Source organism: Nonomuraea sp. GTA35 (genome assembly GCF_041950525.1).
Classification (GTDB): Bacteria; Actinomycetota; Actinomycetes; order Streptosporangiales; family Streptosporangiaceae; genus Nonomuraea.
Genome location: NZ_JBGNUV010000001.1, coordinates 1,047,153 through 1,102,508, shown reverse-complemented (window position 1 = coordinate 1,102,508; position 55,356 = coordinate 1,047,153). Strand labels below are relative to the sequence as shown.

Here is a 55,356-nt window from a genome sequence, read left to right as displayed (position 1 = left end):
GAGCGGGGCGAGCAGGCCGGCCTCGACGGCCTGGTTCTGCACGCCGTCGTCGATGAGGGCGACGTCGATCTGCGGGGCGGCCTGCTGGGCCTTGAGCTTGGCGACGGTGTCGGTGGAGCTGCCGGCGATGTAGGTGACCTTGCAGGAGCAGGTCCGCTCGAAGGCGGGGATGACCGACTGCTTGAACGCTTCCTCGTACGAGCCGCCGTACCCGGCGATGACCAGCGTGTCCGGCGCGGCCGACGGGGTGGGGGCGCCGCAGGAGGTGAGGGCCAGGGCTGCGATGGCGAGCCAGAGCGGTCTGGGGTTCATGGCGACCTCCGAAGGGGGCGATTCGGGGTGAGGTGGTCGATGTGGCGCGTGGTGGTGCCGGTCTCGACCAGGTCGGCGACGATGTCGCCGAAGACGGGGGCCAGCTTGAAGCCGTGCCCGCTGAACGCGGCGGCGATCACGGTGCGGCCGCGCGTGCCGAGCAGGCCGTGACCGTCGGGGGTGAAGGCGTCGGCGAAGGTGGCCACGCGGATCGGGTCGGGCCGCAGGCCTGGCAGGGTGGCGGCGACGGCGCCGGCGACCTGCCTGACGTACGCGGGCGGGGCGGAGCGTTCCAGCGCGCCGGGCGAGTCGATGTCCCGCCACGGGACGTGCAGGTTGACCTTGACGCCTGCGCCGTCCAGCGAGGGGAAGCAGGAGTAGGCGGGCTCGCCGACGCGGATGGCGATCGGGCAGCGCCCCGGGTCGAACAGGGTCTCGTCGCGGCGCGGGAACCAGGTGGAGGTGATGGCCCTGGCGGCGATGGGCAGGTCCGGCAGCAGCCGGCTCGCCCAGGGGCCCGGGGCCAGGACGGCGTGGGTGAAGCGGTGCTCGCCGCCGTCCTGCGTCACGACGGTCACGCCGGTGGTGTCCTGGCGTACCTGCTGGACGGGGGTGTAGCGCAGGACGCGGGCACCGGCGCGTTCGGCGGCGGCCGCGGCGGCGACGACGGCGGGCTCGGGCCGCAGGTAGCCGACGTCGGGGTCGGCCACCATGACCTCGCCGTCGCGCAGCGGGTGCTCGGGCGCCCGCTCGGCCGCCTCCCTTCCGGTCAGCACCCGCACGGGCAGGTCGTGGGCGCGGGCGGCGGCCAGCACGGCCACCACCGCGGGGTGCTCGCGCGGGCCGACCGTGATGCCGCCGACCCGGGTCAGCAGGCGGCGGCCCGCGCCGCGCTCCAGCTCGGCCCACAGGTCGCGGGCCTCGCGCAGCAGCGGCACGTATTGGGGACCCTCCTTGTACGCGGTGCGGAAGATCCGCGACTCGCCACCGGCGGCGCCGCGGTCGTGGCCGGGCGCGTAGGCGTCGAAGCCGACGGCCGGGATGCCGCGCTCGGCCAGCCGCCACAGGGCCATCGAGCCGACGGCGCCGGTGCCGACGACGGCGACAGAGGTCATGTTCCGCTCCTTTTCGGGCATGGCTGGGGACCGTGGCGCCGGCGGGCGCGACGGGTGGGTGGTCCGATCGGGGTGGGGTTGACTCAGGTGTGGTCGGGGGAGCCGCTCAGGTCGGTCTCCACGTAGAAGCGCTCGTTCCCGGGCGGGACGATCTCCTCCAGGAGCTCGGCGATCTCGCCGCGGCGGGTCCACGTCTCGCGGGTCCAGCGGAAGACGGGCGTGCCCGCGGGCAGCCCGAACAGCTCCGCCTCGTGCTCGCCGAGCGCGTACGGCTCCACGTAGAGCCTGGCGCGTACCAGCTCGACCCCGCGGTCGCGCAGGTAGGCGTGGCTCGTCAGGGGCGCTAAGTCCTGGTCGAGCAGGTCGGGGGCGAGCCGGAAGGGCAGCACGTGCAGCTCGGTGTTGCTCACCTTGCCGTCCGCGCCGAGCTTGTGGCGCTCCATCTGGACGACCGCCTCCTCGTCGGGCACGCCCGGCAGCCGCAGGCGCGCCGCCCGCGCGGGCAGCACCTCGGCCGAGACCACCCGGTGGTCGCCGTGCGTCTCCGGCCCCTGGATCAGCAGGCCGGTGAAACGCAGCAGGTTGTGCTGCCCCACGGCCTGGGCCACGAAGCTGCCGCGCCTGCGGAAGCGGACGATGAGCCCGGCGTCGGCGAGGTCGCGCAGGGCCCGCTGCACGGTGATGCGCGAGACCTCGAACTCCTGGCAGAGCTCGACCTCGGTGGGGATCCGGGTTCCCGGCCCCCACTGGCCGGTTCGGATACGCGCCTCCAGCGCCCTGCGGATCCGCACATGAAGCAAGAGGTCGCGTTCTGACATGACAAAATACTCGTCGTGACGATTAGTCATGTCAATAGGGGATTAGATATAACTTATCGGCGTTTGTCGTGGTGAACGGCTTTTTGCCTGGCTCAGCGGACGGCCGCGGTCTCCCGCACCCAGGGCAGCAGCAGCCGCTCCACCAGCACCAGCGCGTAGAACAACGCGACGCTCATGATGCCGAGCAACCCGATGGCGGCGAACGCCAGCGCCGTGTCCGAGCTCCCACCCGCCTGCACGATCACGAACCCCAGCCCCGCATCCCCCGCGCTGAACTCCCCGATCACCGCACCCACCGAGGCCAGCGGCATCGCCACCTTCAACCCCACGAAGACCTGCGGCAACGCGCCGGGGAACCGGATCTTCACGAACGTCTGCCACCGCGGCGTGTCCAGCGACCTGGCCAGCTCCACCAGCTCCGGCGGCGTCGAGGCCAGCCCGCCCGCCACCGACAGCACGACCGGGAAGAAGCACACCAGCAGCGCCATCACCACCTTCGGCTGCTGCCCGAACCCCATCCACACCACCAGCAGCGGCGCCAGCGCCACCTTCGGGACCGCGTTGAAGGCCACCAGCAGCGGATAGAACATCAGCTCCGCCACCCGGAACGCCGCGATCGCCATCCCGATCACCAGCCCGCACACCACCGACAGCACGAACCCGAGCACCGTCTCGCCCAGCGTGATGCCGGCCTGCTCCAGCAGGTAACCGGGAATCCGCAGGAACGCCGCCACCACGCCGGCCGGCGACGGCAGGACGATCTCCGGGATCGCGAACGCCGACGCCACCAGCGCCCACGCGCCGACCGCGACGACCACGCCCAGCGTGGACCAGCCCGCCGCGACCACCGCGTCCCGGCCGCGCTCCACCCGGCTCAGCCCTTGGGCAGCAGGTCGAACGAGACCACCGACTCCGGCGCCAGCTCCTCGTCGAACGCGCCGGCCGTGCGCAGCACGGTGATCGCGCGCTCCACGCGCTCCCTGGTCATCGCCCCCATCGGCGTGCCGTCGGCCGGGCGCACGTAGGAGGCCATCAGGGCCAGCTCGGCGGCGGCCACCTCGGCGTTCTGCGCGGGCTGCTTGCCGACCAGGATCCGCGCCGCCTCCTGCGGGTGCTCCACCGCGTACGCCAGGCCCTTGAGCAGCGCGCCGGTGAACCGCCTGACCAGGTCCGGCTGACCGGACGCGACCGTGGCGGAGGTGGTCACGGCCGAGCCGTACAGGTCGGTGATGACGTCCCCGAACGGCAGGACCTTGATCTCCTTGCCCTTGGCGGCGTTGCGCACGGTGGGCTGGCCGACCACGTACTGGCCGATCGCGTCCACCTGCCCGGAGGCCAGGTTCGCGGCGAGCTGGGCCGGCTGCAGGCTGACCCACTTCACCTTCGACGCGTCCACCCCGGTCAGCCGGGCGTAGCTGGGGAACATCATGCTGATCACCGACGACGCGGTGTCGCCGACGGTCTTGCCCTCCAGATCCTTCGGCCGGCTGATCCCGCTGCCGTCCAGCGCCATCAGCGCGGCCAGCGTGCGCTGGTGCAGCGCCGCCACCGCGACCGCGCCCTCCGCCTTGCCCCCGGCGGCGGCCATCAGCGTGGCCGTGAAGTCGACGGCGGCGAACTGCGCCCGGCCGCCGAGCACCGCGGCCAGGTTCTCGCCGCTGCCCTGACCGGGCTGCACGGTCACCTCGATCCCGGCCTGTTCGAAGAAGCCCTTCTCCTGCGCGACATAGACATAGGCCTCGCGGCCGAACGCGCCGAACCCGGTCACCCAGGTGACCCGATCGGCCGCCGGCCGGGCCGGCGACGGCTCCCGCTCCCCCGAGCCGCAGGCGGCAGGGAGGGAGAACGTCGCAACCAGAACGGTGATCGTGATGACGCGCGGCAGTCGCCTCATGCCCCAGATCATGACGGACCCTGGGCAGCGGTCAATATGCCCGGACCCGCGAGGTTGCGACTCGGCATACCATCGGGATCAGGAGGTCGCCAGGTGATCCGGCTACGCGGCGTTTCCCAGGTGTTCGGCGGACGCCGAGGCGCCGTGGAAGCGCTGCGCGAGCTCGACCTCGACGTGGCCGACGGCGAGTTCACCGCCGTCGTGGGCCGCTCCGGCTGCGGCAAGTCCACCCTCCTGCGCCTCATCGCCGGCCTGCTCAGGGCCACCTCGGGAGAGGTACGCGTCGGCGGCGAGCCCGTCGTGAGACCGCGCCGCGACGTCGCCATCATGTTCCAGCGGCCCGCCCTGCTGCCCTGGCGCAGCGTGCTCGACAACGTGCTGCTGCCCGTCGAGATCTTCGGCTGGCCGCGCCAGGAGCACCGCACGCACGCGCACCGCCTGCTGGAGATGGTCGGGCTGGAAGCCTTCCACCGGCGGCTGCCGCACGAGCTGTCCGGCGGCATGCAGCAGCGGGTCGCGCTGTGCCGGGCGCTCATCCAGCGGCCCCGCGTGCTGCTCATGGACGAGCCGTTCTCCGCCCTCGACGCGCTCACCCGCGAGGAGCTGTCGATCGAGCTGCAGCACATCCACATGGAGCACGCCGCCACGGTCGTCCTCGTCACCCACTCGATCGAGGAGGCCGTGCTGCTGGCCGACCGGGTCGTCGTCCTCACCCCGCGCCCCGGCCGCATCCTCACCGTCGTGGACGTGGAGGTGCCCCGCCCGCGCACGCTCGGCCAGCACGCCTACGCCGCCGACCTGGCCCGCTGCTCGGCCGAGCTGCACGAGGTGCTCGGCGCCCGCCGCGCCGCCACCGAACCGCCCCCGGCTCCGCAACGGTAGACGGCGCGGATCCGATCCGCGGACGCCGGCAGGTCCAGCGCTCCCGGTGGCGGCGAATACCGGTTGCCTGGCACCTGCTGTTGCCCGAATCATGTGCGTGTGGTGCGGATGGCCTTCGGCGTGGTGACGGGACGGGATCAGCAGGTACGGGACGCCGTTGGGCGGCCGGTGACGGACGAGCACCTCCCCGGGCCCGCTGCCGGTGACGGTGGCGATGGCGATGGAAGAGGCGATGGAAGAGGCGATGGAGGAGGCGATGGAGGTGGCGGCGGGGCGCCCGTCGCCGTCGGCCCCGCGGGCGCCGACCCCGGCCCCGCCGTGACGGCCCTGGCCCGGCTCCTCCAGAGCGGCGACGACGGTGTGACGGCGGCCGGGGCCGGCATCGCGCTCTCCCCCGGCTTCCTCTCCGCCCGCCTCCACGGCGCACGCGGCGACCGGCGAGACGCCGTACTGGCCGCCCTGCGCCTCCTCGGCCTGGACAGCCTGCACCGCCTGGGCGATCGGGCGGGCGTCCTGGTCGCGCTGTTCGGCACGGAGGCCACCAGACCGCTGGCCGCCGCCGCGAGCCGGACCATCGCCGAAGGCCGCTGGACCGCGCTCCAGCTCGCCTCCGCCGCCAGCGGCGTGCTGGGCGCCGAACAGCTCGTCCACCTCCTGACCGTGGACGCCCCCGCGCTCGACCCGACCCCGCGGGCCGCCGCCTCCACCATGGCGGCCCACCTCGAACAGGTCCTCGCCCCCTACCCCCGCAAGCGGCGCCTCGACCTCCTCCTCGACCTGTGGCAGCAGGTCTCGGCCCACCAGGAACAGCTCCGGCTCAGGCAGCGGCGACGCGCCACCCAGGGCAGGCAGAGCAGGCTCGAAGAGCTCACCACCCGCTACCGGGCCTACGACGACGCGCAGCTGATCAAGCAGATCCGCCGCGAGCTCGGCCACGACCCGTCGATCGCCGAAGCCGCCCGCTGGCAGCCCCAAGCCTGGCAGGTGACCGTGTTCATGCGCCGCATCCTGGACGACGCCCTGGCCGCCACAGCCTTGCTGCGTACCGCCGTCAACGTGGGCGACCATGGCGTCGTCCAGGGCATGAACCGCTCCACCGCCCTGCTCACCGCCGGCGCCCGTGCCATCGGCCCCGAGGAGGCCCGCGACGCCGCCCGCCGCGTCCCCGGCCTCGCCGGGCTCCCCGCCCGCCCCGGCTGCTACGTCAGGGACCTGGCCGCCCAGCTCGGCAACCCCTCCGAGCCGTACGTCCGGCAGCGCCTGGCCAGAGCGGCCGAGTACGCCGACATCGTCATGGACGTCGTCACCGATCGCCTCCTCGAGTACCAGGATCAGCTCGGCGGCTGGTCGCTGGGGAACCTGCGCGACTGGCGCGACAGCGTCGGCCATCTCAGCCACCGCGACCCCGCCCACTGGGCCCAGCCGCCGGTCGCCGGCGGCCGCCCCCCGCTCATGGAACGCCTGGAGAGCCGCCCCGGCACAGCACCGGCCGAGGAGGAGACGGTGGGCGACCTGCTCTGGTACGCCGAGCTCGCCGACGCGCTCGCCCAGCTCAACGGCCACGACCAGGCCGATGTGGAATACGGCCCCGGCTACCCCTACGTCGACTGCACCCCCGTCCCGGACGACGAGCAACAGCTCGTCCCCTCGCTCGGCTCCATCCCCTCGGCCCTGGCGGGAGCGGCGCAGCTCGTCTCGTTCGGCGGACGACCCTCCCGGCAGTGCCGCACCTGGCCGGACCTCACCGACCGGCTCCTCGCCGGCCTGGGCATCACCCAGCGGCTCACCACCGCCTTCCACACCCCCGAACCGCTGCTCGCGCTCGACGGCACCCTCCTGCCCGGCACCCAGGCACGCCTGGAGTTCGCCCGCAACGCGCGCATGCTCGCCCAGTGGGCCACGTACATGGGCAACTGCATCGCCTCCCTCCCCTATGTCGAAGCCGCCGAGCAGGGCAGGTCGGCCCTGGTGGCGCTGCGCGACGAGAGCGGCCGGATCGTCGCCAACATCGAGCTCGAACGGCACGCCCGCGGCTGGCGCGCCAGCGAGATCCGTGCCCGGTTCAACGCCGACCCCGATCCTGACCTGCGCCGGCGGATCCTCGCCTGGGCCGCTGCCCTTCCCCCGTCCGCTCCTGACGAGCCGGCCGGGCCGCCGGCCCGCGAGCACCTCCCCGAGCCCCGGCCGGCCGGCCGGCGCCGCGCGGACCGCACGTTCCAGGAGGTCAGCGGGCCCTTGGCGCGGCTCGCGGCCGACGCCCTGGCGGCCCAGGACACGTCCGACGCCCTGCACACCCTGCGGTCCCTGTACGCCCTCCGCCCGGCCACGCCACCCGCCACCGCAGCCGACGCAGGTACAGGTGCAGGTGCTGCTGCCGGTACTGCTGCCCGCAACGGGGCCATGGCCAGGGGCGGCGGCGCCGGGGCTGACGCGCATGCCGGTCCCGGCCAGGCTCGGGACGTGCTCCCGGACACCGAGCCCGTGACCGCGTTGCGCCGCCTTCCCGCCGACCGCGTCGAGCGCCGCTGCCGGGACGAACTGCCGTCGGTGGGCCTGGCGGCTCTGTGGCGGGCCACCGGGGTGCGCCCGCTCGAACGGGCCCTCGCCGCACTCCCCGCCGCCCAGCACCCCTACCCGGCCGAACCCGGGGAAGGCCCTGACGCGACCGGGCCCGGGAAACGCCCTGACTCGGCCGAGTCCGGAGGCCGTCCGCAGCTCGCACTTCTCCTGCTCGACGCTCCCCTGCCCGGCTCGCTCCGGAAGCTCGCCCGCTACGAGGCCGTCGCGCCCGCTCGCTCGATGGAGCTGGTCGCCCGCAGGATCCGCGCCGCCATCGGCCGCCTGGCGCGCACCGGGGATCCCGTGCTCGCCCAGCAGGTGACCCGCCGCGCCGACACTGCGGTGCTGTGCTCGCTGGTCGTCGCGGTCACGTCCTGGCCGCCGGATCCCCGCCTGCCTACCGTGGCGGTGAGCGAGCCGGGCAAGACGAGCGTGCCCGGTTTTCCCCGTTCGGACCTCGAGGACCCGTCCGGGCCGTGGCAGCGCGCGCTTGCAGGGGCCGTGGAGCTCGGCGCGGACCTGGACGCGTTCTGGGCGCGCGTCGCCGGTGAGGGGCTCAACGTCCCGGTCGCCTGGCTGGGGCACGGCGGCTGGAACGCGCTGTGGCAGCGCTCCGCCCGCTGAGGTTCATGCTGCGGCAGCTCGCTGCCTGCCGAGGTTTCATCGTAGCGGACGCCTTTACATTGTAGATTTCCAGCTGCGGCCCTCTAGGCTGAAGGCCATGGACATCGCCACGGCCGCCAAGCTCTGGAACGCCGACCCGGGCTGGCTGAACACCGCCTCCTACGGCCTCCCCCCGCGCCGCGCCTTCGACGAGCTCCAGGCCGTGCTCACCGACTGGCGCCACGGCCGCACCGACTGGAAGCCGTGGGACGCCTCCGTCGGGCGTGCCCGGGCCGCGTTCGCCCGCCTCGTCGGGGCCCCGGCCGCCGAGGTGAGCGTGAGCTCGACGGTGTCGCAGATCATGTCCGTGGTGGCCACCGCGCTGCCGCCCGGCGCCAAGGTCGTGGTGCCGGAGATCGAGTTCACCAGCAACCTGTTCCCCTGGGCGGTGGCGGCCGAGGTCGAGACGGTGCCCGCGGACCGGCTGGCCGAGGCGATCACCCATGACACCGCCGCCGTGGCGTTCAGCCTGGTGCAGTCGGCCACCGGGTACGTGACGCCGCTCGCGGACATCGTCGCCGCCGCCCGGGACCATGACGCGCTGGTCATCGCCGACGCCTCGCAGGCGTGCGGCTGGCTGCCCGTCGACGTCGCGGGCGTGGACGCGCTGGCCTGCGCGGCGTACAAGTGGCTGATGGCGCCGCGCGGAGCGGCGTTCGCCTACCTGTCGCCGCGGCTGCGCGAGCGCATGCGCCCGCTGGCCGCGAACTGGTATGCCGGCGCCGACGAGGGCGGCTCCTACTACGGGCCGCCGCTGCGGCTGGCCGGTGACGCGCGGGCGTTCGACCTGTCGCCGGCCTGGTTCTCGTACGTCGGCGCCGCGCCCGCCATCGAGCTGCTGAACGAGATCGGCGTCGAGCACATCCGCGACCACGACGTCGCCCTGGCCAACCGCTTCCGAGCGGGCCTCGGCCTGCCACCGTCCGACACGGCCATCGTCTCGGTGGACGCGCCCGGCGAGCGGCTGGCGGCGGCCGGGATCCGGGCGGCCGTACGGGCGGGCAGGGTGCGCGCCAGCTTCCATCTCTACACGACGGAGGACGACGTCGATCGCGCACTCGACGCCCTGACCTGACCGAGGCGCCGCCATGACGCGCACCACCCCGGCCCTCACCACGACACCGGCTCCCTGACGGCCGGGCCCCGGTGGCGTCACGGGTTCGCCGATGGTGTGTACCTGCCGGCCAACGCCGCCCTGACCGCCCTGCTCGTCCCGTTCGGCGTGGCCACGTTCGGCGGGAGCGCCGAGGTGGGTCACCTGCTGTCCGCGCCGGGGCTCGACTTCCTGCTCGGGGCGCCCGCCAGCCGCCGTCTGGTGGACCGCTTCGCGCCGAGGCGGGTCATCGCCACGGCGCAGGCGCTCGTCGGCGCGGCTTCCTGCTGCTGTTCAACAGCACCGCGCTGGCCGCCGCCGTGCTGTTCGGGCTGCCGGGGGTGACGGTGCTGGTCGCCGTGCAGACGTACGTGCAGCGCGCCGCCCCCGGCCACCTCCTCGGCCGCGTCACCGCCGTGTTCCTCACCGTGGAGGCGGGCCTCGCGCCGGGCGCTCAGGTGAGCGGGTGCTCGAACCCGCGCTCCGACATGCGCCTGGCCACCTCGACCAGGTCCGCCCTGAACTCCTCGACGCGCTCGTCGCCGAAACGGACGGTGGGCCCGCTCAGCGTGAGCGAGGCGACGGTCGCCTTCGAGCCGCCGGTGACCGGGACGGCCACCGCCGACAGGCCGGGCTCGCGCTCGCCGTGGCTGACCGCGTACCCGTCGCGCTCGGCCTGCGCGGCCCACTCCCGCAGCGTCGCCACATGCCCCTCCCCGTACGGCGAGGAGCGCGCCACCCGTTCGAGCAGCCGCTCCGGCGCGTCCTTGAGCAGCACCTTGGAGGACGCGCCCGCCCACAGCGGCAGCTCGTCGCCCACCCGCACCACGTGCCGCAGCGGCTGCGGGCTCTCCTGCTGCGCGATGCACACGCGGTGCACGTCCCGCAGCACGTAGAGGTTGACGGTCTCCCGCTGCCGCGCCCCGAGCTCCCGCATGAGCTGCACGGTCTCCGGCGGCAGCTCCCAGGCGTTGCGGGCCAGATGGGCCCACCGCCACAGGGCCGGGCCCGCCGCGTAACCCTTCGGCGTGGCCCACAGCAGCCCCATGTGCTCCAGCGTCTGCAGCATCCGCAGGGCGGTCGTCTTGGCCAGCCCGGTCTCCTCCACCACCTCGCGGATCGTCAGCGTCCGGCGGTCCTCGGTGAGCAGCGACAGGATGTCGAACGCCCGCTGCACGCTGCGCACGCCGCCGGCGTCTTCAGCCTGGTTCGAAGGCACGGGATCCTCACTCGTCGGTCGAATGGTTACCTGCCGCTCACCCTCTCATGCGACCGGACCGCATGCGTTCGTCAGCGGAACTGCCGCGTGGGAACGTTCCGCGCAAGGGGCGAACCCGTCGCGCGCGCCGGTGGCGCGAGTGCGGCGGTGCGCCGTCAGCTCCGGCGGCCGGGAGCCAGCGCGGCCAGCTCGTCCGCTCTCCGGAGGTCCTTGGGGCGACCCAGGGCGCGGCGCATCAGGATCAGGTCCTCCCGGGAGACGTAGTGAACTTCCAGGCCGTCCGGGCCGAGCGCGGTGATCGCGCGATCGAGGAAGTCCTGGACGCGATGGTCGCCCCAGGGGAGCTCCGGGGTGCAGCAGTCGCCGCCGGCGCCGGGCGCGGTGAACTGCACCTTGGGGCGGAGGAAGGAATCGGGGCGGATCGCCACGGGCCTGCCCGCTTCGTCGGCGAGCCGGGCGCCGACGGAGGCGAAGGCCGCCGCCAGGGCCGGGGCGTGCGCCGGGACGCCGTCCCAGAGCAGGTCCAGGTCACCGGTCAGTTCGGTGGACCCGTGCATGATGCCGGCCACCTGCCCGATCACCACAGCCCGGACGCCGTTGTCATGGAGGGCTCCGAGCAGGGGGAAGGGGTCGAACCCGAGGGCGCCGTCCGTGCCGATCGTGCCGACGTCGTCGTCGGCGTCCTCGTGGCTCAGGCCGGTGGCCGCCCGGTTCAGGGCCAGTTCGCGGGTGCGTCGGGCGGCGGCGCGGAGCCGTTCCAGCGGTTCGTCGATCATCCGGCTCATGCAACACCAGGACGCGCTCGTGCCGCACTCGAATTTCCCCGCTCGGCATCGGTTTCCGCAGGCAGGGCGTGCGGAGGGCCTTAGACGTACGGGATGGGGTTGCGGGTTCGACAGCCCTCGGTCGCACCTATGACAGCGCACCGTAACTGGCCGCTACGTTCTGTAACCATCCCCACCGGCAAGACCAATCACGGAACACATCGCCCCCTCCACTCACAGAGAGGCACCTTCATGCGTCACTCAGCCCGCATCGCCACCGTCACCCTCGCCGGCGCCTTCGCGCTCGCCGCCGTCGCCGGCCCGGCGTCCGCCAACGTCCCCAGCGGCATCGAAGGCACCATCAGCACGCTCAACGGGAACAGCGTCCTCAACGGAAACCAGGTCCCGGTGTGCATATCCGGGGTCGAGGCGGCCGGCGTCGGGGTCAAGGTACCGGTGGGCTCGAAGGAGTCGTCCGGCTGCGTCCAGCACTGACCCCTCCCCCCGCGGTCCCTGCCCGGGACCGTCCGTAAGCCCCGCAGCGCGGCGTTCGTCCTGGTGCTCACGGCCGGCGTCGATGTCCGGCACCACCGGACGCCGCGCTGCGGCCCGACAGCGTGTCCCGGGTCTCCGCTGCGCGGCAAGGAGCCGCGCAGCGGAGATTCCCCTTACAGCCCGTAGCGGCTCTTCAGATGCCGCCACCAGCCGCGGGACATCCATGCGTCGAACTCCGTGATCGACGACGCACTGCCCGCCTTCATCGGGAAGCAGCACATCCCGGTCGGCCCGGCGGTCGGCGCCGGTGGGCCGCCCGCGGTCTCGGCCGGGGATTGTCGGTGCGGCCGCGTAGGGTTCCGGCATGGCCATGCTCATCGGACGCGAACGACCCGCCGCCATCCTGCGCGGCGAGGTGGAGCGTGCGCTGACCAGCCACGGAGCGCTGGTCCTCGTGACGGGCGAGGCGGGCATCGGCAAGAGCACGCTGGTGGCGAGCGCCGCCCGGGAGGCCGTGCGCGGGGGCGCCAGGCTGCTCACCGGCGCCTGCTGGGAAGGCGACGGCGCGCCGGGCTACTGGCCGTGGGTGCAGGTGGTCAGGCAGCTCGCCCCCGGGGCCACGCCGCAGAGCCTGGCGGGCGCCGACGGGGAGGCGTTCCAGCTCTACGACGCGGTGACGGGCCTGCTGGTGGACGCCTCGCGGGAGCAGCCGGTGGTGGTCGTCCTCGAAGACCTGCACTGGGCCGACGCGGCGTCGTTGCGGCTGCTGGAGTTCGTGGTGGGGCACGCCTGGTTCGAGCGGCTGCTCGTGATCGGCACCTACCGCGACGCGGAGGTGGACGGAACGCTCAGCCTCCCCCTGGAGGCCAAGGCCACCACCCTGACGCTGACCGGGCTCGACCTCGAAGGCGTGGCGCGGCTGGTGGCCCGTACGACGGGGCTGGTCCCGGGGGCCGAGCTGGTCGCGGAGATCCATCAGCGCACGGGCGGCAACCCGTTCTTCGTGGAGCAGACGGCACGCCTGTGGCAGGGCGGCAGCCCGCTGGCCACGATCCCACCGGGAGTGGGCGCGGCGGTCCGGCGGCGGCTGTCGCGGCTGGCGGGCGACGTTCTGGACGTGCTGCGGATGGCGGCGGTGCTGGGGCGCGAGTTCACCGAGGACAGCCTGGTCACGGCCTTGACCCACGCGTCGTCACCGGCCCTCGACATCCGGCCCGGCCCCGCCGCCCCTTGCCTCGGCATCCGGCCCGGCCCCGCCGCGCCTGCCCTCGGCATCCGGGCCGGCGACGCCGTTCCGAGCCTCGGCACCCGGCCAGGTGGCGCCGTTGCTGCGACAGCCGACGCGCCGGCCGGGGGCGCTGCACCTGGGCTCGCCGTCACTCGGCCGAATGGCATCACGGACACCCGCCCGCTTTCCGGCGGCGGCTCCCTACCGGCGCCCCAGGGCGGCGCCGCCCCAGCTTCCCGCGGATCCGTCCGCAAGGCGCTCGACCAGGCCGTGTCGGCCAAGCTCGTCGTCCCGCACGGCGCCGGGCGCCACGCGTTCGTGCACGACCTGGTGCGCGAGACCCTCTACGCCGAGCTCGACGAGCCGTGCCGGGCCGCCCTGCACGCGTCCGCCCTGGTGGCGCTCGACACGGCGCTGCCCGCCACCCGCGCCCACCACGCCTACCTGGCCGCCGTACCCGACGCGGCCGATCTGCTCCTGGCCGCGGCCAGGGACGCCGAGGGGCGGATGGCGGACGAGGAGGCCGCGGGCCACTTCCGCCGCGCCCTGGACCTCACGCCCGCCTCCGACCTGCGCCGGCGGGCCACGATCGGGCTCGACCTGGGCGTGGCCCAGCACCGCGCCGGCGACACCGCCGCGGGAGTACGCAGCCTGGAAGCGGCCCTCGTACTCACCCGCCGCCTCGACACCCCCGACCTGCTGGCGATCGCGGCCCTGAAGCTGCACGACCTGTGCTACACCGGTCAGGGCCGCTGGACCGGCTTCGTCCACGAGGCCCACCACAAGCTGGTGCGTCGCGCCGCTCCCTCCCCGCCCCCGCCGACCACCCCACCGCCCGATCCGGCCACCGGCGCAAGCCTCGGCCCGGGCGCGGGCACGAGCTTCAGCGCGGGCACGGGCATAGGCCCAGGCGTGGACCCGAATGCGGGCGCGGCCCCCAGCACAAGCACGGGTGTGGCGGCGGGCGCACGCAAGGGTGGTGGTCCGGAGGTGTCGGCGGGGGCGGTGAAGGGCGAGGATCGGCTGAACGTGGCGGCGCGCGAGTTGACCGAGGTGGCCGCCGACCTGGCCAGGCAGGGCGAGGACGACGAGGCGCTCGGGTACAGCCTCCTGTCCAGGCTGGGCATCATCTGGGCTCCGGGCACCACGGCCGAGCGGCTGGCGATCACCGAGGAGCTGTCGGCGGTGGCCAGGCGCACGGGTGACGATCAGCTCGACCTGACCGCCCGTTCCTGGCGCATCGGAGCGCTGCTGGAGCTGGGCGACCCGCGCTGCCTGGCGGAGCAGCGCGCGTTCACCACCCGGGCGGAGTCCTCGGGGCTGGCGCTGTTCCAGCACGAGGCCGCCGTGCTGGAGGCCGCGTTCGCCACGCTCACCGGCCGCTTCGACGAGGCGGACGGCCACATCGACGCCGCCTACGACCTCGGCGAGCAGCCGGGCATCGGCGGGCGCGACCTGCGCTGGATGCAACGCTGGTCGGCCGCCCTGCTCAGGGGGCGCTTCGACGTGGCCGACACCGTGCTGGCGGAGATGCGGAGCGGGGGCAGCCAGCACTTCCCGCTCTATCAGGCCGTGACGGCGGTGCAGCGGGGCGGTGGCAGCGAGGCCGCCATGCGGCACCTGGCGCAGATCATGGCGGCGGGCGAGCAGTACCTGCGCTGGATGGCGCCGCTGTGGCTGAGGTTCCAGGCGCAGGCGGCCGCCCGTTCGAAGGATCCGGTGCTCTGCGAGCACGCCCGGGCCGCGATCTCCCCGTACGTCGGCCAGTGGGGCGTCACCGCGACCGTCGCCGTGGAGGGCCCGTACGCCCATTGGGCGGCCGTGCTGGACGCGGCCCAGGAACGCTGGGACGACGCGGTCGCCGGCTTCACCGCGGCCTACCGGGCGGCCGACGTCCTGGGCGCGCGGCCCTGGTCGGTCGAGTCGCGGGCCCGCCTGGCGGAGGTGCTGCTGGCCCGCGGCGACGACGCCTCCGCACTGATCGAGCAGGTGGAGCGGGAGGCCGCGGAGCTCGGCATGCTGGTACGCCTGCCGAGCTCCGGAGCCGCCGCCTTCCGCTTCGACGGTGAGGTGTGGACCCTGACCTTCGCCGGCCGTACCGTGCACCTGCCCGACTCCAAGGGCCTGGCCGACCTGCGCGTCCTGCTCGCCCGGCCGGGAATCGACGTGCCGGCGGTCGAGCTGCTCAACCCGCCGGGCGGCGAGGTGGTGATCGCGGCGCGGAGCATGGGCGGCGACGACGTGCTCGACGAGGAGGCCAGGGCGCGTTACCGCAGGCGGCTGGAGCTGCTGGACGAGGAGATCGACCGGGCGGTGGAGCTGGGCGAGGAGCGCCGCGCGGCCGAGTTCGACGCGGAGCGGCAGGCGCTGCTGGACGAGCTGCGTACCGCCGCCGGCCTGGGCGGCCGTCCTCGCCGCCTCGGGGACGAGGCCGAGCGGGCCCGCAAGGCGGTCACCAACCGCATCCGCAACACGCTCCGCCAGCTCGACCAGCGCCACCCTGAGCTGGCCGCCCACCTGCGCGCCTCGGTCTCCACCGGCTCGACCTGCCGCTATCTCCCGGCCTCGGAGGTCCGCTGGTCCACCTGACCGTTCGTACCGGCCTCGCGGGAGCCGCCGCCGCGCGGCGCCTCAGGCGCGGCCGCGCGACACCGGAGGCCGGCGGAGCCGTGGCGGAGGAGGGTCAGCGGAGCTTGGTGAAGAAGGTCGTGACGTCCTCGGCGAAGACGGCGGGCTGTTCGGCGGCGAAGAAGTGCCCGCCCTTGTCGTATTCGGCCCAGTGCACGATGTTGTGGTCGCGTTCGGCCCAGGAGCGGATCGTGACGTCGCACGCCTTGGACACGAGCACGCCCGTGGGGACGGTGCCCCGGGCAGCGGCGGCCCAGTCGCCGGCACCGGCACCGGCACCGGCACCGGCCCAGTCACCCGCCTCACCGGCAGCAGCCCACTCCCCGGAGCCACCCGCTTCGCCAGCGGCATCCCAGCCCCCGGAGTCCCCCCAATCCGCGGCGCTCATGTTCTCGTAGTAGAACTGCGCCGACGACCCCGCCGTCCCCGTCAGCCAGTAGATGGTCACGTTGGTGAGCATGAGGTCGCGATCGAGCGACTCCTCCGGCAACCCCGCCACGGGCTCGGTCAGCTCCTTGAACTTCTCCATGATCCACGCCAGCTGCCCCACCGGCGAGTCGTGCAGCCCGTACGACACCGTCTGCGGCCGCTTGGACTGCGTCTGGAGGTACCCGTCGTTCATGTTCTCCATGGCCGACCAGCGCCGCCGCTCCTCATCCGACAGCCCGTCCATCTCCCCGTCCTGGCCGATCGGGAAGGTGAGTGCCGCGTTGAGGTGGATGCCGACGACGCGGTCGGGGGCGTGCTTGCCCATCTCGGGCGCGATGAAGGCGCCGGCGTCCCCGCCCTGCACGCCGTAGCGGGTGTAGCCGAGCCTGGCCATCAGTTCCGTGAACGCCCGGGCGGAGCGGGCGGCGTCCCAGCCGGTCGCGGAGAGCGGGGCGGAGAAGCCGAAGCCGGGCAGTGACGGGATGACCAGGTGGAAGTCGCGCGAGAGCGGCTCGATGACGTCCAGGAACTCCACGAACGTGCCCGGCCACCCGTGCAGCAGCATGAGCGGCAGCGCGTCGGCCCGGCCGGAGCGGACGTGCACGAAGTGCAGGCGCTGGCCGTCGATCGTGGTGATGTGGTGCGGCAGCTCGTTGAGCCTGGCCTCGTGCGCGCGCCAGTCGTAGCCGGTGCGCCAGTACTCGGCCAGCTCCCTGAGGTAGCCCGCGGGGACCCCGCGCTCCCAGCCGGTGCCGGGAAGCTGGTCCTGCCAGCGGGTCATGGCCAGGCGGGCACGCAGGTCGTCCAGGTCCTGCTGCGGGATCTCGATCCGGAACGGGTGAATTGTCATGATATTTCCTCTCCTTAGCTCTTAAATGCGGAATGCGGCGGCGTGCTCGGCGGCCCACTGCGCGAACGTGCGCCCGGGGCGGCCCGTGACCCGTTCCACGGTCGGCAGCACGACGGAGGCGGCCTCCGGCGGGTTGGCGCCGAGCTGGACCCCGAACTCGATCAGGTCGTCCCCCACCCCCGCCGCCCGCATGGAGGCGCGATACTCCTCCTCGGTCAGCTCCTCGAACCGGATCTCCCGCCCGGTGGCCGCGCCGATCAGCCGCACCCGCTCCTCCGGCGTCAGCGCCTCGGGCCCGGTCAGCGCGTACGTCTCCCCCGCGTGCCCCTCCTCGACCAGCGCCGCCACGGCCACGGCGGCGATGTCGGCCTCGTGCACCACGGCGCCGGGATGGTTGCCGAAGACCCGCACCACGCCCTCCTCCCGGATGGATTCGGCCCAGTCGAAGGCGTTGGCCATGAACTCGACGCACAGCAACTGCGTCCACCCCAGGTCACCGGCTCGCAGCGCCTCCTCGACCGAGGTCTCGTCGAAGCTGCTCAGCACGCTGACGCGCGTCACGCCCGCCTTCGCCGCCAGCTCGACCAGCTCGCGCCCGTTCTCGAGCGGCGCGTAGTCATCGCCCCCGAACGTGATCAGGTGCAGCCCTGTCACACCCTCCAGCGCCGGGGCCAGCGTCTCGGGCGAGGTCAGATCGCCGCAGGCCACCTCGACATCGCCGGGGAACGCGGCCTTGCCGGGGTTCCTGGTCAGCGCCCGTACGCGCGCGCCCCGCTCGACGAGCTGCCCCACGATGCGGCGCCCGACAGTACCCGTGGCGCCGGTCACGAGAATCGTCATCCGTGTTCTCCTGTCCGATGGTGTTCTCCTCTGTCGAACAGGAGGCGCTACACGCGAAATAGCACCCGCTAGACGGCGGAAACGCGGCGGGCGGTTGCATCGTGCCCACCCTGCGAAGACCCCGAGGAGAAGAGGCATCCATGACCGGACACGAGCCCCGGCCGTCCAGGCGGACCGCGCTCGGCCTGCTCGGAGCCGTCCCCCTGACCGCGAGCGGCGTGCTGGCCGCCTCCGGTGTCGCCGAGGCCGCGGCCGGCAGCTCCGGCAGGATCCCCGCCGACCTGCGCCCGGGCGGCGCCTTCGACCGCTCCATCAAGGATCTGGCCGAGCGTGACCAGTTCTCCGGGACGGTGCTGCTGGCGCACCGCGGCCGGCACGTGCTGGCCCGCGCGTACGGCATGGCCGACAAGGACAGGCGCATCCCCAACGAGATCGACACCATCTACGCCATGGCCTCGGCCTCCAAGCCCTTCACCGGCCTGGCCGTGGTGCAGCTCGCCGGGCAGAGGAAGCTCAGGTTCTACGACAAGGTCGGCGACCACCTGGACGGCTTCCCGGCGGAGATCGCCGAGCACGTCACCGTGCACCAGATGCTCACGCACACGTCCGGGATGACCGACCCCACCAACGACAGGCCGGAGCCGCACGTCTTCACCAGCGTCGAGGAGCGGAACCGGGACATCGCCGCCCGCGCCAGGTCACAGGAGCTGCGCTTCACTCCCGGCACGAGCAAGGAGTACTCGAGCATGGGGTACGAGGTGCTCGGGGAGCTGGTGGCCGCGGTGTCGGGGCAGCCGTTCCACGAGTACGTCCGCGAGCACGTCTTCGAGCGGGCGGGCATGGTGGACTCCGCCTATCACACCAGGACCGAGTGGCTGGCCCGCGAGCGCATCGCGCATCCGTACATGCTGCAGGAGGACGGCTCGCGCGTCGACGGCGTGCGCCGTCTGGACAAGGGCGGCGCCGGCGGGGTGAAGGGCAGCAACTCGGCGCGCGCGTTCATCGGTTCCGGCGGCGGGAGCGGCTTCACCACCGCCCCCGGCATCTCCCACGGCGGCGGCATCGCGGGCGGCTCGACGAACTGGAGCATCTACCTCGACATCGACTGGGTCGCGGTCGTGCTGTGCAACTACGACCTGCAGATCGAGCCGATCATCGAGGCGGAGCGCAGCCGGATCACGGCGTGAGCGGCTGCCCGCCGCCCGTCAGGTAGTGCTGCACCACCGGCCCGATGTCGCGGGCGAGCGTGTCGACGTCGGCGTCCACCATGGGCGGGAACCGCAGCACGTACCGGGTCAGTGCCAGGCCGAGGAGCTGGGTGGAGGTGAGCGCGGCGCGGTGCTCGGCGTCGGGCGCCCCCGTCAGGCGGGCCACGAGCGCGGTGATCTGCGTGGCGAACACCTCGCGCATCCGCTCGGCGGCCATCGGGTTCGTGCTGGCCGAGCGCAGCAGCAGGATCAGCACGTCGTCGGCCTGCTCGCCTTCCCAGCGGGACAGGAAGTGCCGCACGATCAGCTCGCCCAGCCGCTCGCGCGGCGGCTGGGCGAGTCTGTCGAGCCGCAGGTCCACGTCCACGGCCGCGTTGAACAGCCCGGCCTTGCTGCCGTAGTAGCGCATGACCATCGACGGGTCCACGCCGACCAGCGAGGCGACCGCCCGGATCGTCATCGCCTCGTAGCCGCGCTCGACGAGCAGCTTCCTGGCGGCCGAGAGGATGGCGTTCCGGGTGGCTGCCGATCTCTCGGTGAAAGCCATGACAACGAGTGTAGGCCAACATGCGTACGACTCAGGCCCGTCAGCGGTGCTTGGCCGTCCATTCCGCGATGGCCTCGGCGATGACCAGGGGCTGGTCCTCCGGGGTGTGATGGCCCGCGACCTCCTCGCGCTCCACGATCTCGAGGGAGGCGATGGTGTCGCGGCACCAGGCGATGGTCTCGCGCGTCCACATGGAGCCGGGGCCGGGGCGGAAGCCGATCAGCAGCTTCGGCACCTCGGCGCTGGTGGCCAGCCACCGGCCGAACGCCTCGATCCTGGCCACCACGCCGGCGGGCTCGCCGTCCAGCGGCATCGAGCGGGCCCAGCGCAGCAGCGGCAGCCGGCTCTCCCTCGTCGGGTACGGCCGCAGGTACGCCTGGATGTCCTCGTCGGCCATCGGCGTGACGACGCTGCCCGGCAGGCCGCGCAGGAAGGCGTTGTCGTCGAGCAGCATGGTCTCCCCGACGCCCTCCGTCTTGATCGCCCGGAACAGCGGCCGGCCGCCTTCGGGGAACTCCTCCCAGGTCATCGGCTTGACGATGGCCTCGGTGAAGGCGATCCCGCGGACCCGCTCCGGGTGGCGGGCGGCCCAGTCGAAGGCGAGGGCGCCGCCCCAGTCGTGGCCGACGAGGAGCACGTCGTCCAGGTCGAGGGCGTCGAACCAGGCGTCCAGGTAGCGGGCCTGGTCGTCGTAGGTGTAGTCGATGGCGGGCTTGCCCGACTCGCCCATCCCGATCAGGTCGGGGGCCAGGCGGCGGCCCTGGCCGACGGCGGGCATGACGTGGCGCCACAGGTGGGAGGAGGTCGGGTTGCCGTGCAGGAAGACGATCGGCGAGCCGGAGCCGAGCTCACGGTAGGACATGGTGGAGTCGAGTACGTGCTGGATGGGCATGGCAGGGTCCTTTCAGAGGTTCAGGTGCAGGAAGCGGTCCACCGCGATCTCGATCACGACCCGGCCCGGCGGGCCGGGCGGCGGTGACAGGTAGCGCCGGGTGTAGCGGCGGGCGGCCTCGGCGATCCGGCGCGGGTCGTGCGACACCGTGGCCGGGCCTTCCAGGGTGGTCCAGCGGAACCCCGCGACCTGGCAGAGCGCCACCCGGCCGCCGCCCGGGGCGCCGGCCAGGTTGCGGGCCTTGCGGGAGGTGGCGACGGTCAGCACGCGGGCGAGGCCCGCCTCCCGGTCCCAGGTGAAGCGCACGGGCGCCACGTGCGGGGATCCGTCGGGCCGCAGCGTGGTCAGAGTCGCCAGGGCCGGCCCGGCCAGGAACTCCTCCACCGCACGCGGCGGGCCGCCGCTCACGCCGCCGCCCCGTCCGTGCGACGGGACATGCCGGAGCTGGACGCGCGATCGCACGCGCCCGAGCCGAACGCCAGATCACACGTCACCGAGCCGGACGCCCTGCCGAGCACCTGCGGGCCGGACGCCCGGCCGAGCACCTGCGAGCGGGATGCCCGGCTGAGCACCGGCGGGCTGGGCGCCCTGGCGGGCGTCGCGGCCACCCGGGCGTCGGACGGATGGGCAGGTGCTCCGGCCGCCTGGAGGCGGGGTAGACGCGCGAGCGTCCTGGCCGGCTGGACTGTGGACGGACGGGTGAGCGGCCCCGACGTCGGAAGGCCGCGATGTTGCGGGTGGCCCAGGCGGCGAAGGTGCTCGGGACGCGGCCCAGGCCCTGGCCGCAGGGAGACCGCGGTGACCGGCTCCCCCGCCGCGGCCGTCAGCCGGACCAGTTCGCCTCCGACGTGGCCGGTGGCACCGGTGACAACGAACATGGGTTCACTCCCAGGAGTTAGTTAGTTGACTGACTCAATCCCGAGAACATAGCGGGCACCGGGCGGCTTTGTCTATAGTTAGTCAGGTGACTGACTCAACACGGGCGGGAAAGCGGGAGCGGCTGGCCGGCGCCGCCGTACGAGTGCTCCATGAGCAGGGCGTCGAGAAGACCACCCTGGCCGACATCGCACGCGCGGCCGACGTGCCCGTGGGCAACGTCTACTACTACTTCAAGACCAAGGACCAGCTCATCGAGGCGGCCATCGAGGAGCACGGCCACCACCTCGGCACCATGGTCGAGGCCCTGGAACGGCTCGGCACGCCGCAGGAGCGGCTCAAGGCGCTCATCCAGGGGTGGATCGGGGAGAGCGACCTCACCGCCCGGTACGGCTGCCCGACCGGCACCCTCGCCGCCGAGCTGGACAAGCGCGACGACGGCCTCGACCGGGCCGTCGCCAAGGTCATGGGGCGGCTCCTCGACTGGGTGGAGGGCCAGTTCGCGGCCATGGGGCGGGCCGACGCGCGGGAGCTGGCCGTCGCGCTGTTCGCCGCGTACCAGGGGGTCGCGCTGCTGACCAACACCTTCCGCGACCCCGGCCTCATGGAGATGGAGGGCCGGCGGCTGGAGCGCTGGATCGACTCGCTCACCCTCGCCTGATTTCGCCGCCCGGCCACCGGGGCGTTCCCCGCGTGACAACGCGATGAAGCCGGCCTGAAGCCCGCGCCCCGTAGTCTCGCGTCCCGGGCCGGAACCCGCCGCCGCGGCGGCGCCCACGGCCCGCGCGCACGGCCCTGCTTCGCGGGGGTCTCCCACGCGCGGGGGCGGGAGACCCCACCGGCGGAAAAACCGCTCGTGTACGCAGAGTCATCGCTCCTACACTGTCCATTACTGGCACGGTGGTTTGCGGGCGGAGGGCCCCGGTCGGGAGAGGCAGGGTCTGCGGCGATGGGCATGGAGCTGGAAGGGGCCGAGGACATCGCGGTCGCCGGGGCGGAGCCGCCCCGCGGCCTGGAGTCGGTGACCCGTCACGAGGAGTTGGTGCGGCTGCTGGCGGAGCAGTTCGCGCGGGCCGACGTGTCGCTGCGGGAGCTGCAGGCGCGGGCCGACCGGGCGGGCGGCACCCGGCTGCCGCGCGCCACCTGCGCCGACATGCTGGCCGGCCGGCGGTTTCCGAAGAAGGCGGTGATGGTGGCGTTCCTGCGCGGGTGCCGGGTTCCCGAGCAGCGGCTTCCCGCGTGGGAGCAGGCGTGGGAGCGGGTACGGGTGGCCCGGCTCGCGACCATGGCGGCACGGGCGCAGGCGGAAGCCCAGGCGCAGCTCAGCGCCCTCGCCACCGCCACCCCGCCCCGCCCGGCCACCCCTGCCGAGGCCGCCCCGCCCCGCCCGGCCACGCCCGCCGAGGCCGCATCGGCCCAGCCGGATGCGTCGGTCGCAACGATCCAGGCGGACGCACCCGCCGCACCGCCCTGGGCGGAGGCGCCCGCGGTATGGACGCCGGACCGCTTCCAGCCGTACGACGCGACGATGCCGGGCGGGCCGCCGGCAGGCGCGGGAACGACGCCGGAGGGGCCCGGCGTGCCGCCCGCCGTGATGCCGCCGCAGCCGGAGACCCCGGCAGCGGGCGAGCAGGCACGGCGGAAGGTGGCCGGGCAAGCGCAGGAGAGAGCGTCCGGGCAGGCGCAGGAGAAGGCGCCCAGGCAAGCGCAGGAGAAGGTGGCCGGGCGAGCGCCACGGAAGGCGGCCGCCCAACCCGGTCCGGAGGGGAACGGGCAGGAGCGAAGCCGGTGGCGGGCGTTCGCGGTCGCCGTTCTCGCCTCGCTCACCGCCGCCGCGCTCGGGCTCCTGGTGGGCATGTGGGTGTCGCAGCCGGCCGCATCCCACCAGCCGGGCCGCTTCGTCGTGGACGACGGCCGCGCGTTCGGCCCCGGCGGTTCGAGCCGGTTCACCGTGACCGTCGATCCGGCCAACACCGGGGTGCGGCTGATCCGCCGCCTCGACGCCGGCATCGGCAGGCAGCGTGCCGCCATCACGGTGAACGGTGTCCCCGCGGGCACCTGGCAGCCGCTGCCCGTGCAGCAGGCGTTCCGGTGGCAGGACCAGAGCGTGGACCTGCCACCGGCGGTGAGCGCGGGCCGGCGCTCGCTGGCCGTCGTCAACACATTCGTCTCGTCGGACCAGGACTTCAACGAGTTCCGGTACGTCGTCGAGCAGCGGCTCGACGGCGTCTGGGAGACCGCCGGCACCCTCGACGTCGGCCCTCAGCACCTGGAGAGCGAGGCCGCCCACGGCTACGAGATCACCGGGCCTCAGACGTTCGCCGGGGTGCAGGAATTCGCCTATCCACCGTCGGAAAGGGACAGCTGACACCGCCCGGCGAGGCCGCGGCCGCTCAGCCTTGGCGAGGGCGGGCGGCCGCTCGACGCTGGTGAGGGCAGGCGGTGCTCGCAGCGCGAGCACCGCCGCGACGGGCCTTCGACCCGGCCGGCCGGGCGAACGGGGGTCCACCGATCGGTGGATATCGGGACGGGCCTGCGCCGAAGATCCTCGATGCATGACAGTCATCGAGATCAGCGACCTGCGCAAGAGCTACCAGGGCCGTCAGGCCGTGAACGGCGTCTCGCTCACGGTGGAGCGCGGCGAGATCTTCGGGCTCGCCGGCCCCAACGGCGCGGGAAAGACGTCGATCGTGGAGTGCGTGTCGGGGCTGCGGCGTCCCGACGGCGGCACCGTGCGGGTGCTGGGACTGGACCCGCACGGCGGCGACCGGCGCGCGCTCCAGCAGCGCATCGGCACGCAACTGCAGGTGGCCGCGCTGCCTGACGCGATCAAGGTCGGCGAGGCGCTGCGCATGTACGCCTCCTTCTACGACGAGCCCGCCGACTGGCGGGCGCTCATGGACGAATGGGGCCTGACCGGCAGGAAGGGCAGCCGGTTCGCGGGGCTGTCCGGCGGCTGGAAGCAGCGGCTGTTCATCGCCCTGGCCCTGGTGGGCAACCCCGAGGTGGTCCTGCTCGACGAGCTGACCACGGGCCTGGACCCCGACGCCCGCCGGACCACCTGGGGTCTGGTGCGCGCCATGCGCGACCGCGGCGTGACCGTCGTCATGGTCACGCACTTCATGGACGAGGCGGAAGCGCTCTGCGACCGCGTCGCCATCATCGACGGCGGCCGCGTGACCGCCGAGGGCACTCCCCGCGAGCTGATCGGCCAGGCCGGCGCGGGCTCGCTCGAGGACGCCTACTTCGCTCTCACCGGAAGGAACTGACCATGAAGGGTTTCGGGAACGTCGTCGCCGTCGAGCTCAAGCTGGGCCTGCGCGACCCCATGTCGGCCTTCTTCGCACTGGCCTTCCCGCTGATCATGTTGTGGGTCAAGCTGCGCGGCGGGAACAAGCCGCTGTCCAGCGGGGTGCCGACGGTGGACGCCACCGTCCCCATGCTGGCCGCCTTCGTCATCGGGCTGGCCGCCCTGGTGATCCTGCCCGCCACGCTGGCCGGGTACAGGGAGCGCGGCGTGCTGCGGCGGCTGCGGGCCACCCCGGCCGCGCCGGGCATGCTGTTCGGCGCGCAGTGGATCGCCCACATGCTGCTGGCGGTGGCCGGAACGGCCCTGATCGTGCTCGTCGGCGCCTTGGGGTACGGGCTCGCGGCCCCCGCGAACCTGGCCGGCGTGCTCCTGGCCTGGCTGCTCGGCGCGCTGAGCCTGGGCGCCATCGGCCTCCTGGTGGGCGCGCTCGTGCCCAGCGGGCGGGCGGCGACCGTGATCGGGCTCGGGCTGTTCTTCCCCATGGTGTTCCTGTCCGGGGCCGTCATCCCGCGCGAGACGATGTCGGGCTCCATGCGCGCGATCGGCGACCTGATGCCGATGGCTCCGGCGGTGCAGGCGATCCGCGACGGCTGGGCGGGCGCTCCTGCCTCGGCGGCTACGCTGGGAATCATGGTCGCGATCGCGGTGGTGGCGGGCGGCATCGCGCTGAGGGCGTACCGGTGGTGACGCTCGGACGCTGGGACCGGGTCCTGGCGGCGCTGCCGTACCTGCTCGTCCTGCTTCCCGCGCTCTTCTCCCTGCTGCGGGAGTGGCGGGCGGAGGTCCTGGCCCTGGCGCTGTTCGTGGCGGCCTGGCACTGGCTGGTCGTGACCGCGCACCCCGGCTGGGCCACCCGGCGCTGGGTGGTGATCGTCTACTTCGCCGTCCTGCTCGCCGCCGTCGCGGCGCTGGTCAGGATCGACACGGTGTTCACGGTGACGGGCGTGGGGACGTTCCTGCAGTGCTTCGCCCTGCTGCCGGGCCTGTGGGCGTACGCCGGGGTGGCGGTGACGGTCGGCGTGATCGTCGCCGCCCGTCCCGCCGACGGCCGGACCCCCGTGGAGTTGCTCGCCTCCTTCGTCGTGGGCGTGCTGATCTCCTGCATGGCCGGCCTGCTCTTCCAGACCGTCTCGGAGCAGAACGAGCGGCTCAGGCAGACCACCGCCGAGCTGGCCGCGCTCGCGGAGGAGAACGCCGGCCTGCAGGCCCAGCTCCTGATGCAGGCCCGCGAGGCCGGCGTGCTCGGCGAGCGCCAGCGGATGGCCAGGGAGATCCACGACACCATCGCGCAGGGCCTGACCGCGATCCTCACCCAGCTCGAAGCCCTCGGCGACGTGCCGGGGGCCGGTGAGCGGCTGGCGACCGTACGGGCCCTGGCCAGGGAGAGCCTGACCGAGGCGCGCCGCTCGGTGCACGCGCTGCGGCCCGTGCCGCTGGAGGACGCCCCGGGGTTCGCCGCCGCCCTGGGCGAGGTGGCCGAGCGGTGGTCGCGGATCTCCGGCGTGCCCGCCGCCGTGTCCGTGACCGGCGACGCCCGGCCGCTGCACGCCGAGGTGGAGACCACGTTGTTACGGGTGGCGCAGGAGGCGCTGGCGAACGTCGCCAAGCACGCCTCGGCCGGCCGGGTGGTCCTGACGTTGTCGTACATGGACGACGTGGTCGCCCTGGACGTCCGCGACGACGGGGCCGGCTTCGTCCACGAGCCCGGGCGGTCGAGCGGCTTCGGGCTCATCGGGATGCGCCAGCGCGTGATCCGCCTGGCCGGCAGCTTCGAGATCGAGACCTCCCCTGGCCAGGGCACCGGGATCTCCGCCACCGTTCCCGCCATTCCCGCCGCTGCGAGGTCGTGAGCCATGCCGATTCGCCTGATCATCGTGGACGACCATCCGATCGTCCGCGACGGCCTGCGCGGGATCTTCGACACCGGCGACTTCGAGGTCGTGGGCGAGGCGGCCGACGGGCCCGAGGCTCTGGCGGTGGCCCTGCGCACCGAGCCCGACGTGGTGCTCCTCGACCTGCGCATGCCGGGGATGAGCGGGGTCGAGGTCATCCGGCACCTGCGTGAGCGGCAGCCCGGCGTGCGGGTGCTGGTCGTGACCACGTTCGACGACGACGCCGACGTGGTGCCCGCGATCGAGCAGGGGGCCACCGGCTACCTGCTCAAGGACACGCCGCGCGACGAGCTGCGCCGGGCGGTGCTGGCCGCGGCCCGCGGCGAGACGGTCCTGTCGCCCACGGTGGCCGGCGTGCTGACCCAGAAGGCCCGTGAGACCCCGCGCCGGACGTTGAGCCCCCGGGAGGCGGAGGTGCTGGCCCTCATCGCCAGGGGGGCGACGAACCGGGAGATCGCCGGGCGGCTGTTCATCACGGAGGCGACGGTGAAGACGCATCTGCTGCACGTCTTCGCCAAGCTCGGGGTGAAGGACCGGGCGGCGGCGGTGGCGGCGGCGTACGAGAGCGGCCTGCTCAAGCCGGCCTCCCAGGGCTGACGCGCCCCCCACCTGCACGGAAATCTCCGCATGATTACTCTCAGTGACGGGCATAACACTTCTCGTCCCGAAGAGGGGCTACCTGATCGGAAATATGCCCACATGTCGGGAGAAGTGGAGACATCGGCGATGCGGAACAGCGGCATCATTCTCATCAGCACCTGCACCGTGGGGCTGCTCCTGGCCGCCGGATGCACCACGGCCCCCTCCACCAGCCCGCCGGAGAAGCAGCAGGTGCAGGTCCCACCGCCCAGGCTGGCGATCACGCCGGTCGACGGGGCGAAGAAGGTGCCGCCGGACATCGGGATCGGCGTCAGGGTCGCCGACGGCAAGGTCACCGCGCTGGTCGTCGCCGACGCCAAGGGACGCGAGGTCAGCGGGAGCCTGGGCGCGGACGGGACGTGGCGGCCCCGGTGGCCGTTGAAGCCGTCGACGGCGTACACGGTGCGGGCGCAGGCCACCGGCGCCGACGGCAGGCAGGTGGTCACGAGGCAGGCCTCGTTCACCACGCTGAAGCCGAAGCAGGTGCTGGAGACCGGCATGTCGCCGCTGGACGGCGAGAAGGTCGGCGTCGGCATGCCGATCCAGCTCCTGCTGTCGAAGCCGGTGACCGCGCAGGAGGACCGGGCCGCGGTCGAGCGGTCGCTGACCGTTCACATGTCGAAGCCGGTCGAGGGCGCCTGGAGCTGGGTGAGCGACCGGGAGGTGCAGTTCCGGCCGCGCGAGTACTGGCCGGCCGGCGAGCGGGTCACGGTGGTCGCCCACCTGGCCGGCCTGCGCATCGGGCGGAGCGTCTGGGGCGCCAAGGACCGTACCGTGTCGTTCACCGTCGGTCAGGAGCACATCACCACGATCCGCAACAAGGCCCACCGGGCGATCGTGCGCAAGAACGGCCGGGTCGTCAGGACCATCCCGGTCAGCCTGGGCAAGCCGGGCTTCGAGAGCTACTCCGGCACCATGATCGCCCAGGAGAAGGCGGCCGACTTCCTCATGGACTCGGCCACCGTCGGCATGCCCGGCGAGTACCTCCATCACACCAAGTGGAACGTCCGGATGACCTACAGCGGCATGTTCTTCCACGCCGCACCGTGGTCGACGGGCGCGCAGGGCCGCCGCAACGTCAGCCACGGATGCGTGAACGCCAGCATGGCCAACGCCCGCTGGTTCTACAACTTCACCCAGCGGGGCGACATCATCGAGGTCACGGGGACCTCACGCAAGCTCAGGTTCGGCAACGGGCCGACGCCCTGGGCCAAGACGTGGCAGGAGTGGCTGGCGGGCAGCGCCCTCGGCACCTCGACCGACGCCTGACCCCTCTGGCCCTGGGGCGAGGCCCGGTCCCCTCGTCCCCTCGTCCGCCCGTCCGCCCGTCCGGAAGCCGCACCGCGCCGTGCGCCGGCACGCCATGCCGGGGGTCAGGAGCGGACACAGCCCGTGGCGTCGAATTCGGCCTCCAGCGGCGCGTAGGTCACGCGTCGGCACACGTAGCTGCCGGCGGCCTCTCCCGACCAGACGAGCACGGGCACGTCGTAGCTGCCCGACCCCGAGCAGCCGGTGCTGGACAGGGAGTAGGCGCCGCCCGCCTGGACGGCTGTGGCCGTGAGGCACAGATACCCGGGCGCCGCGTGAGCGGGCGACGGCAGGACGGCCGCGGTCAGGAACGCCGCAGTGGAGACGGCGGCAACGCGTTCGGCGAACATGCCTCGAACCTAGGAGCCCGTCGCGGGGCCGCCTAGACGCGGGTGTCACCGGGGGATGTGCGTTTCTCACACGTGAAGGGCTTCCCCGCATCGCCGTCAGCCGGCCTTCCGCGTCGTGGAGAGCGGTGGCGGCGCCGCTCAGGAACGAGGGCCGGTGCGCAGGACGGCGAACAGGCCCCGCGCCCGGGTGCCGTCCGGCAGGCTCCAGGAGCCGGCGACGTGGCCGGTCGCTCCCGGCGGGAGGGCAGGCGCGCCGTCCTCGGCGGGACGCAGGACCCGGTGCAGCCGCAGGGCCGCGCCGTCCGGCGCGGGCAGTTCGGTGCCCTCGCGGTTGTCGATGGCGGCGGAGAAACCCGTCGGAGCGGGCCCGGCGCAGGAGCGGGTGACGTCCAGGTCGGGGGTGTCGCTGGTGTTCTGGTCCTGGGCCTGGACGCGGCCCTCGATCAGGGCCACCAGCTCGGCGACCAGCACCGGGTCGTGGCAGCCGTCGTAGGCCCAGCGCCGCCCCAGCACGCCGTGCTCCATGGTGCCGACGAGGGCGTGCTCGGCCCCGTCGAGCGGGGCGCCCCGGTAGGTGAGCGGCACCAGGTAGGAGATCGGCTCGCCGCCGGAGGTGTCCGTGACGACCATGAACTCGATCCCGACCTCGCCCGCGGGATCGTCCAGCCGGAAGCCGCCGGCCTTGGCCAGTGCCGGCCCGCCCGCGCCGCCGTGGTACCACGGCCGGGAGGGGAGCCAGGAGGTGAGCAGGTCCAGCTTGGTCGGCTTGAGGAACGTGTGGTGGATGACGGCCATGCCGAAGGTTCTCTTCCGTTGAGCGCTTACGATCTTCACATCTTCGCATCCGCCCGGACGGACAGGCGCAGCACAGCGGCGTCACCTGCGGCCATCGCGCCGAGCAGGGCGGTGCCACGCTGCCGGAGCAGGCGCAGGGCGAGCCCGGGGATCACGCCCAGGACGGCGGCGGCCACGACGGCGGCGACGAGGGCGGTCGCCCACCACGGACCGCCGACGACGCCGGGCAGGGCTGCGGCGAGCAGGGTCACCGGGAAGACCGTCATCTGGCCGCCGGTCGGATCGCCCGCCTGCTGGCCGGGGTAGACGCGATCGCGGGCGTCGGCGCCCACGGCCGGCATCAGGAGCGCGAGCAGCGGCGCCATGGCGCATCCGGTCGCGGCCGCGGCGACGGCGCCGCCGATGGCGGCCTGCCCCACGGGCGAACCGGTCGCGATCTGCAGGGCGACGGCCAGCACGACGGACGGCACGCCGAACAGCAGCGCCCAGGCCGCCATGCGTCCGCGTACATCGGCCTTGAGCGCGCCCGGCGTGGTGAGCAGCTGCCACAGGGCGGTGCCGTCCAGGGCGTAGGTGTTGATCGCGGCCATCGTCCCGAACACGGCGGCGGCGGGCCCCACCAGGGGCACCGCCCAGCTCCAGCCGGTGGACGCGATGATGGCCGCCATCAGCAGCGGCGTCAGCCAGGCGGTACGCAGCTCCACACCGCGCGCCGGATCCCGTAGCCAGGTGGCCAGCTCCCGCGCGACGACCGCGGACACCTGCGGGGTCGAGAAAGGCAGGGCCGGCCCGCCTCGTGACACGGCGGGCCGTCGCGGGCTCGCCCGGCGAGGCGGCCGGCGCAGGGCGCGAGCCGTCAGCGCGATCCAGCCCACCTGCAGCCCGGCGCCCACGGCCAGCAACGCCGCGAGCGCCAGGGCGACCGCACCGAACTGCGCCCCGTCGCGGGCGGCCGCCACCGCGCCGTACCCCCATCCGGTGGGCAGGGCGGCGAGTACGTCGATCACCGGGCCGGGCAGCCGCCCCAGCGTGGGAACGACCACGGCGGTGTTCCCCTCGCCGAGACGCGGCAGCAGCCAGGCCGCGACCGGCACCCAGCCGGCGAACGACAGCGCGAGCATGATCGCGGTCTGCACGGCGGCCAGCGTCATCCCCGCCCTGGTCTGCAACAGCCGGCCCGCCAGCGCCGCCACCGTCTTGCCCGCCCAGATGAGCAGGTACAGCTGCGCCGGCACCGCGGCCACGGCGACCGCGACCGCCGCCGGCCCGCCGGGCGCGGCCAGCACCACCAGGGACGACAGGCACGCCAGCGTGATCAGCGGGCCGACGCCCAGCAGCTCCGTCCACGACAGGGCCCGCGCCAGCCGCCATGGTCTGATCGGGTAGCCGCGCAGCCACTCGCGCGAGATGACGGACGGATCGTGACGGGGCTGCGCCAGCGGCCCGAACAGCCACATGCCGCCCCACCCGGTGATCGCGACCACGATCCAGCCCTCGTGGATCACGCCACGGCCGGCCAGGAACGCACCGGCGATCACCAGGGCGGCCAGGACCAGCCCGGCCACCAGGCCGAAGCCGCGCTCGTTGTGCGGGCCGTTGCGGAACAGGCGCAGCTTGAGCGCGAACAGCGTGCGGGTCATGCCAGCCACTCCAGCGGTCGCACCGGGTCGGCGCCCACCAGCTCGACGAACCGCTGATGCAGCGTCGTCCCGGCCGCCACCTCCGCGACGGGCCCCTCGGCCAGCACCCGCCCGCCGGCCACCACCGCCACCCGGCGGCAGTTGCGCTCGACGAAGTCCATGATGTGGCTGGACAGCAGCACGGTGCCGCCGGCGTCGACGTACTGCTTGAGCACCAGCTCGATGGAGTGGGCCGAGATCGGGTCGATCGCCTCGAACGGCTCGTCCAGCACCAGCACCCGGGGCCGGTGCAGCAGCGCCAGCGCCAGATTGATCTTCTTGCGCATGCCGGTGGAGTACTCCACGATCAGCGTGCGCGGGACCGCGTCCAGCCCCAGCACCTCCAGCAGGTCACGGGCGCGGGCCTGCCATCCGTCGCCCAGCCCGCGCAACCCGGCGCTGTAGCGCAGGACCTCGGTGGCGGTCAGCCGCTCGGGCAGCGACAGCCCGTCCATCATGACGCCGAGCTGGGCCAGCGCGGCCTCCCGCTGGGTACGCAGGTCGTGGCCGGCGATCCTGATGGAGCCGGACGTCGGCTCGCGCAGCCCGCACACCGCCATCAACGTGGTGGTCTTGCCGGCGCCGTTGGGGCCGACGACGCCGTAGAACATCCCCGCCGGGATGCTCAGGCCGAGCCGGTCGACGGCGAGGACGTCGCCGAAACGCTGGGTGAGGTCTGCCACCTCGATGGCAGGAACGGAGAGATCGAACACGGCGGTCATTCTGGGCAGGTTTCGCCAGAGGTGTCAATACGGCACGTGCCGTGCCGCTAGGATGGCGACATGCCAGACAACCGTGAAGACCGAGCCGCAGCACGCACCGAGATGATCATGCGGACCACGCTCGCCCTCGCCCAGGAGGCCGGCTACGCGAAGCTCAGCATCGAGGCGGTCGCGGCCAGGGCCGGGGTCGGCAAGCACACGATCTACCGCCGCTGGCCCTCCAAGGGCCTGCTGTTCCTCGACTCGCTCCTGTCGCTGAACGAGCCCGCCCTCGACTATCCCGACACCGGCGACGTCATGGCCGACCTGCGCCGGCAGATCCACGCCGCGGTGGACCTGCTGGCCGGCCCGCCGTGGGGCCCGCTCTACCAGGCCCTGGTGGGCGAGGCGCAGCACGACCCCGCGGTCGCCGCGGGCCTCGGCGAACGCTTCATCCGGCCGCAGACGGACAAGACCGTGGCCCGCCTCAGGGCGGCGCAGGAGCAGGGACAGGTGTCGCCCGGCTTCGATCTCGACCTTGCCATGACCATCCTGTCCGGCCCCCTGTACTTCAGATTCCTGATCAGCCAGGAGCCGCTGACCCACGAGTACGTCGATCGTGTGCTCGAAGCCCTGTTCGCCGGGCTGAGCCCGCGGGGTTGACCCCGGGGGCGCCCCGCGTCGCACCTCATTCGCCTTTCGGATCACACCGCCATGACCGGTGATCTACGGTGATAGACCGTCGGTGTCGCTTTCCTCCTCGGCGGCGGCGCGGCGGCCCTGGCCTTCGACTGCCTGGCCGTTCTGCCGACGTTGATCCATCTCACTGATGACGACGAAGCCTGGCAGCCCGCGTCGCTCCTGATCACCATCGTCATGCTCATCACGGGAGGCTGGGCCTGGGAGTCGCGGAAGTTGCGGCGCTCCGGACTCGGCCCGGAGCCCAAGACAGCGCCAGCGGACAGGAAGCCGGTCGGCCTGATGCGGCGCCGGTCAACGGCGATCGAGGTGGCGGGCATCCAGGAGCCGCTGATGCGGGCCGTCCGCGCCACCCGCCCCGGCGGCGCAGGCTGTCGCGCCCGGGTACCGCCGGGCCTCCTGGCTCAGGCCCGCTCGAAGGTGAGGTCGAAGTCCTTGCGCCAGGTCTCGCCCCGGTCCTCGGAGACCTCCCAGCGTCCGGAGATCCGGTCCGGCTCGACGTCGGCGATGAAGCGCTGGTGGAAGTCCGGGTCCTCGCGGGACATGGTCCAGCGCGTGCCGTCGAAGCTCATGGAGAACTGGCGGCACACCCCGCGGTCGTCGTGGTAGAGGACGACGTAGGCGTCGTTCGCGTCGCTGCGGCCGATGACCATGCTCAGCTCGGAGCCGCCCGTGGGTGCGCGCAGCTCGGTCCGTACGAGCAGGAACGACTCGCCGAGCCACTCGATGGTGGTCGCGCCCGTCACCTCGACGCCTGGAGGTTCGAGGAACCAGGCGTCCGACAGCGTGGTCGTCCACTGCCCGGCGAGGCCGCTCAGCTTCTCCAGCTCAGTGTTGCGCATCGACACCTCCGGCCGGTCGGATCCCTGCGACGGTACCCAGGTCGCCATCGCGCCGCAACGGGTGATCGGCCGGGAGCCCTTTCAGCCCGCCGCCGGCAGCGCGGCCGGACTGGATCCGGTACCAGCCGAGCGAGCCCGTGAGCCGGGCGGCCAGGCGGGTGTCGCCCAGGAGCCGGGCCGATTCCAGTGCCGCGCGCAGGTTGGCGGCCTCCGCGTCCAGCCTGCGTACCCAGTGGTGCCGCGCGGGGCCGCTCCTGTACGCCTCGGCACACTCGGCGAGCTGGGTGTAGTAGATGGCGTGCCGGCGCAGGACGCGCTCGTGCTCGCCGGCCTCGCGCAGCCGCTCCAGCGCGTACGCCGCCACGGACTCCAGCAGCCGGTACCGCTCCCCCGCCCGCACCACCAGCGACCGGTCCACCAGCCGGCCCAGCAGATCCACCACGTCGGCGGGATCCAGATCCTGCGGGACGTGCGGCTCCGCGTCGCCCGGCGGGCCGCCGGGGATCGGCACGGGGGCCGCGCACACCCGCTCGGCGGCCTCCAGCGTGCAGCCGCCCGCCTGTACGGCCAGGCGGCGCAGCACGACGCGTTCGGGCGCGGTCAGCAGCTCCCAGCTCCAGTCGATCGCCGCCCTGAGGGTCCGCTGGTGCGCGGGACCGGCCCGGCGCCCGGCCGACAGCAGGCGGAAGCGGTCGTCGAGCCGCTCGGCCAGGACGCGTACGCCCAGCGACCGTACCCGGGCCGCGGCCAGCTCCAGCGCCAGCGGGATGCCGTCGAGCCGGCGGCAGATCGTCTCCACCACCCCGGCATCCATGGTGAGGCCCGGCCCGGTCTCGGCGGCGCGCAGCACGAACAGGCGTGCCGCCGCGGCGCCGTCCAGCGGCGGAACCTGCCGCACGACCTCGCCGGCGAGGCCGAGCGGCTCCCTGCTGGTGGCGAGGAGGCGGGTCTCGGGACCGGCGCGCAGCAGCAGCTCGGCGAGCTTGGCCACCGGTTCGACGACGTGCTCGCAGTTGTCCAGCACCAGCAGCGTCCGCCGGGTGCCCAGGGCCGCGGCGATCCGCTCTCCCTGGCCGGCCGCTCCGCCGCCGTCGCGCAGGCCGAGCGCCGCCGCGACCGCGTCGGCCACGTCGGTCGGCGATCCCGCGGGCACGCCCGACAGCTCCACCATGTACGCGCCGCCGTCGAACCCACCGGCCAGCCGGTGGGCGGCCTCCAGCGCGAGCCGGCTCTTGCCCACGCCGCCGGCGCCGGTGAGCGTCACGAGCCGCGCCGTGCCGGGCAGCGCGACCAGCTCGGCCAGCGCCTCGTCCCTGCCCACGAGCTCGGTGAGCGGCTGGGGCAGCCGGGCGGGCACCGGCGCCGGGGCGCGCGGCGGGCGGCGCAGGCCGGGGTCCTGCCCCAGGATCGCCTGGTGCAGCGCGACGACCTCGGGGCCGGGGTCGAGGCCCAGCTCGTCACGCAGGCGTACGCGCAGGGCGCGGTAGACCTCCAGCGCGTCGGCCTGGCGCCCCGACCGGTAGAGGGCCCGCATGAGCAGCGCGTGGAACCGCTCCCGCGAGGGGTGCTGCGCGGCCAGCTCGGTGAGCTCGCCGATCTGCGAGGTGTCCTGGCCGAGCTCCAGGCGTACGTCGGCGTAGTCCTCCAGGGCTGCCAGCCGCTGCTCCTCCAGCCGGAGCGCGGCCCTGCGCACCAGCGGCACGTCGGCGAAGTCGGCGAAGGCGGGCCCGCGCCACCACGACAGGGCCTCGGCCAGCAGCGCGGCCCGCTCGCCCGGCTCGGCGGCGGCCCTGGAGCGCTCGACGGCCTCCTGGAAGCGGCGCGCGTCGGTGTCGCCGCCGACGAGGTAGCCGGGGGGCCGGGTGACGACCAGCTCCCTGGCTCCCGGCTCCGCCTCCTCGAAGGCCCGGCGCAGCTGCGACACCCTGGCGCGCAGCGCGCCCAGCGGCCTGCCCGGCGGCTGCGCGCCCCACAGGCCCTCGATCAGCCGCTCGGCCGGCACCGCCCGGCCATGGTGGGCGAGCAGGCAGGCCAGCAGCGCACGGACCTTGAGCTCGGGCACGCGCACGGCCCTGCCCCCGTCCGTGCTCGCCTCCAGCGGCCCTAAAACGGCGAAGCGCATGAATCTCACCCTAAGCAGTTCCGAATCAGACCCGAACTCCCAGCCAGCACGCTGATCGCATGACGACCATCGAAACCCGTCCCGGGACGCGCGCGTGGCTGGGACTGTCCGTGCTCTGCCTGGCGACACTGTTGCTCGCGGTGGACAACACGGTGCTGATGCTGGCACTTCCCCACCTGGCCGCCGACCTGGATCCCACCGCGACCGAGCTGTTGTGGATCACCGACGTGTACGGCTTCATGATCGCCGGATTCATGATCACCATGGGCTCGCTGGGCGACCGGATCGGGCGGCGCAGGCTCCTGGTGATCGGTGCGGCGGCGTTCGGGGTGGCCTCGGTCGTGGCCGCGTACTCCACCTCGACCACGATGCTGATCGCCGCCCGGGTGCTGCTGGGCGTGTCGGGCGCCGCGCTGGGGCCGTCGGCCCTGGCGCTGGTGGCCGGGCTGTTTCCGGACGCCAAACGGCGGGCCATGGCCATCGGCGTGTTCACCGCCTGCTTCATGGGCGGGGCGGCGGCCGGGCCGGTGATCGGCGGGCTGCTGCTGGAGAGCTTCTGGTGGGGATCGGTGTTCCTGTTGGGGGTGCCGGTCATGGTGCTGGTGGTGGCGGGCGGGCTGGTGCTGCTGCCGGAGACCGCCAAGAGCACCGGCCCTGGCCGGCTCGACCTGGTCAGCGCGGGCATGTCGCTGGGGGCCGTGCTGCCGCTCGTGTACGGGCTGAAGGAGCTGGCCGACGACCCCGCGCAGGTGGCCGCGTACGTGGCGCTCGGCGTCGGGCTGCTGTTCTGCGTGGCGTTCGTCCGGCGGCAGAGCCGGCTGGCCGAGCCGCTGGTGGACCTGCGGCTGTTCGGCGATCGTTCGTTCACGGCGGCGCTGCTGATCCTGGCGGGCGCCTTGGTGGTGCAGGGCGGCGTCTACCTGTTCATGAGCCAGCATCTGCAGCTCGTCGAGGGGCTCTCGCCGCTGGTCGCCGGCCTGTGGATGGCGGCCCCGGCGCTGGGCCTGGTGGCCGGGTCCCTCGCCTCGCCGATGCTCGCCGGGGTGTTCCGTCCCGGGCTGGTCGTGGGGGCGGGGCTGGTGGCCTCGGCGGCCGGGTTCGCCGTGGTCCTGGTGGGCGACGGGCTGGGGGCGCTGGTCGCGGGCGTCACGGTGGCGTTCCTCGGCATGGCGCCGGTGGGCGCCCTGGGGCTCGGTCTCATCGTCGGGGCGGCGCCGCCCGAGCGGGCCGGCTCGGCCTCGGCGCTCGCGGAGAGCGGCGGGGAGCTGGGGGTCGCGCTCGGCATCGCGGTGCTCGGCAGCGTGGGCACCGCCGTGTACGGCGGCTCGGTCACCTCTCCGCAGGCGGGCGGCTCCCTGGGGGAGGCGCTCGACGCCGCCGCCGGCCTGCCGCCCGCCGAGGCGTCGGCCCTCGTCGCGCAGGCGCAGGCCGCGTTCGCCCAGGGGCTGCTCGTGGTCACGGCCGTCGGCACGGTCCTGGTGCTGGGCCTGGCCGTGCTCTCCTTCACGCTGCTGCGGCACCTGCGCCCCATCGGCGAGCAGAGCCACGGCTGAACGCGCCGCGGGGCGCGGTCAGAGCGCCAGATCGGCGAGGTTCACCGCCTTCCGCCATGGCGCGGGCGCCGGCGTCGTTGAGGTGCACGCGCTGCCGGACGACCTCCGCTGCGCCTGGACGTCTTCACCGCGGCCCCCGGCACGCCGTCCCGGGCGGCCCTGCGGCGCCTGGCGGCGACCAGCACGCGCCGGGCGGCGGACGGATGCTGACGACGCCGCACCTATGTACGCTCGTACACATGACACCAGACGTGGACGGCCGCACGATGCGCGAGCGGATGCTCGCCGGTGACCTGTACATCGCCGACGACCCGGAGCTGGCCCAGCACATGTTGCGGGCCATGGACCTGATGGAGGCGTTCAACGCGTCGTCGGCCCGCGATCCGCAGCTCCGGCACCGGCTGCTCACCGACCTGTTGGGGGCGGTCGGCGAGGGCACGGTGATCCGGCCGCCGCTGTGGGTCGACTACGGCAGCCACCTCCGCATCGGCGCCCGGTCGTTCGCCAACTACGGTCTCGTCGCCCTGGACGTGGCGCCGATCACCATCGGCGACGACGTGCAGATCGGCTCGAACGTGCAGCTCATGACGCCGACGCATCCCGTCGATCCCGACCTGCGCCGGGCGAAGTGGGAGGCCGCCCGGCCGATCACCATCGGCGACAACGTGTGGCTGGGCAGCGGGGCGATCGTCCTGGCCGGGGTCACGATCGGGGACAACACCGTGGTCGGCGCCGGCGCGGTGGTCACCCGCGACCTGCCCGCGAACGTCGTCGCGGTCGGCAACCCCGCCCGCGTGATCCGCACGATCGGTCCGGGCACCGGACCTGGAGGCGGCGCGGGCGCTGGGCCGGGCACCGGGACGGGCGCTGGGACGGGCGCTGGGGAGGCGGGCACCACATGAGCGGTCCCGCCTCGCCGCGACGGCCGCGGCGGCACGACCCCGGCCGGCGGGACCGGCTGATCGACGCCGCGCTCGCCGTCATCGCCGAGCGCGGCGTCGCCGGCACGACGCACCGGGAGATCGCCCGCGCCGCCGACGTGCCGCTGGGCTCGATGACGTACCACTTCGCGTCGCTGGAGGAGGTGCTCGCCGAGGCGTTCACCCGGCACGCCGACGCGGTGGCCCGGGTCTTCGACGAGCGCCTGAGCGCCGCCCGCGACCGCGACGAGGCGACCGAGGCCGTCATCGCGCTGGTGTCGGACGACCTGCTCGGCTCGCGGCACGAACTCGTGCTCTCCGTGGAGCTGTACGTGGCCGCGGCGCGCAACCCCGCCTTACGGGCCGTCACCCAGGCGTGGATGGCGCGCAGCCGCCAGGCGCTGGAGCGTCACTTCGACGCCACCACCGCCAGGGAGCTCGACGCGCTCATCGAAGGGCTCGTCCTGCACAGCGCCCTGTCGACCGACCCGATGACACCCACGCAGATCCGTCACGCCATCCTCCGCTACCTGCGCTGACGTCTCACGCGCCGGGGGCGAGGGCCTTGTTCGCCCGCCAGTCCGGCGCGAGCACGGACCAGACCTCGACGTCGAACCGCTCGCCCCGGTGCAGGTAGCTCTCGCGCAGCACGCCGTCCCTGGTCATGCCGAGCCGGCGGGCGACGGCGATGCTGGCCTGGTTGGCCGCCGCGGCGAGCCACTCCACCCGGTGGATGCCGCGCTCCTCGACGGCCCAGTCGATGATCAGGCGGGCCGCCCTGGTGACGAGCCCCTTGCCCGCGGCGGCCGGCTCCAGCCAGCAGCCCGCCTCGGCGGTGCCCATCTTGACGTCCATCGTCCGGAAGAGGACCCCACCGACCAGGGTGCCATCCTTCCAGATGCCGTAGATGCGGGCGGTGTCGGCGGCGGCCTTGTCCGCGTACGCCTGCAGGAAGGCCCGGCTCGACGCCTGGTCCACGACCGCGTCGGGCAGCGCGATGAACCTCCCGATGAACTCCCGCCCGCGCTCCATGTGGGCCAGGAACTCCTCGGCCCGCCACGGCTCCAGCGGGCGCAGCACCGCGCCGTCGTCTCCCAAGGAGGTCGCGAACATCAAGCAGCTCCACGGTCACGAGGTGGGGGATGGTCCTACGGGCATCCGTCCACATCCCCCGTAGAGGCGACATAACGTACCAAAGACCGCACACCGCTGCCATGGCGGCCCCGCCCCACGCCCACTTCGCTGGGTAATTGTACGATAACTAGATGTGAGCACTGAAGAGATAGAAATGCCCGTTAAATCCGTCCTCGGAGAGCGGGTGGGTGGCCGGCCCACGACGTATCCCAAGATCCCGCACCAGCAGCTCGACCAGATCTCCCCGATGGAGCTGCAGGAGGAGCTGTGGCGGCGCATGTCCGGGCTGGACCACGTACGGACCGGGCCGAGCGTCGTCTCGCTGCCCGAGACGCGGGCGCTGCACCTGGAGCAGGAGCACGCGTTCGGGCCCGGCACGGCGTTCATGCGCGACAGCACCGAGTTCGCGCACCTGCACGGATTGCTGGACGGGAGCCTGCACGTGTCGCTGCCGGAGAGCGACGCCGCCGAGGCGGTGGCGAAGGGCTGGGCCGAGATGCACCCCGTCGTCCGCGACAGGGGGCACCCGCCGACCCTGGTCATGCTGTACGGGCCGCGCGACGAGGCGGAGCTGGAGACGGTGTGGGAGCTGGTGCGCCGCAGCCACGCGTACGCCTCCGGCCAGATCCTCTGACCAGCCGGAGGCGCCCGCAGGGCCAGGACGGGGAAGGCCGCCCGGCCCCGGGAACCGGCTCAGGCCAGGACGGGGTAGTTGGCGCGCAGGACGCCGCGCGGGTCGCGGGCCCGCTTGATGTCCCGCAGCCGGGCCAGGTCCCGCTCGGCGAAGGCCGCCGCCGCCCGCTCGCCCGGCCCCAGCATCGTGTACGGCTTGCGCCCGCTGACCAGCGCCCCCAGGTCGTCGGCGAAGCGTTGCTGCCGTGCGCCCACGGCCGCAGACAGCTCCGGATCGAGCGCGAGGCCGACCAGGTAGAGCAGGTACGGCTCGGTCAAGGGGCCGCTCGGCCCCGAGCCGGGGCGGGCGGCGGCCAGCGCCCCGCCCAGGTGCCTGACCTGCACCGCGAGCACCGGCTCCAGCGGCGTGTCCAGCAGCGCCTTGGCCGCCGTGTCGTCCAGGCCGGTGAGCAGCTCCGCGCGGGAGCGGCCGGGCGCCGGGTCGGTGGGCTCGTCGGTGATGCCGCCCAGGTTCGCCACGGGCAGCGGGCCCCGCTTGTCGGCGATCACGTCCTCGATCCTGTCGAGGCGGGCGAGCAGCGCGCGCCCGTCGCCCTCGGCGCCGAGGAAGGCGACGTCCACGGCCACCATGGGCGGCGCCTGCGGGAACTGGAACCTGTTGAACCACACGGACAGCTCGTCCGGCGCCTCGGCGGTGATCTCGCGGAAGGCCTCGAACACCTCCCGGGTGCGGTGCCCCGGCCAGATCATCCGGCCCCCGTACAGGGCGGGCGCCGGGTGCAGGTCGAACTCGATCGCGGTGACCAGCGCGAAGTCGCCACCGCCGCCGCGCAGCGCCCAGAACAGGTCGGGGTCGGAGCCCGCGGTCACCGTGGCCGGCTCCCCGTCGGCACCCACCACGTCGAACGAGCGCACGCTGTCGGCCGCGAAGCCGTACCTGCGGCCGAACCAGCTCACGCCGCCACCCAGCGTGTAACCGGTCACGCTCACGACGGGGCTGCTGCCCGCCAGCCCGGTCAGGCCGAGCGGCCCGGTCTCGGCCAGCACCTCGCCCCACTTCACCCCGGCACCCACCCTGGCCACCCGCTCCTCGCGGCGCACCGCCACGCCGCCCAGCCGCCCGGTGCGCAGCAGGATGACGCCGTCGGTGTCGCCGGAGGCGCCGTGGCCGCCGGGCTGGGCGGTCACCGTCAGGCCGGTCCTGGCCGCGTACCGGGCCACGGCCGCCACGTCGGCGGCGTCCTCGGCCACCACGACGGCGGCCACGGGCTGGCGCACGGACAGGTTCCACGGCTTGGCCGCCTGCTCGAAGCCGTCGTCGCCGGGGAGCAGCACCCGGCCTCGTACCGCGGCGCGCAGATCCGTGTTCGTCATGTTCTCCTCAGTCCTCACGTCATCGTCGGCCCCGGCGGTCCGGGGGCACGGATATGACGGATACCGCCGGGGAAGTGTGACGGGCACGTCGAAATTTCTGGACACGAGGAATGGCGCGCCGGCCCGTTTGTCGTCCTGACTCCCGATGCGGCATATTGCGCCGGATGGAACGTCACCTGATCAGTCACCACGCCCACGCTGACCACCCCATCGCCGCCCCCATCAGCGAGGACAACCTGGAGCGGCTGCTCGCCCGGGCGAAGCTGCCGGCGCGGGCCCGCATCCTCGACCTGGGCTGCGGTGAGGCGCCGTGGCTGGTCAGGGCCCTGTCGCTCTACCCCGACGCGACGGCCGACGGGGTGGACCTGTCCGACGCGGGATTCGCCGGGGCCGTCGAGGAGGCGGAGCGCCGCGGGGTGTCCGACCGGCTGCGCCTGCACCGGGCCCCGGCCACCGAATTCACCGCCGAGGAGCCGTACGACCTGGTGTTGTGCGTGGGCGCCACGCACGCCTTCGGCGGCCTCGCGCCGACGCTGGACGCCGTGCGCGGCCACCTGCGTCCCTCCTCCGGGCTCGCCCTGGTCGGCGAGGGCTTCTGGGAGCGCCCGCCCTCACCCGAGCAGCTCGCCCGGTTCGGCGCCGAGCCCGACGAGTACGCCGACCTGGCCGGGACGGTGGCGCGCGTGGAGGGCGCCGGATTCGCCACCGTCTACGGTCACACCAGCACGCTCGACGAATGGGACGAGTACGAGTGGTCCTGGACCGGCACGCTCACCCGATGGGCCCTCGACCACCCCGGCCCGGACGGCGAGGCCGCGCTGGCCGCCGCCCGCGAGCACCGCGACCTGTGGCTCGGCGGTTACCGAGGCGTCCTGGGCTTCGTCACGCTCCTGCTGCACCAGGCGTGACGTTCAGCGCAGGAACGCGGTGACCAGCTCCCGGTACGTGCCGTGCCGGAGCCGGCGGTGCCGGCGGGCACACGGCGGTGCCGGTCGGGTCGCCAGGGTTCACCAGGTGACGTGGAGGGCGGCCGGGCCGACGTCGACGCCGTCGCGGGCCCAGGCGATGTCGTCGGCCGTGCCGAGCAGGCGCAGGCCGGGCAGCCGGCGGGCCAGGGCGGCGAGCGCGGCGCCCACCTCCAGCCGGGCGAGGGGCGCGCCGAGGCAGTAGTGCACGCCGTGCCCGAACACCAGGGACGGGCTGGAGCTTCGCCCCGCCACGAACGTGTCGGGGTCGGCGAAGTGCCGGGGGTCGCGGTGCGCCGCTTCGAGCCGGACCAGCACCAGGTCACCGGCGGCGATCTCGACGCCGGCCAGCTCGAGGGCGGTCTGGGCGAAGCGGGGGAAGGGCTCGCCCGTCAGCCCGGACTGCAGGCGCAGCACCTCTTCGACGACAGCGCCCAGCCGCCCGCCCACGGCGGGCAGCCGTCCCTCGGCCGGCCGCTCCTCCCCGGCGGCGGGCGGCCCTGCCTGCGTGCGCGGTGCGTCCGTGACGTCGGCCAGCCGGTCCTCGGCGAGCAGCCGGAGCACGGCGGTGGAGATCGCGTTGCGGGCCGAGAGGTAGCCGGCGGAGACGACGGTGGCGGCCATGGCGACCAGCTCGCCGTCGCCGAGCCGCCCGTCCTCCGCGTCCCGCACGGCGATGAGCGAGCTGAGCAGGTCGTCACCGGGAGCCGCCCGGCGGGCCTCGACCAGCGTGGCGGCGTACGCGGCCAGCCCCTCCCACGCCTTCGCGGCCCCGGCCATCTCCTCCTCGTCGCCGAACACGAAGTCGGCCCCACCGGCGCCCGCCAGCTCCTGGACGTGCGCGCGATCACCGGCGTCCACGCCGAGCAGCTCCCCGATCACCGTGATCGACAGCGGCGCGGCCAGCCCGGCCACGAGGTCGGCGGGCGGGCCGGCGCCGGCGAGCGCGGCGACGTGCTCGTCCGCCACCCGCTCGACGCGGGCGCGCAGCCCCTCGATCGCACGCGGCCCGAACGCCTTCGACACCAGCCGCCGCAGCCGGGCGTGCGCCTCGCCGTCCTGGAACAGGGTCTCGTTGCCCGGGTACGCGTCGCCGGGCGGCGCGAGGCCGAACCGGCGGTCGGACAGGACGGTCGCGACGGCGTCGTACGAGGTCACGAGCCACGCCTGGCGGCCGTCGGGGGTTCGTACGCGGGCGACGGGGGTGGTGTCCCTGAGCCGGGCGTACTCGGGTGGGGGCGTGAGCGGGCCGGGCCGGTCGAACGGGAGGATCATGGGTTGCGCGCCCTTCTGCGTGGTCGTCGCGGTCGTCGGTTCCAGTCAAGACGTTGACGTCGCGGCAAGGTCAACCCGCCCGAGCCGGAGCCGCCGGGCAGTCTGGCGCGGCTCGCGGGCGTTGGGTAGCGTGCGGCGATGAGTTTCCGACTGGCGGCGTACGCCGTGTGCATCGAGGACGGCCGGGTACTGCTCGCTCACTACTCAGGCCGGAGCGGCGAGCTGCACTGGACGCTTCCCGGCGGAAAGGTCGAGCACGGGGAGGACCCGTTCGACGCGGTCATCCGGGAGCTCTCCGAGGAGACCGGCTGCGACGGGGTGGTCGAACGCCTGCTGGGGGTGGATTCGAGGGTGATCCCCGCGGACGACCGGCTGCCCGGCCTGCCCGAGCACCAGAACGTCGGCGTCTTCTACCAGGTCCGGATCACCGGCGGCCGGCTGCGGCCCGAGCCGGATGGCGACATCGTGGAGTCGCTGTGGACCCCGATCCCCGGCGTCACGCACCTGCGCCGATCATCGCTGGTCGATGTCGGCCTCGCTCTGGCCCGGAGCCTGCCCGCGACCGGCCACGTGGCTCCCGTCCCGGTCGGCGGTCTGATCCAGCACTGAGCGTGGCGCATCCGCGCGGCTGACGCCGTGCCGGCGGCTGACGGAAAATGCGTTGCCGGAGGATCGGCCGGCTGGCAGGATCCGGTTCCCGTGAGCGTGAACTCCGAGGTGCCGGCCGGTCCCGTACCCGTTCCCGAGGTGATCGCGGCGCTGGCGCGGGACGACGCCGTCACCCCGGTGTGGCGCAACGAGCTGGGCGGGCTGACGTTCCGTCTCGACGCCCCGGGCGGCGCCACCAGGTACGCCAAGTGGGTCGCCACGGGCACGCCGGAGATCGACCTGGGCGGGGAGGCCGAGCGGCTGGCGTGGGCGGGCCGGTGGGTGCCGGTGCCGCCGGTGCTGGAGCACGGGAAGGACGCCGCCGGGGAGTGGCTGGTGACGGCGGCCGTGCCCGGGGTGACGGCGGTGGATCCGCGGTGGGTCGCCGAGCCGGCCGTCGCGGCGACCGCGATCGGCCGGGGGCTGCGCCTGCTGCACGACGCCCTGCCCGTGGCGGAGTGCCCGTTCGACTGGGGGGTGGCGCGGCGGCTGCGGCGCGCCGACGAGCGCGTCGCAGCCGGCGAGGGGCCGGCCGGCTGGGCGCCCGAGCACCGGCGCCTCGGCCTGGCCGAGGTCCGGGCCCGCATCGGCGACCCGCCGCCGGTCGACCGGCTGGTCGTCTGCCACGGCGACGCGTGCGTGCCGAACACGCTGCTGCACGACGACGGCACGTTCGCCGCGCACGTCGATCTCGGCTCGCTCGGGCTCGCCGACCGCTGGGCGGACCTGGCGGTGGCCGCGTGGAGCGCGGAGTACGACTACGGGCCCGGTCATGACGATCATGTGTACGAGGGGTACGGGATCGAGCCGGACCGGGAGCGCATCGCGTACTACCGGCTGCTGTGGGACGTCGCGTGACGCCGGTCAGTGGTCCGACGGGGTGATGTTGAAGTTGTCGCAGAAGACGTTGGCCGGGTCGTAGCGGCGCTTGAGCGCGCGCAGCCGCCGCAGCGTCGGCTCGGGGTAGGCCTCCTGGACGCGCTCGGGGCGCAGGTCGGTCTCGAAGTTGATGTACTGGCCGGAGAAGTGGTGCAGCATGCCGTCCCACAGCTCGTCGAGGGCGCGGCGGCCGGGGCCGAACGCCACGAGCGAGAAACCGGCCGAGCGGCCCGCGTACGCGGTCGCGTCCGCGGGCACGTCGGAGGCGGCGCCGCCGGCGGCGCGGACCTGGAAGAAGTACGTGCGCCCGCTCGCGACGAGCCGCGCGGCCGCGGCGGCGAGCTCCGGGGTGAGGTGGTCGGCGAGCCCCGCCCTGGTCACCGGCTCGCCCTGGGCGTCGTGGGGGCCGTGCGGCGCGTGCATGATCGACTCGTACGGCAGCACCTGGATCGAGTGGTCCAGCAGCGGGGCCGTGGCGGCGATCGGCTGCAGCCGTTCGATGATCGTGGCGGCGTCGCCGGAGTGCACGACCGCCATGATCTGGGCGACGACCGGCTGCCCGGGGCGGGCCTGGCCGATGATGAGCGAGCTCGTGACGTCGCGCGGGGCGGCCTCCATCGCGGCGCCCCAGCGCTGGAGGAAGCCCGCCGTGTCGGTGGCGTCCACCACGAGCTGGGCGAACCCCACCTCGCCGCCCTCGTGCGCCTCGAACTCGAAGGCCGTGACGATGCCGAAGTTCGCCCCCGCCCCGCGTACGGCCCAGAACAGCTCGGCGTTCTCCTCGCCGTCCGCGCGCACCAGGCTGCCGTCGGCCAGCACGATGTCCACGGCGCGCAGGCGGTCGATGGTCAGGCCGTGCTCGCGCACGAACCAGCCGATGCCACCCGCGGTGGCCAGGCCTCCGACGCCCACGCCGCCGTAGTCGCCCGAGGTGAGCGCCCAGCCGTGCGGGGCGAGCGCGGCGGCGACGTCGCCCCAGCGCGCGCCCGGCCCGACGCGGATGCGGCGGGTGGCCTTGTCGAGCACCTCGATGGCGTTGAGCCTGGACAGGTCGATGACGATGCCGCCGTTGCTGGTCGAACGGCCGCTGATGCCGTGCCCGCCGCTGCGGATGGACAGCTTCACGGGTTGGGTGCGGGCGAAGCGCACGGCCTGGCTCACCTCGGCCGGCGTGCCGGGCCGCAGGACCAGGCCGGGGGATCCGCCGCGCAGGTACGTGGAGCGGACGCGCGCGAAGGCCGCGTCTCCCGGTTCGACGGCCGATTCGGCGAGGGCTGCGGGGATGGCGTCGTAGTCGATGCCCTCGCGGCGGTGGCGGCGTACGAACAGGCTGCGGGGGGCGCGGCCGGTGACCTCTCCCCTGGCGGCGCGCAGGGCGGGGGCCACCTCGGCGGCGAAGCGGCGCAGGGTTTCCTCGTCGTCGGTGGCGAGGAGGAGGGTGCTGAGGCCGTCGTCCCTGATCAGGGGGAGGAGGTCGGCCACCCATCGCTCCGGCGGGCCGGTCAGGAACCCTTCGGCGGTGGGTGTGAAGCGGCCGGTGAGGTGGGCGAGGCGGTGCAGCTCGCGCGGGCCCCGCCCCGCCGCGCGGGCCGCCTCGTCGATGACGGCGTTGGCCGCCGACAGGTCGCCGCGCAGGTCGTCCGCGGTGAGCAGCCAGCCGTCGGCCTTGGCTGCGGCGAGGCGCAGGAAGTCAGGGCGGGCGCCGGCGGCGGCGAGGGGCTGGGCGTCCGGGCGGGTGCCCGCGGCGGGGTGCAGGGCGTCCGGGTGGGTGCCGGCGGTGAGCCAGAGCGGGATGTTGTGCGCCGGTGCGGGGCCGCGTTCGGCGCCCGCCAGGCGGTGGTGCCGCCCGTCGAGGTGCAGGGGCGAGCGCACGTGCGCGGCCCAGATGCCGCGGATGACGTCGATCGCCTCAGCCAGCGCCCCGTCCAGCGCCCCGCTCGACGTCGCGTCCAACGTCGCGTCCAGCGCCTCGTCCACCGCCCCGGACGCTGCCGTGACCGGCTCGGCGCGACCGGTCGGGGCCGGGCCGGCGGGCGTCGCGCCCAGAACCAGCTCGACGCGGCCGTCGGAGAGCAGGTCGAGGCCGGCGGCGGCGCGGGCCACCACGGCGGGGTTGACGAGCTCCCCGAGGACCGGGCCCGCCATGAGGCTGATGCGGGTGGTGCGGGCGGCGACCCAGCTCAGCAGCGTCCAGGTGTCGATCCCGCCGGGCGAGTCCCGGAAGGACACCACGTCGTAGCCGAGCTCCTCGCTCAGCCGCGCCCGCTCCACCGTGTCCTCCGGCCGGTCGCCGCCAGGGGTGAGCAGCGCGCCGAACCGCAGCGGGTGCCCGTGGTCCACGGTCATCGCCCCGCTTCCCGGGCGGCGCGCTCCCTGGCCACGAGCTCTCGCACGCCCGGCGCGACCTGCTCGCCGAACGTCCGGACGGCGGCCGCGTCGTCGGCCATGAGGATGTAGCCGGAGAAGCCGTACTCCAGGGTCAGCACGGCGAGCTGCTCGGCCCACTGCTCGGGCGGCCCGGACAGGAACCGGTCGCCGGCCGTGCCGAAGCGCCCGGTGAGGTTGAGCAGCCGGCGGACGGCGGCGGGCTCGCGCCCGGCCTCCGCCGCGGCGGCGTCGATGGTCGCGTTGGCCTCGGCGAGCTCGTCCAGGCTCTTGACGTACGGCAGCGAGGGCAGCCAGCCGTCGGCCTTGGCGCCGGTCAGCCGGAGCATCTTCGGCTTGTAGGCGCCCAGCCAGATCCCGATGTCGTGCGCCGGCGCGGGCCCGCGCTTGGCGCCGTCGACCTGGTAGTACGTGCCGTCCACGCGGAAGCGTGCCCGGTTGCCCGCGTCCCAGACGCCGCGGATGACGTCGATGGCCTCGCTGAGCGCGTCCACGGCCTGGCCGGGGCTGAGCCGCCGGCCGCCCATGGCCTCGATGGCGTCCCAGAAGCCGCCCGCGCCGAGCCCCAGCTCGAACCGGCCGCCGCTCAGCAGGTCGAGGCTGGCCGCGGCCCTGGCGAGCACGGCGGGCGGGCGGAGCGGGAGGTTGATCACGTTGCCCGACAGGTGGATGCGCTCCGTCCGGGCGGCGACGTACGACAGCAGCGTCCAGGTGTCGAGGAAGGCGGGCTGGTAGGGGTGGTCCTGGAAGGTCACCAGGTCGAGCCCGGCGGCCTCGGACTCCTGTGCCAGCGCGACGACCTCCTGCGGCGAGGCGTTCGCCGGCGTGATGAAGGACCCGAACCTCAGGTCGTGCCCGTAGTCAGGCATGGTGTGTTCCTCCTCCGCCCGAACAAGGCAGATATGTTGTGCAGCAGACTATCTCTGTGCCAGACGAGTTGCACAACAGCAAATTGCGCACGGGCATTCCGCGCGTATGCAAGGAGTTGGCCGGGCGCTTCAGCGGCCGTCCGAGAGCATCTCCTCGGCCACGTCACAGGGGTCGGAGACCGGGTCGATGTCCCGTACGTCGCAGGCCACCCGCCACAGGAGCTTCCTGAACGTGTCGCGCTCGGCCGCGTCGAGCGCGCCCAACAGCCCGTCCTCGGCGTCGCGCACGCGCCGCTCCAGCTCCCGGAACGTGCGCTCGCCCTCGGCGGTCGCCACGATCCTGCGCTGCCGGCGATCGGCCGGGTTGAGCCGGCGCTCCACCAGGCCCGCCCCGACCAGATCGTCGAGCAGGTACGTCAGCACGGTGCGGTCGATGCCCAGGTGGGCGGCCAGGGCGAGCTGCGTCGGATGCTCGCCGCCCACGACGGCGGCCAGCGTCTGGTAACCGCGCGGGCCGTGGGGCAGGTCGCCGATCACGGTGACGACCGTGCTCTGGTAGGCGCGCAGCAGCACGCCGAGCGTCCAGCCGAGGTTGTCGCCGCCGGGGGCGTCTCCTGGCCGCTCGGTGCTCATAGGCGCATCATATCCAGGCACCCGAGGCGGGCTTCCGCTGCCCCGCGCGGGGTCATAACGGCGTGGAGGCGCTGACCTGCCTGAGGAAGGCGAGGCCGTCGAACTCGTCGGCCAGGACGGTCGGCATGAAGGCGAACCTGGCGGTCAGCCGCCCGGCCATCCCGCCGAAGGCGCGCAGGTGGTTGGACTCCGCCAGCCACGCTGCCACGGGCTCGGGGCGGTCGCCGCCGCGCAGGTCGACCAGGTAGTCGCCGGGGCGGGCCGCGGCCAGGCGCGCCGCCACGTGCCGCGGCGTGTCGGCCGGCGGGACGCGGAAGAGCGCCGGCCGCCTGCCCCGTACCAGCCTGCGGAACCGCCGCCGGTGGGCGCGGAACTCGCCGTGGCCGAACAGCGCGCCGAGCGCGTAGTACGCGTCGCCGAACTCCCTGGCCAGGTGCTGGCCCATCGCGGGCACGGCGCCGCCGCTGTGGGCCCTCCTCATGATGTGGCCGTTGTGCGCCCACACGGCGACCTTGGCCTCGGGATCGGCCAGCAGCAGGGCGACGTTGTCCGCCATGTAGCGGTCGCGGGCGATGCCGAGGGTCTGCAGCGGATCGGCGTGGACGAACGGCCTGCTCGCCATGTCGGCGTACTGCCGCAGGATCCGGGCGTGCTCGCGGGCCTCGGCCGGGCCGTGCGCGGCCACGTGCTCCTCCAGGCGGCGCGCGTCCGCCTCGACCTGCCGGTCCAGCGGCTTCCACGGCTGCCGGAGGCCCGAGCGGTCGAGGCCGGCGAGCGGGTCGAGCAAGGGAGCGGCGGCCTCGCCCAGGCAGGCGCGCAGGGCCTTCAGCGCCGTCCCCGGATACTGGGGGTCGATGCCGACGAAGCGAACGGGCCGCGCGGCGGTGCGGTTGTGCTCGCGCAGCCCTTCGAGCACCGCCAGCATCTCCGCGGTGTTCAGCGTCCAGAAGCCCAGGCCCGCCAGCGCCTCGCGGGGATCGCCCGGGCCGCCGCGGGTGTAGTCGTCCACGGCTCGCGCCGCGGCGGCGCTGGCCTCGATCGCGAGGATCGTGAAGCCGAGCTCCTTGACGAGGAATTCCGTCAGCCGCCATCTGAGCAGGAAGAACTCCGCGCTGCCGTGCGTGGCCTCGCCCAGCCCCACCAGGCGGACGCCCTGGAGCGTGTCGCGCAGCGGCCCCAGCTCCGCCAGGCCGGAGCCCGGTCCGAGACTCCCGATCGGCACGGCCCGGCCGGCCAGCCAGCCTGTCACGTCGTCCGGCATGTTCTCCCTCGGGTCAGGGCGATGGCGAGGCCGGGCGCGCACTCCCGGCGGCGGTCAGGTCTCGGCCGGCAGCCGCAACGCGATGACGGCGATGTCGTCCAGCCCCGTGGTGGGCAGCCCGCTGAGCAGATTGTCGCAGAAGGCGTCGATGGGCTCGTCCGCGAGCGAGCCCGCCAGCCTGCGCAGCCGCTCCAGCCCCAGGTCCAGGTGTTCGCCCGAACGCTCGACGAGACCGTCCGTGTACAGCAGTAACGTGCTGCGCGGCGGCAAGGGCAGCACCTCGGACGAGCACGTGTGCTCGTGGCGGAAGCCCAGCAGGGGGCTGACCGCGCCGTTCAGGAAGCAACTGGTCCCGTCGGCGGTGACCAGGAGCGGCGGCGGGTGCCCGGCCACGGCGTAGTGGAGCCGGTGGCCGCCGTCGGCCTTCTCCACGCGGGCGAGCGCGCACGTCGCCGTCACGTCGCCGGACAGTGACTCCATCGCCAGGTTGAGCCGGGTGAGGATCTCGCCAGGGGGCTCGCAGCGGTCCATGGCGAGGGCGCGCAGCATGTTGCGCAGCTGGCTCATGGTGACCGCGGCGCCCAGGTCGTGCCCGGCCACGTCGCCGATGGCCACCACGGTGACCCCGTCGGGCAGGACGAAGGAGTCGTACCAGTCGCCGCCGACCTCCGCTGCCGACGGGCTCGCCTGGTAGCGGGCCGTGATCTCCAGGTCGGGCAGGCTCGGCGGCTCGGCGAGCAGGCTGTGCTGCAGGGCCAGGGCCACCTGCTGCGCGCGCTGGAAGCGGATGGCGTTGCTCAGGGCGTCGTGCGCGTGGTCGAAGATCTCGTCGAGCAGCTCGATGTCGTCCCAGCCGATCGGCGACCGGTCCCCGCAGGTCACGGCGCTGACGACGGCGGGGACGGCGCCGTCCACCACGACCGGGAGCGTCAGCAGGCTGTTGGCGTCGTTGGCCACCAGCCACGACTGGAACTCCGCGGGCGCGAGATTGCCCGGCGGCGAGCCGTTCGGGAAGATCTTCAGCAGCGGGCGCCGCTCCTGGACGGCTCTGACCAGGGTGTTGCCGGCGGGCAGATGCTCCTCGCTGTACGGCGGCAGCCGCCGCAGGCCCGTGCGGGCGGCGGTGGCCAGGCGCTCGACCACGAACGGCACCCCGGCCTGCCTGATGGAGGTGAGGTCGGTGACGAGGTGGACGCCGCAGCCGTCGGCCAGCTCCGGCACGATCACGTCGGCCAGCGCGCCGAGCATGTCAGGCAGGCTCGTGAGGTCGGCCGTGGCCGCGGTGGCACGGTCCAGCACCTGCTGGCGCCGCCGGTCACGCCACTGCTGCTCGATGTCGCTGCAGGTGCCCACCCACTCCACGACCTGGCCGTTGTCACGGATCGGCACGGCCTGCGCGCGGAAGTGCCGGTAGCAGCCATCGGCCGTGCGCAGCCGGTAGACCTGCTCCCAGATGTCCGCCCCGCCGTGGACCGCCCGCCACCACGCCTGCATCGTCGGCTCGCGATCGTCCGGATGCAGCATCTCCTGCCAGCCGTGCCCGCGGAACTCCTCCCACGGCTGGCCGGTCACCCGCTGCCAGCTCGGGCTCGGCTCGATGACCTCGCCCCCGGGGCCGGCCACCCAGATGATCTCAGCGCTGACGCGCATCAGGCTCTCGTAGCGCCGCAGGATGCGGCTGCGCTCGTCGGCGATCGCCCGGAACTCCTGCGTGGCGTTGATCTGCTCGGTGACCTCCGTCGTCACCACCAGCACCCCGTGCTCGCCCGGCCCCAGGGAGACCCGCGACAGGCTGGAGGTGAAGAACCGCTCCTCCTCCCCCTCGTCGCGGTCGGCCATGCTCGACGGAACCGCGGTGAGGACGACGGGCTCGCCCGTCGCGTACACCTGGTCGAACAGCCGTCCGTAACGTCTCCGTACGAATTCGGCAAACGCCCTCTCCAGCGGGAGCCCTCTCGGTCTCTCGCCGAACTGTGCCCGGTACATGGCATTGGTGTAGAGCAACCGGTGGTCGGGGCCGCTGGTGACGGCCACGCCCACCGGCGCAGGATCGAGCACTTCGAACGCCAGGCCGCAGCGCGAGCCGTCCCCGGCCATGGTGACCTCCCCCCGATGGTCACACCTCTCGCCTCCTGATACCCCTCATCGGCGAGTGGGAACGCCATCAGGCCTGGAAGGCCGGTGTGAGCACCCGCCTGACGGCCTCGCGCGGCCGGGCGCGAGCGCCCGTGACACCGGCACCGACGAGCGGCGGGACGGCCGCTGAGCCCGGCGCCCGCCACGTCCAGGCCGCCCGTCGTGGCGTGCCGGTCCGTGCGGTCACGGGCAGGAGAGCCGGACGGGGCCGGCCGCCATGGCCTGGTTGCCCGTGGTGTTGCCGCGGCCGGTGTCGGCGATCTCGACGATCACCAGGCCGCTGGTGACGACCAGGGGAACCGGCGCCGGCACCCACTGGCCCTGCCGCACGCTCTGGTCGAGGGTGAACTCCCCGACCGTGCGGGCCTCCTCGTCGAAGCCGTCGCTGACCGTGTACCAGACGCGCTGCCCGGCCAGCTTCGACCGCGGGACGTAGACCGTCAGCGTGCAGTGGTGCGCGCCGCGCAGCCCCGTGGTGAAGCGCCACTGGAAGGAGTTGCGCGGATTCGCCGCTCCGCGCGGCTTCAGCTCCGAGAACAGGAAGCTGTCGCCGCAGCCCGCGCCGGTCCAGCCGGACGCGGCGGCGTCCTTCCAGCCGTCCCGGCCCGGCATGCCGTCGATGCGCACGCTGCGCGTGGTGTCGCGCGGGCAGCTCGGCCCGGCGACGGCGGTGAAGGCCGGGCGGTCGTCCTTGGCCTGCTTCTTGCCGCCGTCCGTGGTCGCGATGGCGCGGAACAGCAGGTCGTCCCGCAACGCCCCGGCCGTGGCCAGCCCGGTCACGCCGACCGCGACGAGGAGCGCCGAGAGCTTGACGATGCCGGCGTTCAGCCGTACCCGCCGCGGGCGGCGCGCGGGCGACGGGCGGGCGGCCGCCTCGCCGTCGTGGGTCTGGTTGTCCAGATCCTCTCTCAGCGCGTTCCACTTCCTGGCCCACGCGTCCTGGTCGCCGCCGCACGCCCCCACGTACGCCTTCGTGACCGCCAGACTCGGCAGCCGGTCCCCCGACGCGGCCGCGGACAGTGCCGACGACGAATATCCGGCCTTACGCTCCATGGCCCGGTAGCTCGGGTTGCCCGCCGCCATCCGCAGGTCGCGTAATCCCTGCGCGAACTCCTGGAGCGGGCCGGGCGGGACGGGCCGCTCCCGCCTGCCTCGGGTGGTGGTGTCCTGATGGATCATCATGCCCCCTGACAAAATGAAGCTGTCGGCCCCTATTCGTCGATGCGCGCCCGGCGGACTGATCCTTTTCGTTCTGGAATTGACACTGACCGGACAGCTCCCGTCCGGCGCTCACACGGCAGCGGGGTGACCCCCGGTGGAGGTCACCCCGCGTGGCGAGCCGGAGCTCCCGGCTATCGCCGCCTGACCTTGCCGAGAACGTCCACGACCGGCTCGTTGCAGGTGTTGACGTACCGGACGATCACGGTGTACTTGACGCCCCTCTTCAGGAAGTCCGTGGAGTACCTGACGCGGTCCTCCAGGACCGTGTTCTTGGCGACGCGGGGCTGCGGGCGGAGGACCTCGGCGCCCTTCCTCGACAGGAACACGAAGTTGACCGTGCTGAACCTCTTCAGCTTGTTGCCGGACGGGGCCAGGAACGAGTTCCGGCCGAGGACGAGCGTGCGGCCCAGGTTGTCTCCGCCGATGAAGTTCGTCGGCGCGAAGCGGCCCCTGCGGACCGTCGTGCCGAACAGGCGGACGTCGCCGGGGACGCGGCAGAACTGCCGCTGCAGCTCCGGCCGGAAGTACCGCTCCGGCTCCCTGAACGAGCCGAAGCCCCTGCGCTGGCTGCCCGGCTGCCGCTTGACGATCCAGTCCACCACGTTGATCCCGGCCTCGCGCAGCACCTTCTCGACCGTTTCCGGGACGCGCTTGCCGGCGCTGGTCGTGCTGGGGAGCTGCTGGGTCAGGTCCTCGGACGGGTCAGTGCCCTCTCCGGCCGGGAGCTGGGGCAGCGTGGTGTTGGGCTGGGTGGAGGTGTTGCCGTTGTTCTTGTCGCGGTCGAGCAGCTTCTTGAGTGCCTCCTGGCTCAGCTGCTTGCCCAGGTCCTTGCCGAGGTCCTTGAGGAAGTCGCCGAACCCGCCGGAGCTGGAGCCGCTGCCCCCGGTGCCGGGCTGGGGCTGCGTGAGCCCGAAGTCGAACGAGCTGCCACCGGACGAGCCGCCGAACCCGAACGGGTCGTCCACTTGCGCGTGCGCCGGTCCTGCGATGAGGCCGCTGCCGGCCAGCACACCGCCGGCCGCCAGACCGGCAGCCGCAAGACGAAGCTTCGAAGGTGCTCTCACCTTGTTTCCCCTCTCATGGTGACGCGATCGGCGGGTGCGGTCCTTCGGGGGCCGCCCGGGTGCCGAAGCGCGTCGGAATGTTTCCAGCGACTTCCTGACTACGGGGCCCGGCGATGACCATCCAGGTGAGGACGTTGTCCAGCGCCGCAAACCGATGTCCACCCAGGGGCCGTGCCGTCACGGCTGGTCGCGGGGGGCGGCGGGGTCCTGGCCGCTTCGGGCTCCCGTCATGGGCACGGCTGTCCACCCGGCCGCGGCCCTCGGCCGGACGCCTGCCTGCTCCGGCGGGCCGGGTGCGCGAGGCTCGGCGAGGCCGAGCGGCTGCCTGCTCCGGCGGGCCGGGTGCGCGAGGCTCGGCGAGGCCGAGCGGCTGCCTGCTCCGGCGGACCGGGTGCGTGGGGGCTCGGCTGGGCGTGCCCTGTGGGGGCGCATGGGGCTCGGCTGGACGTGCCTTGCGCGGGACGCGGGGGCTCGGCTGGACATGCCTTGCGTGGGACGCGGGCGCGCGGGGGCGGACGCGGGCGCGGAGGGCTACCCAGGACGGGTGGGCGTGCCAGACCCGCGCGGGCACGCCCGATCCGTACCGGCATGCCGGATCCGTGCGGGCGCGCCGGATCGGCGCCGGTGTGCCGGGTTCGGGTTCGGGTCGGGCCGTCGAAGCCCGCCCCTGGAGGGAGACGGCGCGGAAGCGCAAGACGGCATGGGAAAGGGTCGTGCCCGGGGTTTGGGGGAAAAACGGGCACCACCCAGGTGGGGC

The 55,356-nt window shown here is 73.8% G+C and carries 50 protein-coding genes and 1 pseudogene (1 of these 51 cut by a window edge); 22 read left to right on the top strand and 29 right to left on the bottom strand.

Annotated elements, in window-relative coordinates; genetic code table 11:
* The 5 genes from ACBJ32_RS04935 to ACBJ32_RS04915 form a co-directional block, all read right to left on the bottom strand.
* Window positions 1–312, bottom strand: the start of a protein-coding gene (locus ACBJ32_RS04935) for an ABC transporter substrate-binding protein (RefSeq protein ID WP_375125615.1). It extends 735 nt beyond the left edge of the window; only the first 312 of its 1,047 coding nucleotides appear in the window; it begins with the start codon at window positions 310–312; the stop codon falls past the left edge of the window.
* On the bottom strand, window positions 309–1,427 hold the full coding sequence (solA, locus tag ACBJ32_RS04930; protein WP_375125614.1) for an N-methyl-L-tryptophan oxidase: 1,119 nt from the start codon (window positions 1,425–1,427) through the stop codon (window positions 309–311). The genes ACBJ32_RS04935 and solA overlap by 4 nt, the downstream gene beginning before the upstream one ends.
* Window positions 1,428–1,510: 83 nt before the next feature.
* Complete coding sequence (locus ACBJ32_RS04925; RefSeq protein WP_375125613.1) at window positions 1,511–2,245, bottom strand: GntR family transcriptional regulator; 735 nt, start codon at window positions 2,243–2,245, stop codon at window positions 1,511–1,513.
* Window positions 2,246–2,337: 92 nt separating this feature from the next.
* Window positions 2,338–3,114: an ABC transporter permease gene (locus ACBJ32_RS04920; protein ID WP_375125612.1), complete on the bottom strand. Its 777-nt coding sequence runs from the start codon at window positions 3,112–3,114 to the stop codon at window positions 2,338–2,340.
* 5 nt (window positions 3,115–3,119) lie between these two features.
* The gene (locus tag ACBJ32_RS04915; protein WP_375125611.1) at window positions 3,120–4,139 is read right to left on the bottom strand and encodes an ABC transporter substrate-binding protein; all 1,020 of its coding nucleotides are present in this window, start codon (window positions 4,137–4,139) and stop codon (window positions 3,120–3,122) included.
* A 93-nt stretch (window positions 4,140–4,232) separates the two neighbouring features.
* Between ACBJ32_RS04915 and ACBJ32_RS04910 the strand changes: the two genes are divergently transcribed.
* The 4 genes from ACBJ32_RS04910 (at window position 4,233) to ACBJ32_RS04895 (ending at window position 9,681) form a co-directional block, all read left to right on the top strand.
* Window positions 4,233–5,021 carry an ABC transporter ATP-binding protein gene (locus tag ACBJ32_RS04910; RefSeq protein ID WP_375125610.1) on the top strand — a complete coding sequence of 263 codons (789 nt, stop codon included), beginning with the start codon at window positions 4,233–4,235 and terminating at the stop codon, window positions 5,019–5,021.
* Window positions 5,022–5,339: 318 nt separating this feature from the next.
* Window positions 5,340–8,204: a hypothetical protein gene (locus tag ACBJ32_RS04905; protein WP_375125609.1), complete on the top strand. Its 2,865-nt coding sequence runs from the start codon at window positions 5,340–5,342 to the stop codon at window positions 8,202–8,204.
* Window positions 8,205–8,301: 97 nt separating this feature from the next.
* A complete protein-coding gene (locus ACBJ32_RS04900; protein WP_375125608.1) occupies window positions 8,302–9,318 on the top strand; it encodes an aminotransferase class V-fold PLP-dependent enzyme in 1,017 nt (338 codons plus the stop codon).
* A gap of 96 nt (window positions 9,319–9,414) precedes the next feature.
* Window positions 9,415–9,681 (top strand): hypothetical protein, encoded by a 267-nt coding sequence (locus ACBJ32_RS04895; RefSeq protein WP_375125607.1) that lies wholly within the window; start codon window positions 9,415–9,417, stop codon window positions 9,679–9,681.
* A gap of 109 nt (window positions 9,682–9,790) precedes the next feature.
* Here the strand turns inward: ACBJ32_RS04895 and ACBJ32_RS04890 are convergent, their stop codons facing one another.
* On the bottom strand, window positions 9,791–10,555 hold the full coding sequence (locus tag ACBJ32_RS04890) for an IclR family transcriptional regulator (protein WP_375125606.1): 765 nt from the start codon (window positions 10,553–10,555) through the stop codon (window positions 9,791–9,793).
* A gap of 155 nt (window positions 10,556–10,710) precedes the next feature.
* Window positions 10,711–11,331: a hypothetical protein gene (locus ACBJ32_RS04885; RefSeq protein ID WP_375125605.1), complete on the bottom strand. Its 621-nt coding sequence runs from the start codon at window positions 11,329–11,331 to the stop codon at window positions 10,711–10,713.
* 240 nt (window positions 11,332–11,571) lie between these two features.
* On the opposite strand from ACBJ32_RS04885, the gene ACBJ32_RS04880 reads away from it, so the two are divergent.
* Together ACBJ32_RS04880 and ACBJ32_RS04875 are read left to right on the top strand one after the other, a co-directional pair.
* Entirely contained in the window at window positions 11,572–11,814 is a 243-nt protein-coding gene (locus tag ACBJ32_RS04880) for a hypothetical protein (protein WP_357892433.1), read from the top strand.
* Window positions 11,815–12,178: 364 nt separating this feature from the next.
* Complete coding sequence (locus ACBJ32_RS04875; protein ID WP_375125604.1) at window positions 12,179–15,631, top strand: AAA family ATPase; 3,453 nt, start codon at window positions 12,179–12,181, stop codon at window positions 15,629–15,631.
* A 94-nt stretch (window positions 15,632–15,725) separates the two neighbouring features.
* Here ACBJ32_RS04875 and ACBJ32_RS04870 read toward each other — a convergent pair whose 3' ends face one another.
* Entirely contained in the window at window positions 15,726–16,949 is a 1,224-nt protein-coding gene (locus ACBJ32_RS04870; RefSeq protein WP_375125603.1) for an epoxide hydrolase family protein, read from the bottom strand.
* Between the two features lie 21 nt (window positions 16,950–16,970).
* Window positions 16,971–17,789, bottom strand: a complete 819-nt coding sequence (locus ACBJ32_RS04865; protein WP_375125602.1) for an NAD(P)H-binding protein — start codon at window positions 17,787–17,789, stop codon at window positions 16,971–16,973.
* A 140-nt stretch (window positions 17,790–17,929) separates the two neighbouring features.
* Between ACBJ32_RS04865 and ACBJ32_RS04860 the strand changes: the two genes are divergently transcribed.
* A complete protein-coding gene (locus ACBJ32_RS04860; RefSeq protein ID WP_375125601.1) occupies window positions 17,930–18,976 on the top strand; it encodes a serine hydrolase domain-containing protein in 1,047 nt (348 codons plus the stop codon).
* On the opposite strand, the gene ACBJ32_RS04855 is transcribed toward ACBJ32_RS04860, so the two are convergent.
* From ACBJ32_RS04855 to ACBJ32_RS04840, 4 genes are read right to left on the bottom strand one after another with little or no spacing between them, the layout of a single operon-like run.
* Window positions 18,966–19,544, bottom strand: a complete 579-nt coding sequence (locus ACBJ32_RS04855) for a TetR family transcriptional regulator (protein WP_375125600.1) — start codon at window positions 19,542–19,544, stop codon at window positions 18,966–18,968. The two genes, ACBJ32_RS04860 and ACBJ32_RS04855, sit on opposite strands and share 11 nt — an antisense overlap.
* Before the next feature lie 40 nt (window positions 19,545–19,584).
* The gene (locus tag ACBJ32_RS04850) at window positions 19,585–20,436 is read right to left on the bottom strand and encodes a haloalkane dehalogenase (protein ID WP_375125599.1); all 852 of its coding nucleotides are present in this window, start codon (window positions 20,434–20,436) and stop codon (window positions 19,585–19,587) included.
* 12 nt (window positions 20,437–20,448) lie between these two features.
* Window positions 20,449–20,844, bottom strand: a complete 396-nt coding sequence (locus ACBJ32_RS04845; RefSeq protein ID WP_375125598.1) for a pyridoxamine 5'-phosphate oxidase family protein — start codon at window positions 20,842–20,844, stop codon at window positions 20,449–20,451.
* On the bottom strand, window positions 20,841–21,314 hold the full coding sequence (locus tag ACBJ32_RS04840; protein ID WP_375125597.1) for a hypothetical protein: 474 nt from the start codon (window positions 21,312–21,314) through the stop codon (window positions 20,841–20,843). The genes ACBJ32_RS04845 and ACBJ32_RS04840 overlap by 4 nt, the downstream gene beginning before the upstream one ends.
* An 86-nt stretch (window positions 21,315–21,400) precedes the next feature.
* Between ACBJ32_RS04840 and ACBJ32_RS04835 the strand changes: the two genes are divergently transcribed.
* From ACBJ32_RS04835 to ACBJ32_RS04805, 7 genes are all read left to right on the top strand, one after another.
* Window positions 21,401–21,973, top strand: a complete 573-nt coding sequence (locus tag ACBJ32_RS04835; protein WP_375125596.1) for a TetR/AcrR family transcriptional regulator — start codon at window positions 21,401–21,403, stop codon at window positions 21,971–21,973.
* Window positions 21,974–22,261: 288 nt separating this feature from the next.
* Complete coding sequence (locus ACBJ32_RS04830; protein ID WP_375125595.1) at window positions 22,262–23,680, top strand: hypothetical protein; 1,419 nt, start codon at window positions 22,262–22,264, stop codon at window positions 23,678–23,680.
* A gap of 187 nt (window positions 23,681–23,867) precedes the next feature.
* Window positions 23,868–24,581, top strand: a complete 714-nt coding sequence (locus tag ACBJ32_RS04825) for an ABC transporter ATP-binding protein (RefSeq protein WP_375125594.1) — start codon at window positions 23,868–23,870, stop codon at window positions 24,579–24,581.
* A gap of 2 nt (window positions 24,582–24,583) precedes the next feature.
* Window positions 24,584–25,309, top strand: a complete 726-nt coding sequence (locus tag ACBJ32_RS04820) for an ABC transporter permease (protein WP_375125593.1) — start codon at window positions 24,584–24,586, stop codon at window positions 25,307–25,309.
* Window positions 25,303–26,472: a sensor histidine kinase gene (locus ACBJ32_RS04815; protein WP_375125592.1), complete on the top strand. Its 1,170-nt coding sequence runs from the start codon at window positions 25,303–25,305 to the stop codon at window positions 26,470–26,472. The genes ACBJ32_RS04820 and ACBJ32_RS04815 overlap by 7 nt, the downstream gene beginning before the upstream one ends.
* 3 nt (window positions 26,473–26,475) lie before the next feature.
* On the top strand, window positions 26,476–27,111 hold the full coding sequence (locus tag ACBJ32_RS04810; protein ID WP_375125591.1) for a response regulator: 636 nt from the start codon (window positions 26,476–26,478) through the stop codon (window positions 27,109–27,111).
* A gap of 129 nt (window positions 27,112–27,240) precedes the next feature.
* Window positions 27,241–28,422 carry an Ig-like domain-containing protein gene (locus tag ACBJ32_RS04805; protein WP_375125590.1) on the top strand — a complete coding sequence of 394 codons (1,182 nt, stop codon included), beginning with the start codon at window positions 27,241–27,243 and terminating at the stop codon, window positions 28,420–28,422.
* Between the two features lie 104 nt (window positions 28,423–28,526).
* On the opposite strand, the gene ACBJ32_RS04800 is transcribed toward ACBJ32_RS04805, so the two are convergent.
* The 4 genes from ACBJ32_RS04800 to ACBJ32_RS04785 all read right to left on the bottom strand — a co-directional run bounded on the left by ACBJ32_RS04800 (window position 28,527) and on the right by ACBJ32_RS04785 (window position 31,998).
* On the bottom strand, window positions 28,527–28,811 hold the full coding sequence (locus ACBJ32_RS04800) for a hypothetical protein (RefSeq protein ID WP_375125589.1): 285 nt from the start codon (window positions 28,809–28,811) through the stop codon (window positions 28,527–28,529).
* Window positions 28,812–28,949: 138 nt separating this feature from the next.
* Window positions 28,950–29,606 carry a 1,4-alpha-glucan branching protein gene (locus tag ACBJ32_RS04795; protein WP_375125588.1) on the bottom strand — a complete coding sequence of 219 codons (657 nt, stop codon included), beginning with the start codon at window positions 29,604–29,606 and terminating at the stop codon, window positions 28,950–28,952.
* A gap of 35 nt (window positions 29,607–29,641) precedes the next feature.
* Window positions 29,642–31,246 (bottom strand): hypothetical protein, encoded by a 1,605-nt coding sequence (locus ACBJ32_RS04790; RefSeq protein WP_375125587.1) that lies wholly within the window; start codon window positions 31,244–31,246, stop codon window positions 29,642–29,644.
* On the bottom strand, window positions 31,243–31,998 hold the full coding sequence (locus ACBJ32_RS04785) for an ABC transporter ATP-binding protein (RefSeq protein WP_375125586.1): 756 nt from the start codon (window positions 31,996–31,998) through the stop codon (window positions 31,243–31,245). The genes ACBJ32_RS04790 and ACBJ32_RS04785 overlap by 4 nt, the downstream gene beginning before the upstream one ends.
* A gap of 69 nt (window positions 31,999–32,067) precedes the next feature.
* On the opposite strand from ACBJ32_RS04785, the gene ACBJ32_RS04780 reads away from it, so the two are divergent.
* Window positions 32,068–32,649, top strand: coding sequence for a TetR/AcrR family transcriptional regulator (locus ACBJ32_RS04780; RefSeq protein WP_375125585.1), 582 nt, complete (start codon window positions 32,068–32,070; stop codon window positions 32,647–32,649).
* A 440-nt stretch (window positions 32,650–33,089) separates the two neighbouring features.
* On the opposite strand, the gene ACBJ32_RS04775 is transcribed toward ACBJ32_RS04780, so the two are convergent.
* Together ACBJ32_RS04775 and ACBJ32_RS04770 are read right to left on the bottom strand one after the other, a co-directional pair.
* A complete protein-coding gene (locus ACBJ32_RS04775) occupies window positions 33,090–33,527 on the bottom strand; it encodes a hypothetical protein (RefSeq protein ID WP_375125584.1) in 438 nt (145 codons plus the stop codon).
* A complete protein-coding gene (locus ACBJ32_RS04770; protein WP_375125583.1) occupies window positions 33,514–35,649 on the bottom strand; it encodes a BTAD domain-containing putative transcriptional regulator in 2,136 nt (711 codons plus the stop codon). The genes ACBJ32_RS04775 and ACBJ32_RS04770 overlap by 14 nt, the downstream gene beginning before the upstream one ends.
* Window positions 35,650–35,708: 59 nt before the next feature.
* Here ACBJ32_RS04770 and ACBJ32_RS04765 point away from each other — a divergent pair, with 59 nt between their 5' ends.
* The 3 genes and pseudogenes from ACBJ32_RS04765 (at window position 35,709) to ACBJ32_RS04755 (ending at window position 38,661) form a co-directional block, all read left to right on the top strand.
* Complete coding sequence (locus tag ACBJ32_RS04765; protein WP_375125582.1) at window positions 35,709–37,202, top strand: MFS transporter; 1,494 nt, start codon at window positions 35,709–35,711, stop codon at window positions 37,200–37,202.
* 278 nt (window positions 37,203–37,480) lie between these two features.
* Window positions 37,481–38,011: pseudogene (locus tag ACBJ32_RS04760) on the top strand (sugar O-acetyltransferase); the annotation flags it as partial.
* 89 nt (window positions 38,012–38,100) lie between these two features.
* Window positions 38,101–38,661 carry a TetR/AcrR family transcriptional regulator gene (locus ACBJ32_RS04755; RefSeq protein WP_375125581.1) on the top strand — a complete coding sequence of 187 codons (561 nt, stop codon included), beginning with the start codon at window positions 38,101–38,103 and terminating at the stop codon, window positions 38,659–38,661.
* A gap of 4 nt (window positions 38,662–38,665) precedes the next feature.
* On the opposite strand, the gene ACBJ32_RS04750 is transcribed toward ACBJ32_RS04755, so the two are convergent.
* A complete protein-coding gene (locus ACBJ32_RS04750; protein ID WP_375125580.1) occupies window positions 38,666–39,235 on the bottom strand; it encodes a GNAT family N-acetyltransferase in 570 nt (189 codons plus the stop codon).
* 175 nt (window positions 39,236–39,410) lie between these two features.
* Here ACBJ32_RS04750 and ACBJ32_RS04745 point away from each other — a divergent pair, with 175 nt between their 5' ends.
* A complete protein-coding gene (locus ACBJ32_RS04745; protein ID WP_375125579.1) occupies window positions 39,411–39,890 on the top strand; it encodes a luciferase family protein in 480 nt (159 codons plus the stop codon).
* Between the two features lie 59 nt (window positions 39,891–39,949).
* Here the strand turns inward: ACBJ32_RS04745 and ACBJ32_RS04740 are convergent, their stop codons facing one another.
* On the bottom strand, window positions 39,950–41,263 hold the full coding sequence (locus tag ACBJ32_RS04740) for an FAD-binding oxidoreductase (protein ID WP_375125578.1): 1,314 nt from the start codon (window positions 41,261–41,263) through the stop codon (window positions 39,950–39,952).
* Between the two features lie 164 nt (window positions 41,264–41,427).
* On the opposite strand from ACBJ32_RS04740, the gene ACBJ32_RS04735 reads away from it, so the two are divergent.
* Window positions 41,428–42,171, top strand: coding sequence for an SAM-dependent methyltransferase (locus ACBJ32_RS04735; RefSeq protein WP_375125577.1), 744 nt, complete (start codon window positions 41,428–41,430; stop codon window positions 42,169–42,171).
* Window positions 42,172–42,270: 99 nt separating this feature from the next.
* Here ACBJ32_RS04735 and ACBJ32_RS04730 read toward each other — a convergent pair whose 3' ends face one another.
* Window positions 42,271–43,503: a cytochrome P450 gene (locus ACBJ32_RS04730; protein ID WP_375125576.1), complete on the bottom strand. Its 1,233-nt coding sequence runs from the start codon at window positions 43,501–43,503 to the stop codon at window positions 42,271–42,273.
* Between the two features lie 138 nt (window positions 43,504–43,641).
* Here ACBJ32_RS04730 and ACBJ32_RS04725 point away from each other — a divergent pair, with 138 nt between their 5' ends.
* Together ACBJ32_RS04725 and ACBJ32_RS04720 are read left to right on the top strand one after the other, a co-directional pair.
* A complete protein-coding gene (locus ACBJ32_RS04725; RefSeq protein WP_375125575.1) occupies window positions 43,642–44,112 on the top strand; it encodes an NUDIX hydrolase in 471 nt (156 codons plus the stop codon).
* 90 nt (window positions 44,113–44,202) lie between these two features.
* Complete coding sequence (locus ACBJ32_RS04720; protein WP_375125574.1) at window positions 44,203–45,009, top strand: aminoglycoside 3'-phosphotransferase; 807 nt, start codon at window positions 44,203–44,205, stop codon at window positions 45,007–45,009.
* Between the two features lie 6 nt (window positions 45,010–45,015).
* Here the strand turns inward: ACBJ32_RS04720 and ACBJ32_RS04715 are convergent, their stop codons facing one another.
* From ACBJ32_RS04715 to ACBJ32_RS04685, 7 genes are all read right to left on the bottom strand, one after another.
* The gene (locus ACBJ32_RS04715; RefSeq protein ID WP_375125573.1) at window positions 45,016–47,376 is read right to left on the bottom strand and encodes an LLM class flavin-dependent oxidoreductase; all 2,361 of its coding nucleotides are present in this window, start codon (window positions 47,374–47,376) and stop codon (window positions 45,016–45,018) included.
* A complete protein-coding gene (locus ACBJ32_RS04710) occupies window positions 47,373–48,284 on the bottom strand; it encodes an LLM class flavin-dependent oxidoreductase (RefSeq protein ID WP_357892536.1) in 912 nt (303 codons plus the stop codon). Before ACBJ32_RS04710 ends, ACBJ32_RS04715 begins: the two co-directional genes overlap by 4 nt.
* 129 nt (window positions 48,285–48,413) lie before the next feature.
* Window positions 48,414–48,917, bottom strand: coding sequence for a MarR family winged helix-turn-helix transcriptional regulator (locus ACBJ32_RS04705; protein ID WP_375125572.1), 504 nt, complete (start codon window positions 48,915–48,917; stop codon window positions 48,414–48,416).
* Between the two features lie 52 nt (window positions 48,918–48,969).
* Complete coding sequence (locus tag ACBJ32_RS04700; RefSeq protein ID WP_375125571.1) at window positions 48,970–50,178, bottom strand: erythromycin esterase family protein; 1,209 nt, start codon at window positions 50,176–50,178, stop codon at window positions 48,970–48,972.
* Window positions 50,179–50,232: 54 nt separating this feature from the next.
* A complete protein-coding gene (locus ACBJ32_RS04695) occupies window positions 50,233–52,275 on the bottom strand; it encodes a SpoIIE family protein phosphatase (RefSeq protein WP_375125570.1) in 2,043 nt (680 codons plus the stop codon).
* Between the two features lie 222 nt (window positions 52,276–52,497).
* Complete coding sequence (locus ACBJ32_RS04690; protein ID WP_375125569.1) at window positions 52,498–53,496, bottom strand: hypothetical protein; 999 nt, start codon at window positions 53,494–53,496, stop codon at window positions 52,498–52,500.
* Window positions 53,497–53,666: 170 nt separating this feature from the next.
* Window positions 53,667–54,599 carry a hypothetical protein gene (locus ACBJ32_RS04685; protein ID WP_375125568.1) on the bottom strand — a complete coding sequence of 311 codons (933 nt, stop codon included), beginning with the start codon at window positions 54,597–54,599 and terminating at the stop codon, window positions 53,667–53,669.
* Window positions 54,600–55,356 lie beyond the last annotated feature (757 nt).

Bases quoted from the DNA above. Each gene is read 5' to 3' on its own strand.
- solA (WP_375125614.1), bottom strand. From the start codon at position 1,427: ATGACCTCTGTCGCCGTCGTCGGCACCGGCGCCGTCGGCTCGATGGCC.
- ACBJ32_RS04925 (WP_375125613.1), bottom strand. From the start codon at position 2,245: ATGTCAGAACGCGACCTCTTGCTTCATGTGCGGATCCGCAGGGCGCTG.
- ACBJ32_RS04915 (WP_375125611.1), bottom strand. From the start codon at position 4,139: ATGAGGCGACTGCCGCGCGTCATCACGATCACCGTTCTGGTTGCGACG.
- ACBJ32_RS04900 (WP_375125608.1), top strand. From the start codon at position 8,302: ATGGACATCGCCACGGCCGCCAAGCTCTGGAACGCCGACCCGGGCTGG.
- ACBJ32_RS04885 (WP_375125605.1), bottom strand. From the start codon at position 11,331: ATGATCGACGAACCGCTGGAACGGCTCCGCGCCGCCGCCCGACGCACC.
- ACBJ32_RS04880 (WP_357892433.1), top strand. From the start codon at position 11,572: ATGCGTCACTCAGCCCGCATCGCCACCGTCACCCTCGCCGGCGCCTTC.
- ACBJ32_RS04875 (WP_375125604.1), top strand. From the start codon at position 12,179: ATGGCCATGCTCATCGGACGCGAACGACCCGCCGCCATCCTGCGCGGC.
- ACBJ32_RS04870 (WP_375125603.1), bottom strand. From the start codon at position 16,949: ATGACAATTCACCCGTTCCGGATCGAGATCCCGCAGCAGGACCTGGAC.
- ACBJ32_RS04865 (WP_375125602.1), bottom strand. From the start codon at position 17,789: ATGACGATTCTCGTGACCGGCGCCACGGGTACTGTCGGGCGCCGCATC.
- ACBJ32_RS04860 (WP_375125601.1), top strand. From the start codon at position 17,930: ATGACCGGACACGAGCCCCGGCCGTCCAGGCGGACCGCGCTCGGCCTG.
- ACBJ32_RS04855 (WP_375125600.1), bottom strand. From the start codon at position 19,544: ATGGCTTTCACCGAGAGATCGGCAGCCACCCGGAACGCCATCCTCTCG.
- ACBJ32_RS04850 (WP_375125599.1), bottom strand. From the start codon at position 20,436: ATGCCCATCCAGCACGTACTCGACTCCACCATGTCCTACCGTGAGCTC.
- ACBJ32_RS04840 (WP_375125597.1), bottom strand. From the start codon at position 21,314: ATGTTCGTTGTCACCGGTGCCACCGGCCACGTCGGAGGCGAACTGGTC.
- ACBJ32_RS04830 (WP_375125595.1), top strand. From the start codon at position 22,262: ATGGGCATGGAGCTGGAAGGGGCCGAGGACATCGCGGTCGCCGGGGCG.
- ACBJ32_RS04825 (WP_375125594.1), top strand. From the start codon at position 23,868: ATGACAGTCATCGAGATCAGCGACCTGCGCAAGAGCTACCAGGGCCGT.
- ACBJ32_RS04820 (WP_375125593.1), top strand. From the start codon at position 24,584: ATGAAGGGTTTCGGGAACGTCGTCGCCGTCGAGCTCAAGCTGGGCCTG.
- ACBJ32_RS04810 (WP_375125591.1), top strand. From the start codon at position 26,476: ATGCCGATTCGCCTGATCATCGTGGACGACCATCCGATCGTCCGCGAC.
- ACBJ32_RS04805 (WP_375125590.1), top strand. From the start codon at position 27,241: ATGCGGAACAGCGGCATCATTCTCATCAGCACCTGCACCGTGGGGCTG.
- ACBJ32_RS04800 (WP_375125589.1), bottom strand. From the start codon at position 28,811: ATGTTCGCCGAACGCGTTGCCGCCGTCTCCACTGCGGCGTTCCTGACC.
- ACBJ32_RS04795 (WP_375125588.1), bottom strand. From the start codon at position 29,606: ATGGCCGTCATCCACCACACGTTCCTCAAGCCGACCAAGCTGGACCTG.
- ACBJ32_RS04790 (WP_375125587.1), bottom strand. From the start codon at position 31,246: ATGACCCGCACGCTGTTCGCGCTCAAGCTGCGCCTGTTCCGCAACGGC.
- ACBJ32_RS04780 (WP_375125585.1), top strand. From the start codon at position 32,068: ATGCCAGACAACCGTGAAGACCGAGCCGCAGCACGCACCGAGATGATC.
- ACBJ32_RS04775 (WP_375125584.1), bottom strand. From the start codon at position 33,527: ATGCGCAACACTGAGCTGGAGAAGCTGAGCGGCCTCGCCGGGCAGTGG.
- ACBJ32_RS04770 (WP_375125583.1), bottom strand. From the start codon at position 35,649: ATGCGCTTCGCCGTTTTAGGGCCGCTGGAGGCGAGCACGGACGGGGGC.
- ACBJ32_RS04765 (WP_375125582.1), top strand. From the start codon at position 35,709: ATGACGACCATCGAAACCCGTCCCGGGACGCGCGCGTGGCTGGGACTG.
- ACBJ32_RS04755 (WP_375125581.1), top strand. From the start codon at position 38,101: ATGAGCGGTCCCGCCTCGCCGCGACGGCCGCGGCGGCACGACCCCGGC.
- ACBJ32_RS04750 (WP_375125580.1), bottom strand. From the start codon at position 39,235: ATGTTCGCGACCTCCTTGGGAGACGACGGCGCGGTGCTGCGCCCGCTG.
- ACBJ32_RS04745 (WP_375125579.1), top strand. From the start codon at position 39,411: ATGCCCGTTAAATCCGTCCTCGGAGAGCGGGTGGGTGGCCGGCCCACG.
- ACBJ32_RS04740 (WP_375125578.1), bottom strand. From the start codon at position 41,263: ATGACGAACACGGATCTGCGCGCCGCGGTACGAGGCCGGGTGCTGCTC.
- ACBJ32_RS04735 (WP_375125577.1), top strand. From the start codon at position 41,428: ATGGAACGTCACCTGATCAGTCACCACGCCCACGCTGACCACCCCATC.
- ACBJ32_RS04730 (WP_375125576.1), bottom strand. From the start codon at position 43,503: ATGATCCTCCCGTTCGACCGGCCCGGCCCGCTCACGCCCCCACCCGAG.
- ACBJ32_RS04725 (WP_375125575.1), top strand. From the start codon at position 43,642: ATGAGTTTCCGACTGGCGGCGTACGCCGTGTGCATCGAGGACGGCCGG.
- ACBJ32_RS04715 (WP_375125573.1), bottom strand. From the start codon at position 47,376: ATGACCGTGGACCACGGGCACCCGCTGCGGTTCGGCGCGCTGCTCACC.
- ACBJ32_RS04710 (WP_357892536.1), bottom strand. From the start codon at position 48,284: ATGCCTGACTACGGGCACGACCTGAGGTTCGGGTCCTTCATCACGCCG.
- ACBJ32_RS04705 (WP_375125572.1), bottom strand. From the start codon at position 48,917: ATGAGCACCGAGCGGCCAGGAGACGCCCCCGGCGGCGACAACCTCGGC.
- ACBJ32_RS04700 (WP_375125571.1), bottom strand. From the start codon at position 50,178: ATGCCGGACGACGTGACAGGCTGGCTGGCCGGCCGGGCCGTGCCGATC.
- ACBJ32_RS04695 (WP_375125570.1), bottom strand. From the start codon at position 52,275: ATGGCCGGGGACGGCTCGCGCTGCGGCCTGGCGTTCGAAGTGCTCGAT.
- ACBJ32_RS04690 (WP_375125569.1), bottom strand. From the start codon at position 53,496: ATGATGATCCATCAGGACACCACCACCCGAGGCAGGCGGGAGCGGCCC.